The following is a 57,260-nucleotide window of genomic DNA, read 5'->3' as shown; positions in this document are numbered from 1 at the left end:
CTGCGCGAGGTCCAGGCCGTGCACGCGCGCGTGTACTCCGAGGTTCTCGGGAGCGCACGATGACGGCGATGGCGCAGGACGAGCGCCTGAAGATCGCGTTCATCGGCCCGGCGCGCTACCCAGTGCGCGAGCCCTACGCAGGCGGGCTGGAGGCGTTTTGCCACACCATGGTGAGCGCACTTCGCGGCTTAGGCCACGAAGTGCACTTCTTCGCCGCGGCCGGCTCGGACGGCAACGACAAGAGCTTTGAGCTCCCCGGCGTGGACTGGGGCGACCACCTGGATGACGCGACGGACACCACGTACCCGGAGGGCGGCAAGGAGCGTGAAGACGCGGCTTTTGTGCAGCTCCGCGAACTGCTGGCGCAGGGCAGGTACGACGTGGTGCACAACAACAGCCTGAACCCGCGCATCTTCCCGGAGAGCGCAGACGCGGCGCCGCTGCCGATGGTGACCACGCTGCACACCCCGCAGGTGGATGAACTGCAGGACGCGATCACGAACGCCGGCCCGCGCGCCGGGCGCTTTGTGGCCGTGAGCCACACCACCGCAGAGGATTGGGATCTGCCGGTGGATTCGCTTGTGATCCCGAACGGCGTGAACGTGACCACGTGGCAGCCGGGCCCGGGCGGCACACGCGCGGTGTGGTTCGGCCGCCTCGTGCCGGAGAAAGGCGCGCACATGGCCATGGACGCGTGCCGCGCCGCCGGGATCGAGCTGGTGCTTGCAGGCCGCAACGGGGACCACCACTACTTCCGCGAGGAGATCGCCCCGCGCCTCGCACCCGGTGTTGCCGAATGGCGCGGCGAGATGTCCCACGCGGAGCTGCGCACCCTGGTGGCGAATTGCCAGGTGGCGGTGGTCAGCCCGCGCTGGGAGGAGCCGTTCGGCCTGGTGGCGTTTGAGGCGATGGCGTGCGGCACCCCGGTAGCGGCGTTTGACCGCGGCGGCATGGGGGAGCTTTTGCGCCACGCACCTGTTGCGCTCGCCCCGCCGGACGACATCGAGGCGCTAGCCGCCGCCATCCACCGCGCCCGCGGCATCGACCGCGCGGCGGTGCGTGACTGGGTGGTGTCCAACCATTCGCTGACCCAAACGGCGCGCACCTACGTCGAGCTTTACCGTGAGGTGCACGCGAGCTACCTGCGGGAGGTTTAGGCCGTGACCGGCTTGCACATCGGCATCTACGCCCACCACCACGGCTCCGGCCACATCCAGCGCTGCCGCGAGATCCAGAGAGCGCTGGCCCGCCTCGGCCACACCGCCACCATCCTCTCCACGGACCCGAGCGCGGACGTCACCCTCGCCGACGACGCCGGCCACGGCCACTACGGCCGCGCCATGACGGCGGGCGGCACCCTCCACTACGCCCCGTACGGCAACGAGGGGCTCCGCTCCCGCTTTTCGACGATCGCTTCCTGGACCAACGACAACGCCCCCGACGCTTTCTACGTCGACGTGTCTGTGGAAGTAGGTGTGTTCATCCGGTTGATGGGTGTGCCCGTGATCGCCCATGCCATGCCGGGGCTTCGCGACGACGCCCCGCACCAACTGGGTTACGCCCAGGCGGACGCGCTGATCGCCGCATGGCCCGACTGGGTGCCGGTGCCGGATTTTTTGACGGCGCATGCTGATCGCCTCCACGCCGTCGGCGGCATTTCGCGCCTTACCCCGCTGCTCGGCATCGAGCGCGACCCGCGCCACGTAGTGGTAATGGCCGGCAAGGGCGGCTCCACATGGGAGCCGGAGGACTGGGAGGCCGTCCAGCGCGCCTGCCCGGACTACACGTTCACGTTCCTCACCGGCGACAACCGGGTGGAGGACCCGACGGAGCTGCTCCAGCGCGCCGGTGTGGTGGTGACGGCGGGCGGGCAGAACTCCATCGCGGACATCGCCGTCACCGGCGCACCTGCCATCTTGCTGCCGCAGCCGCGCCCCTTCATTGAACAGAAGCGCAACGCGCTCACCCTCAAGGAGGCCGGCTTGGCGCTGGTGCCGGACACGTTCCCGGACGCCAGCGAGTGGCCGGCGCTCCTCGCCGAGGCGGCCGCACTCAACCCGGACTGGTCCCGCTGGCAAACCGAGGGCGCGGCAGACCGGGCGGCGAAGGTGATCGAGGGGGTTGCTAAGGAGCCGTCGTCAAGCAAGATTGCCCTGGTTACGCTGGCAAACGCCAACCGTGCGGCGCACTTGACGCACCAGGTGAACCTGAAGCCGGAGGGCACGGACCACATCACCGTGGCGCTGGCGGACGCGGATGTGCTGCGCAAGGCGGTGCCGAAGAGCCACGTGGTGGAGCTGGGCGGGGACGGCACGAACCTGGCCGCGGCCCGCAACCTCGCCGCGCGCACCGCGATCGAGCGCGGCGCGGAGACCATCATCTTCCTCGACGCGGACTGCGTGGCCTCCGGCGACCTGGTCACGCACTACGTGCGCGCGCTCGCCGAACACCCCGACGCCGTGGTGGCGGGCCCAGTGACGTACATGAAGGAAGGCGAGCTGCGCACCGTGCGCCCCGACCCGCACCCGGCGCGCCCCAACCCCGCGCCGGGCGAGCTGGTGCTGGCCGACGATTACAACCTGTTCTGGTCGCTTTCCTTCGCCCTGACCGCGGAGACGTGGCGGCGCATCGAGCGCGAGTTCGGCGGCTTCGACACCGCGTACGCGGGCTACGGCGGGGAGGACACCGATTTCGCCTGGCAGCTGCGCGAACACGGCTTTGAGCTGTACTGGGTCGGCGGCGCGCACGCGTTCCACCAGTGGCACCCGGTGAGCTCCCCGCCGTGGGAGCACCTGGACGACATCCTGGCCAACGCCGCCACGTTCCACGCGAAATGGGGGCAGTGGCCGATGGAGGGCTGGCTGCGTGCGTTCGAGGAGGCCGGGGCAATCGCGCTTATCGACGGCACTTGGCAAGCGAAAACTCTCCAGCAGCCCTAATCTTCGGGGCATGTACTCCTACCTCACCATCGACGAGGGCGCGCAGGACTGCCCCGTGATTTTGCACGTTCCGCACGCATCCCGTTACATCCCCGAAGAGGTGGCGGCCGACTTCGTTGCCACGCCGGAGCAGGTCGAGGTGGAGTTGGACCGCGTGACCGACGTGGGCACCGACACCCTCGCCGCGGCGGCGCGCGAGCAGTCTGGGGCCCGCAGCTTCAGCGTGGTTAACGGGCTTTCCCGCCTAGTGGCGGACCCGGGCCGCTTCTACAGCCAGCGCGATTCCATGGACGCCTCCGGCCGCGGGGCGGTCTACACCCGCATGGCCGACGGCGGCCTGCTTCGCCCGCTGGGCTTCGATGATGCGTCGCTGAAGGCCACCTACTTCCACCCGTACAACGATGCGATGGCCAAATTGGTAGGCGACCGCCTGCGCGAGACCGGCGCGGCCGTGATTGTGGACATCCACTCCTATAACAACCAGCCGGAGGAGTACCGGATCCACGCGGGCAAGCTGCTGCCCGACGTCTGCATTGGCACCCACTCCGTCCACTCCCCGGCAATCCTGACCGACACCGCGGCCCGCATCTTCACCGAGGCAGGGTTCAAAGTGGAGCGCAACACCCCGTTCACCGGCGTGTACATCCCCATGGAGTACGAGATGAACGCCCGCGTGCTGGGCATCATGTTCGAGGTGCGCGACGATTTGCTGGAGCCGGGCAGCGAGGCGGCGTCGCGCGCCGCCGCGGCGCTCGCGGAGGTCATTCGCGCCGCCGAGGAGATCGCGGGCATGGAGATGGGCCGCCCGCACTAGGCTCCTGCGGGCTTAAAAGTCGAAGCCCCCGAAGTCGAACCCGCCGCCCCCAAGGTCGCCGCCGAAATCGCCCCCGAAGTCACCGCCGCCCATGTCGCCGGCACCCATATCCCCCATATCGCCAGCGCCCATGTCGCCCATGCCGTCGCCGAAATTGCCGGCCTCAAACTCTGCCGCGGACGGGGTGCCCGCCATGCCGGCGAACATGGCGGAGTAGAACATCATGGAGCTGGCGGCCCACATGCCGGTCATCATCGCCGGCGCCCACCACGCGGTGGAGTACCAGCCGGCCGGGACCGGGCGGCCTGCTACCACGCCGCCCGGGTAGTAGTGCGGCGTCTGCTCCGTCGCGCGCGGCGACGCGGTCACTACCGTGCCGTCCTCTTGGCGCACGGTGCGCTCCTCGGTCACGCGGCCGGCCTGGCGCTGGCCCTCCAGCTCCGGCAGCTGCGGGCCGGCCGGTAGACCCATGATCTCGCGGGCCGCGTTGACGTAGTGCAGACCCTCCAACGCGGACTCGCGCGCCAGCATTGCCTGCTTGACGGTGCGGGCGTCGGCCAGGCCCGCAGATGCGGCGTTGAAGCGCTCGGACGCATCTGCCATGGCCTGGCTCGACGCGGCATCGGTGCCGGAGAGGTTCAGCACCTGGGAACCCAGGCGGTCGGTCCAACGCTTGGCGTCCGCCAACGCGTCGTCAAGCTGCAGCTGCTCCCGCTGCGCGATCTGCTTCCGGGAGCCGCCGGAGCCGCCCGCGGAGAAGAGGAAGTACAGGCCGCCGCAGAGGGCGAGGAGGAGAAGAAGGTTCATGACCCCAAAGCATATACAGCGCGCGGGCCATGAGGTTTTGCCCGCCGGGTACTCGCTGCGCTACAGTTTTCTCCAGCTCTATGCATGTGGGAATGTCGTATAGTGGCTAATACCTCAGCCTTCCAAGCTGAAGACGCGGGTTCGATTCCCGTCATTCCCTCCAAGCTTTTTCGGAGAACCGGTCGCAGCACGCGGCCGGTTTTTCACGTTTCGGGGCCCGTGGCGCGAGCACTCTGCGGGCGTTTTACCCGCCCCTTTATTCCCGTCGTTTTACCGCCCGCTACAATTGGCCGACGTGAGTCACACAGGCTTCACGGGGCGTGGCGCAGTTTGGTAGCGCACCTGCTTTGGGAGCAGGGGGTCGCAGGTTCAAATCCTGTCGCCCCGACGTAGGTAGGCCTCCGGGCCTACCATTTTCAAACTTTAGGCAATCGAGATCACATACAGGAGTAATCCGTGAAGACTTCCGTCGATAAGATCAGCGACACTCGGGTCAAGCTCAACGTCTCTGTCCCGTTCGACGAGCTGGGCAAGGAAATCGACCAGGCGTACGCCGCTATTTCTCAGCAGGTCACCATCCCCGGCTTCCGTCGCGGTAAGGCTCCGCGCCAGCTTATCGACGCTCGTTTTGGCCGTGGCCCGATCCTCGAGCAGGTGGTCAACGACATGCTGCCTACCCGCTACGAGCAGGCGCTTGCAGAGCACGAGCTGAACCCGCTCGGCCAGCCGAAGATTGACATCACCAAGCTCGAGGACAACGACGTTGTCGAGTTCGTGGCTGAGTTCGACGTCCGCCCGGAGATCACCGTGCCGGACTTCTCCGCCATCTCCGTGACCGTGCCGGCCCTCAAGATCGACGAGGATGCGGTTGACGCTGAGCTGGACAACCTGCGTGCACGCTTCGGCGAGCTGAAGGACACCGGCCGCAAGTTGAAGAAGGACGACTTCGCAGTCCTGGACATCCTGGTTGAGATTGACGGCGAGAAGATCGAGGACGCTTCCACCGAGGGCCTGACCTACCAGGTCGGTTCGGATGACCTGATCCCGGGCCTGGACAAGGCCATCAAGGGCCTGAAGACGGGCGAAGAGGCCGAGTTCACCACCACCATCGAGCAGGGCGAGCACAAGGGCGAGGAGGCCACCGTCAAGGTGACGGTCCAGCAGACCAAGGAGCGCAAGCTGCCTGAGCTGGACGATGATTTCGCACAGCTGGCTTCCGAGTTCGACACCGTCGAGGAGCTGCGCGAGAACACCCGCACCATGCTCGAAGAGGACAAGAAGGCGCAGCAGGCTGCGGACATCCGCGATGAGGTGCTGAAGGCAGCCCTCGCACAGGTCGAGTTCGCGCTGCCGGAGTCCATCGTGGATGAGCAGGTGCACACCCAGCAGCACCAGCTGCTCGGCCAGTTCGCGCACGACGAGGCTGCGCTGGCCCAGCTGCTCGAGGCACAGGGCACCACCCGCGAGGAGTTTGACAAGCAGACCCGCGAGCAGGCTGAGGAGTCCGTGCGCACCCAGCTGTTCCTGGATGCTATCGCCGAGCAGGAGGAGCCGGAGGTTTCCCAGGAGGAGCTGACCGACCACATCCTGTTCACCGCGCAGTCCTACGGCATGGATCCGGCACAGTTCGTGTCCCAGCTGCAGCAGTCCGGCCAGATTGCCAACCTGTTCTCCGACGTGCGCCGCGGCAAGGCTCTTGCAGCCGCCATCTCCCGCACCACCGTAACGGACGACGAAGGCAATTCCGTCGACCCGAACGAGTACTTCGGCGAGATCGATGAGGACGTCGAGGAGACCACCGAGGTCGAGGCCGAGGCCCCGGTCGAGGCTGACGCCGTTGAGGCAGAGGCTGACGCCGTCGAGGCTGAGGCAGCTGAGGCGCCGGCAGAGGCTGACGAGCAGTAAAGCGAACGTCGTAAAGTAATCAAGCCCCGGACACCGCCCGCGTGCGGCTGCCGGGGCTTTGTTGCCCCAACCCCCTCCGCCGGCGAAGGAATCCGCAGATTTCCTCGCTGAGCCCCGGGTAATCCCTGGTCGGTGCAATTCCAGGACAATTCTTTCGCCGGGGCACGCCGGAGCGGGACATCGGGCAGGGCTGGAACGGGCTCCGGAGCACCCGTTAGCCGGCAGCGAACGAAGCCGGGTGGCGGGAACGCGCGGGTAGGGTGGGGGCGTTAATGATGCAGGACGAAAAGAAGGAGATAGACATATGACATCGCCGAACGGCATGAACCTGGGTGACTCGGTGTACGAGCGCCTGCTGCGCGAGCGCATTATTTTCCTGGGCCAGGAGGTTGACGATGAAATCGCCAACAAGCTGTGCGCCCAGATCCTGCTGTTGAGCGCGGAGGACCCGACCCGGGACATCTCGCTCTACATCAACTCGCCGGGCGGCTCCGTGACCGCCGGTATGGCGATCTATGACACGATGCGTTACTCCCCGTGCGACATTGCCACCTACGGCATGGGCTTGGCCGCCTCCATGGGCCAGTTCCTGTTGTCCGGCGGCACGAAGGGCAAGCGCTACGCGCTGCCGCACGCGCGGATTATGATGCACCAGCCGTCCGCAGGCGTGGGCGGCACCGCCGCAGACATTGCCATCCAGGCGAAGCAGTTCGCGCAAACCAAGCGCGAGATGGCGGAGCTGATCGCGGAGCACACTGGCCAGAGCTTCGAGCAGATCACCAAGGACTCTGACCGCGACCGCTGGTTCACCGCCCAGGAGGCGAAGGAATACGGCATCGTCGACCACGTCATCGAAGAGGCCGCCCAGGCCGGCGAGCACTCGATCGGCGACTAAGCAGCAGTTACGAGTTAAGGAGAACACAACTATGGCTTTCCAGATGCCCACTTCCCGCTACGTGCTGCCGCAGTTCTTGGAGGAGACCAGCTTCGGCACCAAGCAGATTGACCCGTACGGCAAGCTCTTCGAAGAGCGCATTGTCTTCCTGGGCACCCAGGTGGACGACACGTCTGCGAACGACATCATGGCGCAGCTGCTGGTGCTGGAGTCCCAGGACCCGGACCGCGACATCACGATGTACATTAACTCCCCGGGCGGCTCTTTCACCGCGCTGATGGCGATCTACGACACGATGCAGTACGTCCGCCCAGATGTCCAGACCGTGTGCCTGGGCCAGGCTGCGTCCGCCGCCGCCGTGATTCTGGCTGCCGGTGCGCCGGGTAAGCGCGCAGCGCTGCCGAACTCCCGCGTGCTGATCCACCAGCCGGCCACCGAGGGCACCCGCGGCCAGGTTTCTGACCTGGAGATTCAGGCGGCTGAGATCGAGCGCATGCGCCGCCTGATGGAGGAGACCCTGGCGCACCACACCGGCCGCACCGCTGAGCAGGTCCGCATTGACACGGACCGCGACAAGATCCTCACCGCTCAGGACGCGGTTGAGTACGGCATCATCGACCAGGTCTTCGACTACCGCAAGCTCAACGGCTAAACCCAGCCCCGCCGATAGCCGGGCTCAACGTCCCGGCTAGGCGCTACTGGCAGTACACGACGGCGTTCCGGATTGCTTCCGGGGCGCCGTTAAAGCTATCGCGGTTCCAGCACGCCTGGTTGTCGCGCTCCCCGGTCGGGTCAACGCTGACCCAGCCGGAGCCCTTGGCCACCCAGAAGTACTGCTGGCCGTCCAGCACCGTGCGCGCCCACTCGCGGTTGCAGTAGGTGGCAAACTCGCGGCCGTTCGCCTCAGCCTCATTCGGCCAGGCGCAGGCGGCACCGGGCTCGGGCTCTTGGCGACGGGTGGACTGTTCGGTGATCTCCCGCGTGCTCACGTGCGTAGACGTGCGCGTAATCGTGCGTTCGGACGAGGTCTCAGAGGAATCATCATCCTCATCCTCGGAGGTCTCCGTCTCGGTGTCCTCCGTGTCTTCCTCGTCCTCATTCAGATCCTCTTCGTCCTCGTCGAGCAGGTCTTCGAGGTCCAATTCGAACGTCGGCGTCGGCGTCGTGCTGGTGTAGGGGAAGTCCAGCTCGGGCTCACCCAGCCGAATCTCCTCCTCGGAAGCGCAACCGGCAAGCACCGTCGCGGACGCGACACAGGCGGCGAGGGCTGTCAGAACGCGGTTGCTTCTCACTCGCGTGACTTCCTTTCAGGGCAGTTCGCTTTACGACGTTTCTAGGCTAGCCCATTAGTCCCCGAGAAACTGTGTCAGGACCCGGATGAATTCCTCCGGACGCTCAACCGCCAGCTGGTGGGAGCCGGGGTCGATGACGTGCGACTCCACAGGGCCCGCGACACCCGCCGCGATCTTGGCCAACTCCTCCGGCGGCGTGCCCGGATCCTGGGCACCCGCGATGGTGCACACCGGGCAGGTGATCTGGTCCAGCTGGTCAGCGAAATCCCACTTGGCAAGTGCATCGCCGCACTGCGCGTACCCCTCCGCATCAACGCCGGCGGCCATGTCGCGGATGCGGCGCACCTCCTCCGGCTGCGCCTCGCGGTAGCCCTCGGTGAACCAGTTCTCCACAAAGCCGTCCGCCATTGCATCCATGCCCTTGCCGCGGGCGGTTGCGGTGCGCTCCGACCACTTCTCCTCGCCGCCGAGGTAGGTGGCGGTGCAGGCGAACACTGCCTTGGTGACGCGTCCGGACGTGGCGGCCAGGTACTGCGCAAGCGCGCCGCCCAGGGAGAGGCCGACGACGGCGAAGCGGTCCACGCCGACACCGTCGAGGGCTTGGAGGATATCGTCGCAAAGATCCTTGACCGTGGCCGAGCCGGGCTCGATCGGGGCGACCTCGGATGCCCCGTGCCCGCGGTGGTCCACGGTGATCACCCGGTAGTCGTGCTCGAGGGCGGGGATCACCTTGCTCCATGCCTCGTGCGTGGTACCGATGGAGCTCAAAAGGACTACTGTCTCCCCCTGCGGGGTGCCGTATTCATTGACTGCAAGCGTGGTCATAGCGCCTATTGTGCCGAATCCGGCGGTATGTCGCCGGAGCAGGTTTGACGCGGCCAGTATGCTTGGAAGACCACCACTACAACGCGGGGAGTAAGTCAGGTACATGGCAGGAACTCACGACAGCTCGGAACTGTTGAAATGCTCGTTCTGCGGCAAGACCCAGAAGCAGGTGCGCAAGCTGATTGCCGGCGGTGGCGTCTACATCTGCGACGAATGCATTGAGCTGTGCAACGAGATCATCGAGGAGGAGCTCGCTGGCTCCCAGCAGGGCAGTAGCGACGAAGACCGTCTGCCCCGCCCCTCTGAAATCACCGCGTTCTTGGATGAGTACGTGATTGGCCAGGACACTGCAAAGCGCACGCTGGCTGTGGCGGTGTACAACCACTACAAGCGCATCCGGGCGGAAACGAACGTGCTGGGCAGCCGCCGCCGGGATGAGGACGTGGAGATTGCAAAGTCCAACATTCTCCTCCTCGGCCCGACCGGCTCCGGCAAGACCTACCTTGCTCAGACGCTGGCACGCATGCTGAACGTGCCTTTCGCCATCGCGGACGCGACCAGCCTGACCGAGGCCGGTTACGTGGGCGAGGATGTGGAGAACATCCTGCTCAAGCTGCTGCAGGCCGCGGACTTCGACGTGAACCGGGCGCAGACCGGCATCATCTACGTCGATGAGGTGGACAAGATCTCGCGCAAGTCGGAGAACCCGTCCATTACGCGCGATGTTTCTGGTGAAGGCGTACAGCAGGCGCTGCTGAAGATTCTGGAGGGTACCGTCGCCTCCGTGCCGCCGCAGGGCGGACGCAAGCACCCCAACCAGGAGTTCATCCAGCTGGACACCACCAACATCCTGTTCATCGTCGCCGGCGCGTTCGCGGGCCTGGACAAGGTGATCGCGGAGCGCGTGGGCAAGAAGGGCATCGGCTTCGGCGCAGAGATTGACTCCAAGACGGAGCGCGATGAGGCGAACCTGCTTTCCCAGGTGCAGCCGGGTGACCTGGTGAAGTTCGGCTTGATCCCGGAGTTCATCGGCCGCCTGCCCATCATCGCCCACGTGAACGACCTGGACCGCGATTCCATGGTCCGCGTGCTCACGGAACCGAAGAACTCTCTGGTGAAGCAATACCAGCGGTTGTTCACCATGGACGGGGCAGACCTCACCATCACCGATGAGGCGCTGGGCGAGATCGCGGATAAGGCGGCCGAACGCAAGACCGGCGCCCGCGGCCTGCGCGCCATCATGGAGGAGATCCTGGTGCCGGTGATGTATGACCTGCCGGACCGCGAGGATGTCGCCGAAGTGGTGATCACGGATGCCGTGGTCCGCGGAGAGGCGGAGCCGGAGTACGTGGCGAAGAAGGAAAAGCGCTCCGCCTAGCCCGCTTTCACCTAGTAGATCTCCGCGTCGCCGAGGCTCTCGGCTTCGGGGGACACTAGGTATGAATCGTGCCCGGAGGGTGCGATGTTGGATGTGAGGAAGGCAAGCACGCTGTCTATCACCATGCGCCGCATGCCGTCCACGTTGCGGTCCTCGGAAAAGTCGACGCGGCTGATCGCGTAGATCGTTGCGGAGTGGGCGACGACGAACTCGCAGAGGGCGACGATGAGCACCAACACGTCCTCCGCGCCGATGCCCGGCCGGAAGGCACCCGCGTCCTGGCCCAGCAGCAGGAGCCGCTCCACGTGCAGTGCAACGTCGTTGTCGCCGCTGCCCGCGGTCATCTCCTCGATATCTACGATGCCGTCAACGTTTTCCCGCAGGATCAGGCGTACGCAGTCGGGGTTTTCCATGAATGTGTGAAACATTGCGTCCACAAACGTCCGCATGCCTTCGACGGGGACCGCGTAGGAGCGGTTGAGCACGTCATCGGAGGGGGAGATGCATGCCACGGCCCGTCGTAAAGCGTGCTCGTAAAGCCCCCGCTTGTCCCCGAAGGCGGCGGTGAGGGCGCGCTTGGGTACGCCGCTGTCCTTGACTACGTCCTCCAGCGTGGTGGCCTCGAAGCCACGGCTAGCAAACATGGCTAGTGCTGTGGTTAGGGCGGCATCGACAGCGTGGTCAGCCTCCGCGTGTGACACGAGCCGCCCCCTCTCCTTGCTTGAACCACTATCATCGTGCCCCATCCGCAACGGTCGCGGGGCGACAATGGTCTGGGGGGTGATATTTGTCGCCTAAACGGGGGTACGGACGGGCCTATACTGGCAGTACATGCTTCATACCCAAGGGTGAGAAGGAGATTGATATGGCACCCGCAAGCGCATCCGCAATCACCAAGACAAAGGCACCGGTCAAGGTCACGGTAACCGGCGCTGCCGGCAACATCGCGTACTCCCTGCTGTGGCGCGTGGCTAACGGCGACGTGTTCGGCCCGGACCAGCCGGTGGAGCTGACGCTGCTGGAGATCGAGCCGGCCGCACGGGCGGCTGAGGGCACCGCTATGGAGCTCGGGGATTCGGCGATGCCGTTGCTGAAGAGCGTGAACGTATCCACCGACCAGGTAAAGGCTTTCGAGGGCGCCAACGCCGCGTTCCTCATCGGTGCAAAGCCGCGCGGCAAGGGCGAATCCCGCGCAGACCTGCTGGAGGCGAACGGCCGCATCTTCATCGAGCAGGGCAGGGCTATTAACGACGGCGCAGCGGACGACGTCCGCGTGCTGGTAGTGGGTAACCCGGCCAACAACAACGCATACATCGCCGCGAAGGCTGCAGGTGACGTGCCGGCGGAGCACTTCAACGCACTCATGCGCCTGGACCACAACCGCACCCTGTCCAACCTCTCCCAGAAGCTGGACATCAGCTCCGAGGAGTTCTCCCGCGTAGTGGTGTGGGGCAACCACGCTGACACGCAGTTCCCGGATCTGACCTGGGCCGAGGTTCACGGCAAGAAGGTGCTGGACCGTGTGGACCGCGACTGGTACACCGAGGAGCTGATCCCGCGCGTGGCTAAGCGCGGCGCCGAGATCATTGACGTGCGTGGCAAGTCCTCCGCCGCCTCCGCTGCATCCGCCGCAGTGGACCACATGCGGGACTGGGTGCTGGGCACCAAGGGTCGTTGGACCACCGCTGCCGTGCCGTCTACCGGCGAGTACGGGGTGGACGAGGGGCTGGTCTTCGGCTTCCCGGTTGTTGGCGTGGACGGGCGCTGGCAGGTTATCGATGATCTTGAGATCAGCGACTTCCAGCGCGCCCGGATCGACGCGAACATTGAGGCGCTGCGCGAGGAAGCAAAGGTCGCGGACAGCCTGTTCTAGCCGGCTAGGCCTCAGCGCCTCCCTGGCGCGGGGGCGTGCCTACTACAATGATCAGGCGTGAGTGAAGCGAACGATCAACTGGTAGGCACCAACCGCGCAGACCTGCTCCCCAAGTCCTGGGAGCCGAAGGAGCACGAGGAAAAGCTCTACGAGGGCTGGGTAGACAAGGGCTACTTTGTCGCTGACCCGGCCTCGGAGAAACCGGCGTATTCCATCGTGCTGCCGCCGCCGAACGTGACTGGTCAGCTGCACATGGGCCACGCGCTGGACCACACCCTGATGGATTCGCTGATCCGCCGCAAGCGCATGCAGGGCTTCGAGGTCCTGTGGCTGCCGGGCATGGACCACGCGGGCATTGCCACCCAGACCAAGGTGGAGGCCAAGCTCAAGGCTGAGGAGGGCAAGGACCGCTACGACTACGGCCGCGAAGAGTTCATTGACAAGGTCTGGGAGTGGAAGCAGGAATACGGCGGCACCATTGCGAAGCAGATGCGCGCCATCGGCGACTCCGTTGACTGGTCCAGGGAGCGCTTCACGCTTGACGACGGTCTTTCGAGAGCCGTCCAGACCATTTTCAAGCAGCTCTATGACGCGGGCATGATTTACCGCGACTACCGCCTGGTCAACTGGTCCCCGGTGCTGGAGACCGCAGTGTCCGACATTGAGGTGATGTACAAGGATGTGGACGGTGAGTTCGTCTCCATCCGCTACGGCTCACTGAACGATGATGAGCCGCACCTGATTGTGGCCACCACCCGTGTGGAGACGATGCTGGGTGATGTGGCGATTGCCGTCCACCCGGAGGATGAGCGCTATGCGCACCTGGTTGGCCAGGAGTTCGACCACCCGTTCCGCGAGGACCTGAAGCTCAAGGTCATCGCGGACGATTACGTGGACATGGAGCTGGGTACCGGCGCGGTGAAGATCACCCCCGCGCACGACCCGAATGACTATGAGATGGGTCTGCGGCACGACCTGGACATGCCGATCATCATGGATGAGAAGGGCCGGATGGCCGATACCGGCACGCAGTTCGACGGCATGGACCGCTTCGAAGCCCGCGTGAAGGTGCGTGAAGCACTTGCAGAGCAGGGCCGCATTGTGAAGGAAGTGCGTCCGTACGTGCACTCCGTCGGCCACTCGGAGCGCTCCGGCGAGCCGATCGAGCCGCGCCTGAGCCTGCAGTGGTTTGTCAAGGTCGAGGAACTCGCCCGCATGTCCGGCGATGCCGTGCGCGAGGGCGACACCGTGATCCACCCGAAGTCCATGGAGAAGCGCTACTTCGATTGGGTGGACAACATGCACGACTGGACCATTTCGCGCCAGCTGTGGTGGGGCCACCGCATCCCGATCTGGTACGGCCCGGGGGGCGACGTCGTCTGCGTCGGCCCGGACGAGGAGCCGCCGGCGGGCTACGAGCAGGACCCGGACGTGCTGGACACCTGGTTCTCCTCTGCGCTGTGGCCGTTCTCCACGATGGGCTGGCCGGAGAAGACGCCGGAGCTGGCGAAGTTCTACCCGACGTCGGTGCTGGTCACCGCGTACGACATCCTGTTCTTCTGGGTCGCGCGCATGATGATGTTCGGCACTTTCGCCGGCAAGACCACGCCGGAGGTGCTGGGCGAGGGCACTGACGGCCGCCCGAGCGTGCCGTTCACGGACCTCTACCTCCACGGCCTGGTGCGCGATGAAAAGGGCCGCAAGATGTCGAAGTCCCTGGGCAACGGCATCGACCCGATGGACTGGGTGAACCGCTTCGGCGCGGACGCGCTGCGCTTTGCCCTCGCCCGCGGCGCCAACCCGGGCATTGACCTCCCGATCGGCGACGATCACGCGACGAGCGCCCGCAACTTTGCGACGAAACTGTTCAACGCCACCAAGTTCGCCCTGATGAACGGCGCCGCCGTGGGCGAGCTGCCGGCGCGCGACGCGTTGACGGACGCGGACCGCTGGATCCTGGACCGCGCGGAGGAAGTCCGCGCGAAGGTGGACGCGTACCTGGATGACTACCAGTTCGCGAAAGCGAACGAGGAGCTGTACCACTTCGCGTGGGACGAGCTGTGCGACTGGTATCTGGAGATTGCAAAGACTCAGATCCCGCGCGACGCGGATGCCGCCACGCCGGAGGAGGTGGAGCGCGGACGCACCACCCAGATCGTGCTCGGCCGCGTGCTGGACGTGGTGCTGCGCCTGCTTCACCCGACCATGCCGTTCATTACGGAAGTGCTGTGGACCGCGCTGACCGGCGAGGAGACGGTTACGCTCGCGCCGTGGCCGACCGCGGAGGACACCAACGGTGGCGCGGAGGCGGATCTGGAGGCCCGCCGCCGCATCGAAGATGCCGTGAAGCTGGTCACCGAGCTGCGCCGCTTCCGCTCTGACCAGGGTGTGAAGCCCAGCCAGAAGGTGCCGGCAGCGCTGGATTTCGCGGCGGCAGACCTCACGGAGCAGGAAGGCTTTGTCCGCTCCATCGCGCGGGTGGAGGAGCCGGGTGAGGGCTTTGCGCCGTCGGCAAGCATTGAAATGCGCCTGAGCCGTGCCACCCTGGATGTGGCGCTGGATACGTCGGGCACGGTTGATGTTGCTGCGGAGCGCAAGCGCCTGGATAAGGAGCTGGCGGCGGCGCAGAAGGAGCTGGATACGACGGCGGCGAAGCTGGGCAACGAGCAGTTCCTGGCCAACGCGCCGGAGCACGTGGTGGCGAAGATCCGCGAGCGCCAGCAGGTTGCGCAGGAGGAGTTCGACCGCGTGACCGCCCGTCTTGAGGGGCTCAATGGCTAACGACGATCAGATCGAGCCCAACGAGCTCAGCGAGGCGCATGAGTACGAGGTCGTGCAGAACGAGCACGGCCTGACGCTCAACCTGGGTCTGCCCGGTGGTGGCCTGCCCGGCGGCGGTGCCGAAGAGCAGGGCGAGGACGCAGCCGCACCCCGTGAGGTGAGCGAGGAGGATCTCGTCGCGCTGGCGCAGGTGGAGCAGGAGCTTACAGCGCGGTGGCCGGAGACGATCATCGACCCGTCGCTGGAGCGCATCGAGCTGCTCATGGATCTCCTCGGCGAGCCGCAGAAAGCGTGCAAGGTGATCCACGTGGCGGGCACGAACGGCAAGACCTCCACGGTCCGGATGATTGAGTCGCTCCTGCGCGCGTTCGGGCACCGCGTTGGGCGCACCACGAGCCCGCACCTGCAGATGGTGACGGAGCGCATCGGCATCGACGGCGAGCCGATCCATCCGGCCGACTTTGTGCGCCTGTACCGCGAGATCGAGCCGTACATCCAGATGGTGGATGAGCGCACCGGCACAAAGATGAGCTACTTCGAGGTCATGGTGGCGCTCGCCTTTGCGGCCTTCGCGGACGCGCCGGTGGACGTGGCCGTGGTGGAAGTCGGCATGGGCGGGCGCTGGGATGCCACGAACGTGGTGGACGCGGACGTGGACGTCATCATGCCGGTGGGCCTGGACCACACGGATTACCTGGGCGACACGCTTGAGGCGATCGCGGGGGAGAAGGCCGGCATTATCCGGAGCCCGGAGGCGATTGCGATTATCGCGGACCAGGAGCCGGGGGCGATGCGCGTCATCCTGGAGCGCACCGTGGAGGTCGGCACACCTGTTGCCCGCCTTGGCCAAGAGTTCGACGTGGCAGCTTCCGAGATTGCCGTGGGCGGCCAGATGGTCACGCTCACCGGGCTCTCCGGCACGTTCGAGGATGTGTTCATCCCGCTCGCCGGCCCGCACCAGGCGCGCAACGCCGCCGTGGCGCTGGCTGCCGTGGAGGCGTTTTACGGCGCCAACGCAGAGCGTCCGCTGGATGCGGACACGGTGCGCGCCGGGTTCGCCGCAGCATCCTCGCCCGGCAGGTTGGAGCGCGTGCGCGCCAACCCGACGACGTTCATCGACGCCACACACAACCCCCACGGTGCCCGCGCGCTTGCAGCGGCGCTGCAGCGGGACTTTGACTTCACCCGCCTCATCGGCGTGTTGGGCATCCTGGGAGACAAGGACGCGCGCGGCATTTTCGAGGCGCTGGAACCGGCGTTGACCGAAGTAGTGATCACGCAGAATTCCTCCCCGCGCGCCACGGATGCCTATGATCTTGCGGACATCGCGCGCGAGGTGTTCGGCGACGAACGCGTGCACGTGGAGGAGCACCTGCCCACCGCGTACGCGCTCGCGGTGGACTTGGCCGAGGAAGCACTCGCCGAGGTCGGTGTGGAATCCGGCTCCGGCGTGATCATCACCGGCTCCGTCGTCACCGCCGGCGAGGCCCGCGCCCTGTTTGGAAAGGACCCGCAATGAGTTCGAAAATCCAGGTTTCCCCGCTCGGCCCCGGCCATGATCCGGTGAAGGACCCCATCAAGGGCCTGCGCGGCGTGCTCTCCGGCACGCTGATCATGGAAGCAATCACGATCTTTTTGATCTTGCTCGTGGTGCTCAAAGTCAACGACGGCGCACTGTGGACCACGTTCAACTGGGTCTACATCACTGTCATCGGCCTCGCGCACGTGGTCATGGCGTTCCTGCAGCGCATGCCGGGAGCGCTGTGGATTGATCTGGCGCTGCAGATCCCGCTGATCTTCGGCTTCTTCATCCACTGGTCCGTCACCGCGGTGGGCATCATCTTCGGCATCGTCTGGTTCTACGTGGTCAAGATGCGCTCCGAGATCGTCCAGCGCATGCGCGGCGGCTACCTAGTTACGCAGCACATTGGTTCCTCCGCGGATCCCGCGCGTTAGGGAGGTATAACGGGGACCATGCGCTACTTCGCCTTTACTGTCGCTGCGGCTTTCTGCCTCGTTGCCATCGCCGGCACGTGGCTGGGCTGGGCTCTGCCCATCCGTCTTATCGCCATCTTCGCTGCAGGCATGTTCCTGACTTGGGGTTTCTACGACGTCTACTCCAAGCAGGAGCAGGAGCCCATCGTGCTTGACGACGAAAAGAAGGCGACCATCAAGCGCCTCAAATCCGAAGGCAAGACACACGTGGCTGTCCAGCAGGTGCAGCTGTGGTTTAGGAACTGCTCTCAGGAGGAGGCCGCGCGCATCGTCCGCGAGGTTTAAGTAAGGTAAACAACCATGACTGAACGCACTCTGATTCTGATCAAGCCGGACGGCGTTGCCAACGGCCACGTCGGCAAAATCATCACCCGCATCGAGCGCAAGGGCCTGAAGCTGGTGGAGATGGACCTGCGCACCGCAGACCGCGAGACCGCTGAGGCGCACTACGCCGAGCACAAGGACAAGCCGTTCTTCGGTGAGCTGGTTGACTTCATCACCTCCGCTCCGCTGGTGGCCGGCATCGTTGAGGGCGAGTCCGCTATCGCCGCTTGGCGCCAGCTTGCTGGTGGCACCCACCCGGTGGAGAAGGCCACCCCGGGCACCATCCGCGGCGACTTCGCACTGACCGTGGGCGAGAACGTCGTGCACGGCTCCGACTCCCCGGAGTCCGCTGAGCGCGAGATCGCCATCTGGTTCCCGAACAAGTAACGCCTCTCCAAGAGTTTCGCCCCGCCAGCCCGCGTACGGCTGGCGGGGCTTTTCTGTGCAAGAATGGTGAACCAAGTGCTGCCTCGCATCGGTGGCGCTGAAAGACTTTTGCACCCATTCGGGTCTTCATTGGCCCGCAGCACTGTGCGGCGGCGGCGAGGGTTCCTCGCCAGCGCCCGGTGCTTATGACATAGGAGAATATTGTGGCAGGTACACCTAACCCGTACGCCGACTTTGACCGCTCCCGGCTGAAGGACCGAATGCGTGTCTTCCAGCTGGCGAAGGAGCTGGGCGTGCCGTCCAGGGACCTCGTTGTCGCGCTCTCCGAGATCGGGCTGGTCAAGGTTGCGCAGTCTTCCCTCACCCTGGCGGAGAGCAAGCAGCTGCTCGACGCGTTGTCGGACGGCCACGCAACTGATCAGAACGCGGAAGATGAGAAGATCAAGCACCGCGTGCGCAAGGACGTGGCGAACGAGATCACGCAGATTGAGCGCAAGGTAGAAGCGGAACTCTCTGACCGTGCTGGGGAAGCACAGCCGCAGGAAGCATCTGCAGAGGCTGAAGAGGACGCCGAAGGCGTTGAGGACGACGAGGTTGAAGCCGACGAGATTGACGAAGACACCGACGCACTTTCGGATCCGGAGGACCTGCTGACGGATATCGAGCCGGAGGTGACCCCGGTGCCGGTGGATGACTTGTCGGAGATGCCGGCGTACGCGCCGGTGTTCAAGGCGCCGTCGAGAAGCAATCGCCGCCGCGCAAGCCGGCCGAGCGCAACGGTGCCCGCGGAGCGCGAGCCCGAAGTCCGGGAGTCCGAGGTGAAGGAACCTGCGCCGAGCGTGGAGCTGATTGAGGAGCCGAAGGCGATCAAGGGGTCTTCGCGCCTGGAGGCGCAACGCCGCCGCCGTTCGGAGCGGCGTGAGGAGGACAAGAAGCGCTCCCGCATCGTGTCCCAGGCGGAGTTTTTGGCGCGGCGCGAGTCCGTCACCCGCACCATGGTGGTGCGCGAGCGCGAGCGCCACGACGGCTCCGGCCGGATCACCCAGGTGGGCGTGCTCGAGGACGGGCTGCTGGTGGAGCACTTTGTCACCTCGGACAGCCAGGCGTCCATGGTGGGCAACATCTACCTTGGCCGTGTGCAGAACGTGCTGCCCAGCATGGAGGCCGCGTTCATTGACATCGGGCAGGGGCGCAACGGCGTGCTCTACGCCGGTGAGGTGGACTGGAAGGCCTGGCTTGGGCGGGCGCTCGCGCCGCATTGAGCACGCGCTGAAGTCGGGCGACCAAGTTGTGGTGCAGGTGACCAAGGACCCGGTGGGGCACAAGGGCGCGCGCCTGACCACGCAGATCTCGCTTGCCGGCCGCTACCTGGTCTACGTGCCGGGCGGGCGCAGCGCGGGCATTTCCCGCAAGCTCCCGGCGCCGGAGCGCAAGCGTCTGAAGGAAATCCTGAACAACGTGGTGCCGGGCAAGGGCGGTGCGATTATCCGCACCGCGGCGGAAGGCGTGTCCGAGGAAGCTATCGGCGCCGACGTGAACCGTCTGCACACCCAGTGGGAGGCGATCCAGGAGCGCGCCGCCAAGGAAAAGGCCTCCAAGGGCGCGAAGCCGGTGACGCTGTATGAGGAGCCGAACCTGCTGGTGAAGGTTGTACGCGACCTGTTCAACGAGGACTTCACCGCCCTTGTGGTGGACGGTAAGAGGCCGTGGAACACCGTCCACGCGTACGTGTCTTCGGTGGCGCCGGATCTGGAGGATCGCCTGGAGCGCTTCGACCGCTCCGCGCACGGCGGCAAGGACGCGTTCGAGGTGCACCGTGTGGATGAGCAGCTGCAGAAAGCGCTGTCTCGCGTGGTGTGGCTGCCGTCCGGCGGCAGCCTGGTCATCGACCGCACTGAGGCGATGACCGTCATCGATGTCAACACCGGCAAGTTCACCGGCGCGGGCGGCTCGCTCGAAGAAACGGTGACCTCCAACAACCTGGAGGCGGCCGAGGAGATCGTGCGCCAGATCCGTCTGCGCGACATCGGCGGCATTGTGATCATCGACTTCATCGACATGATCCTCCCGGAGAACCAGGAGCTGGTGCTGCGCCGCCTCAAGGAGGCGCTGGGCCGCGACCGCACCAAGCACCAGGTTTCCGAGGTCACCTCGCTCGGCTTGGTGCAGATGACCCGCAAGCGCCTGGGCACCGGCCTGCTTGAGACGTTCTCCGAGCCGTGCGAGACGTGCGGCGGCCGCGGCATCCTGATCACCGAGGATCCGGTGGACCACGACGAGCACATGGCGCCGCGCGAGTTCCGCCGCCCCGTGGGCGAGCACCCGGCCGCCAAGGCAATGCGCGTGAAGTCCACCGACGCGGAGCTGGACGAGATCGCGGCCTCGATCGTCGTGGATAAGAACGGCAACGACGCTGCCAACCACGCAGACAAGCAGGAGTCCGAGGCTGGGGAGGAGCGCGAGGAGAAGCGCTCTGCTTCACGACGTCGCGGTCGACGCGGCGGTTCCCGCGGCCGCGGGCGGAAGCCGGAGCAGCAGGCCCAGCCGGAGCAGCTCGAGCTTGTCGACGCACATTCTGAGCCTGAAGTAACGGCAGAAACGCCAGAAACGCCTGCAGTGTCTGAGGTATCTCAGCAGCCGCGGCAGACGTTCGAGGAAGCTGTCGCCGAGTTCGAGGCATCCCCGCGCCGCAGGCGCCGCACCCGCGGCAACTCGCGGTCGGATCACCGTCCGCGTGAGGAGGATTTCGTCGTCAAGCAGGAGCCCGAAGCGGACGCCGAGCCTGCTGCGGAGCGCGAGGCAGAAGCGGCGCCGAAGGCCGAGGCTGCTACCGCGACCCAGCGCCCGGACTCCCCGCGCAGGGGGCGCAGGCGTGCGAGCCGGAAGTCTCCGGCGAGTGCGGAGCAGCAGTCCCAGCAGGGCCAGACAGCGCCGCGCAAGGAGCGCAAGGAGCGCAAGGCGGAGACCAAGCGGGAGGCGCCGGCGGACACCGCGCGGCGCGGTCGCAGGCGTGCGACGCGGAGGAGCTCTACAAAGTAGCGCAAGAGCGGTTTGGAATTACGCTCCCACGCGGTGTAGTCTTTGACAGTCGCTGTTTCGGGGCGTTTTCCGCCTCGCTGCCTTTGCATGCGGGCACGGCGGGGGCAACATCAAGCCGCCGAAACATTGAAAAGCACTGTTCCAACGCCTTCCGTGGCATGCCGGGGGCGTGCGAGTTGAGATAAGGGGTAACCCTCTATGTACGCGATCGTCAAGACCGGCGGCAAGCAGTACAAGGTTGCCGAAGGCGACCTCGTCAAGGTCGAGAAGCTTGAGGGTGAAGCAGGCGACAAGGTCGAACTCACCCCGATCCTTCTCGTAGATGGCGCAGACGTCACCTCCGGCGCTGATGCGCTGGCCAAGGTTTCTGTTGAGGGCGAGATCGTCGAGCACGGCAAGGGCAAGAAGGTCGACATCCTCAAGTACAAGAACAAGACCGGCTACAAGAAGCGCCAGGGTCACCGCCAGCCGCTGACCACGGTCAAGATCACCGGCATCAAGTAAAACGACTTTATTCAAGGAGATTTGAACAATGGCACACAAGAAGGGTGCATCCAGCTCCTCGAACGGCCGTGACTCTGAGTCGAAGCGCCTCGGCGTGAAGCGCTTCGGCGGCCAGCAGGTCAAGGCCGGCGAGATCCTCGTTCGCCAGCGCGGCACCAAGTTCCACCCGGGCGACAACGTCGGCCGCGGCGGCGATGACACGCTGTTCGCACTGGCAGCAGGCGCTGTCCAGTTCGGCTACAAGAAGAACCGCCGCACCGTCAACATCATCCCGGCTGACGGCGAGGGTGTTGCAGTGGAGGTCCTCGAGGCAGCTGAGGCTGCAGGCGTTGTCGAAGAAGGCACCGTCGAAGAGGCAACCGCTACCGCGTAAGCAAACGTAGAAGCGCCTGGCGCACCAAGGGTTTCGGCCTGCGGTGCCCTTTTCGCGTTTTCTGCGCAGGTTAGGGCAGGGCGCTTGACGACGGTAGACTTCCCAACCATGACGCAATTCGTTGACCGCGCGGTCCTGCACCTGCAAGCCGGAGACGGCGGCCACGGCTGCGCGTCCGTGCACCGCGAGAAGTTCAAGCCGCTCGGCGGGCCGGACGGCGGCAACGGCGGACATGGCGGAGACATCGTGCTGGAGGTGTCCACGCAGGTGCACACCCTGCTGGATTTCCAGTTCCGCCCGCACGTGAAGGCGCAGCGCGGCGCGAACGGCGAGGGGGACCACCGAAACGGCGCCCGCGGCGAGGACCTCGTGCTGGAGGTGCCGGTGGGCACGGTGGTGCGCAATGAGGCGGGTGAGGTCCTGGCGGACCTCACCGTGCCGGGCACCCGCTTCATCGCTGCCGAGGGCGGCTTCGGCGGCCTAGGCAACGCGGCGCTGGCGAATGCGAAGCGCAAGGCGCCGGGTTTCGCGCTCAAGGGCGAGCCGGGCGAGGCGCACGACCTGATCCTGGAACTCAAATCCGTGGCGGACGTGGGCCTGGTTGGCTTCCCCTCCGCCGGCAAGTCCTCGTTGATCTCCGTGCTTTCCGCCGCGAAGCCGAAGATCGCGGATTACCCGTTTACCACCCTCGCTCCGAACCTGGGCGTGGTGGACGTGGGGCACGATTCCTTCACCATCGCGGATGTGCCGGGCCTGATCCCGGGTGCAAGCCAGGGCAAGGGCCTGGGTTTGGACTTCCTGCGGCACATTGAGCGCACGGCGGTGCTGGCCCACATCGTGGATGTGGCGACGATGGAGCCGGGCCGCGACCCGCTCTCCGACATCGAGGCGCTGGAGCACGAGCTGTCTACGTACGCGGACGCGCTGGACATGGATACCGGCTTGGGCGACCTGCGCGAGCGCCCCCGCCTAGTGGTGCTGAACAAGATGGACGTGCCGGAGGCCCGCGAGCTGGCGGACTTCCTCCGCGAGGACATCGAAGAGAAGTTCGGCTGGCCGGTATTCCAGATTTCCACCGTCACCCGAGAGGGGCTGGACGAGCTGAAGTGGGCGATGTGGGACATTGTGCAGGCATCCCGCAAGGCGCGCCCGAAGCCCACCCGCGAGCAGGCGGAGCCGCAGGTGATCCGCTTGCAGAGCCGTTCGCGCGATTCCGGCATCAAGGTGGAGCGCGATCCTCTCTACCCGGAGGGCTGGATTGTCACCGGCGAGAAGGCGGAGCGCTGGATCCGCCAGACCGACTTCGAGAACGACGAGGCCGTGGGCTACCTTTCCGACCGCCTGGAGAAGGCGGGCGTGGAGGATGCGCTGCGCAAGATCGGCGCCCGCGAGGGCGACGTGGTCACCATCGGCGAGATTTCCTTCGATTGGGAGCCGTCCCGCGGCGGCGACCCGACCTTGGCCGGCCGCGGCCAAGATGCCCCGCCTCGGCGGCACCAACCGCGCGTCTGCCCAGGAGCGCAAGCGCGCGTCCCAGGCCCGCCGCGGCCTGATCGACGAGTACGACTACGGCACGGGCGAGGCCGCCGACCGCGAGCGCTGGCAGGGGTAGCGCGTGTCCTCGCTAGAACTCCGCGCCCAAATCGCCTCCGCACGGCGCATCGTGGTCAAGCTGGGCACATCTTCGCTTGTCGACGCCACCGGGGCCGTCTCCCAGCAGAAGATCGACCGCATTGTGGATGCGATCGAGGCGCGCATCCGGCGCGGCACCGACGTGGTGGTGGTGTCTTCCGGCGCAATCGCCGCCGGCATGGGGCCGCTGGGCTTGAAGGTGCGCCCGCAGGATCTGGCGACTAAGCAGGCTGCGGCCGCGGTGGGCCAGATTCACCTGGCGCAATCGTGGGGGCAGTCCTTTGCGCGCTACGGCCGCACGATCGGCCAGGTGCTGCTCACGCAGTCTGACGCCGGTGTGCGCGAGCGCGCCCGCAACGCGCAGCGCACCATTCACCGCCTGCGCCAGATCGGTGCCGTGCCGATTGTCAACGAGAACGACACGGTGGCCACCTCCGAGATGCGCTTCGGTGACAATGACAGGTTGAGTGCGATCGTCGGCACGCTGATCAGCGCCGATGCCCTGGTGCTGCTCTCCGACGTGGAGGGGCTGTACGACCGCAACCCCGCGGAGCCCGGCGCGCAGCTTATTGATGAAGTGCGTTCCGGCAACGACCTGGAGGGAGTGCAGGCCGGCGACGGCGGCGTGTTTGGCACCGGCGGCATGGCGGCGAAGGTGTCCGCCGCGCGCCTGGCCACCCGCGGCGGCGTGCCGGTGCTGCTGACGGCGACGGAGTTGATTGAGCAGGCGTTGGACACCGCCGATGTGGGCACCGTGTTCCACACCCGCCCGGAGAGGCGCTTGAACGCGTGGAAGTTCTGGGCGCTCTACGCGGCGGACGCGGAGGGCGTGCTGCGCCTGGATGCGGGCGCGGTGAAGGCCGTGACGCGCGGCGGGACGAGCCTGCTGGCCGTGGGGATTACCGGCATCGAGGGCGATTTCCACGCGGGGGACATTGTGGAGATTCTCGGGCCGGAGTCGGAGGTCGTCGGGCGCGGCGAAGTGGCGTACGACGCGCACGAGCTCGCCTCCATGCTTGGCAAACACACTGCAGAACTGGCGGAGCACCAGCGCCGCCCGGTGGTGCACGCGGACTACCTCTCCAACTACGCATCGCGCCTGTAGACGTTTCCTTTCCGGTCCTGTTTGCAGATAATGGGGAGGAGTCCCCATCCAGGGAAGGAGTACGCGTGCGAGGGATTGCCTACACTTATGCAGGCTTTGCTGAGTGGCTAAGAGAGGATCTGCAGGTTAACGCTGATCCGCTTTTCGCTGTGCGTGCTCTGAAGAAAGTTGTCTCCGCCGTTCGGGACATCGATAGTGAAGTCGATTTCGAACAAGCCCACTCTTGCCCGGCATCCACCGGGGACGATGATTGGGATCGCGTGATCCGCGCTGCAGCCGAGATGACGTACGCCGAAAGGCGCCCGGGTGGCACAAGGCAATGGTTTGAGGAGTCCGTTCCTCCACCAGATGTTTGGTTTTATCCGACGAGCAGACCTTCCCGTTTTGCGTTCAACCTCGAGAGAACGCCGGCGCCGTTCTTGGATCGCCGCGTCTGCCTGGGGGAAGGCAACTTGCGTAGCGCAAAAGACCTCGACCGGCCATGGATCTGACTCGAGCGGAATTACTCGAAGCGCTCAAAGCTCTCGATTTCGAGTTACATGAGCGCGGACTCGCTGCAGAGCTCCGCGTCATCGGTGGCGCAGCAATCGCTCTGATGTATGACGGGACCCGCACTACAGCTGATGTCGACTCGGAATTCGATAACTACCCCGAAGTCCGCTCCGCTATTGAGGCCACGGCACGGAAAGTTGGATTGCCTCTTAACTGGATCAATTCCCAAATTCATGACCTAGCTCTACCGTTTGAGAAAGATCTAGAACCGAACGACCTGGTTATCGGCCCAAACCTGACGCTCCGCGTCGCCTCTCCGGAGTTTCTCCTGTACACCAAAATCATTTCCAGACGCCGTGCCGAGCAGGATTTTGAGGACGCACTACTGCTTGCTCAGAAACTCAACCTTCACGACGCGCAAGACATTCTGCGCGCTGTGGAGCACTTCGGGGCGATCGATGGGTCGTTGGAGCTCTATCTCGAGGAAATCGCAGAGGAGTTGCCTCGCCTGTAGGTACACTGCAGGGGCATGAAGTTTGCATTCCTGCCTGAACCTTGGGACGAGACGGTTGCTGATCTGGAAGAGGCCGGCCACGAGCTGGTTTCGCTCGACGACAACCCTGACATGCTGGTGTTCCGCGGCGGCCCGGATGATTTCCCGGAGGAGCTGCCGGATTCCGTCAAGGTAGTCCAGAACGCCTTCGCCGGCATGGACGCGCTGCGTGAAGCCGGCACGCTGCAGCAGCACGACGTGCGATGGGCCAACGCCGGCGGGCTTTACGACGATACGGTGGCCGAGTCCACCCTCGCCCTCCTCCTCGCCGTGCTGCACCGCCACAAGGCTGTTTCGCGCGAGTGGAACCAGCCGCAGCTGGCGGAGGATACCGACTTCCTCTTCGACAACAAGAAGCTTGCCTTGATCGGCGCCGGCGGCATTGGCAAGAAGTTCATCGAGTTCATCGCGCCGTTCGGTGTGGAGGTCACTGCCGTGAACCGCTCCGGCAACCCGGTGGACGGTGCCGCGCACACGGTGAAGATGTCTGAGGCGGATGATGTCTGGTCCAGCCACGACTACTTTGTGCTCCTCGCCCCGCTGACGGAGGAGACCAAGGGCATGGTGGACGCTGAGGTGCTGGGCAAGATGAAGCCGAACGCCGTGGTGGTCAACGTGGGCCGCGGCCCGCTGGTGGACACCGGCGCGTTGACGGACGCGCTGCAGTTGGGCACCATTGCGGGCGCGGGTTTGGATGTGACTGATCCGGAGCCGCTGCCGGCAGATCACCCGCTGTGGGACCTGGACAACTGCGTGATCACCCCGCACACCGCGAACATCCCGCGCTACATGGCAAAGCGCCTGGGCAAGTTGGCCGCCCAGAACTGGGAGGACTTTGAGGCGGGCAAGGACATGCGCACCGAGGTAGACGTCCAGGCTGGGTACTAAGCCGCGCGCGAGGCACTAGACTTTCGCGCATGACTGAGCTCACTGACCAGCGCCAGCTCGAGCGCGAAGAGGTGCTGGCGAAAGCCCGCGCCGCGAAGCAGGTGGCACCGCTGCTTGCCACCCTTCCCACCCCTCGCAAGGACGCAGCACTCACCGCTGCTGCTGAGGCGCTTGAGGCGCGTGCCGACGAAATCTTGAAGGCCAACGCCCAAGACCTCGAGGCCGGACGCGCTGCTGGGATGCCGGAAGCGCAGCTTGATCGCCTCGCCCTGAACCGCGATCGCATTGCCGGCATCGCTGGGGGCCTGCGGCAGGTCGCTGGCTTGCAGGATCCGGTGGGTGAGGTTGTGCGCGGCGGCGTTGGCCCGCTGGGCATGACTATGAAGCAGGTGCGAGTGCCGCTGGGCGTGATGGGCATGGTGTATGAGGCGCGCCCCAACGTCACCGTCGATGCTTTCGGTCTTGCGCTGAAGTCCGGCAACGTGGCGCTGCTGCGCGGCTCCAAGACCGCGCGCCACTCGAACGCGATGCTGGTGAGCATCCTCCAGGATTCCCTCGAAGCCCAGGGGCTGCCGCGCGAGCTGGTGCAGCTGCTGCCGTGCGACAGCCACGATTCGGTGCAGGACCTCATTACCGCCCGGGGCCTGGTGGATGTGGTGATTCCGCGCGGCGGGGCCAAGCTCATCGAGGCTGTGGTCACCGGCGCCACGGTTCCCGCCGTCGAGACCGGCACGGGCAACTGCCACTTCTACATCGACGCGGCCGCGGAACTGGACTCCGCGATCGAGATGCTGCTGAACGGCAAAACCCGCCGCGTCTCCGTATGCAACGCCACGGAGACGGCCCTCTTGGACGCGGCACTGCCGGACGAAGACAAACTGGCTGTTGTCCGCGCACTCCAGGACGCCGGCGTGACCGTCCACGGCAATGCCGCCGAGCTCGCTGCGTTCGGCGCGGCCGACATCGTGGAGGCCACCGACGAAGACTGGGGCGAGGAGTACCTCTCCATGGATATCGCGGTCGCCGTCGTGGACGGCGTGGAGGGCGCGATCCACCACATCGCCCGCTGGTCCAGCGGCCACACAGAGGCCATTGCCTCCAAGGACGCATACGTGCTGCAGCGCTTCGCCGCCGCCGTGGATTCGGCCGCCGTGATGCTCAACGCCTCTACCGCGTTCACCGACGGGGAGCAGTACGGCATGGGCGCTGAGATCGGCATCTCCACCCAGAAGCTGCACGCCCGCGGTCCCATGGCGCTGCCGGAACTGACCAGCACCAAGTGGATTTTGGAGGGCACTGGGCAGGTGCGCGGGTAATGGGAACGTCGAAAAGCATGCGCCTCGGCGTGATGGGCGGTACCTTCGACCCGATCCACCACGGCCACCTTGTTGCGGCGAGTGAGGCGGCCCACCGCTTCGAGCTGGATGAAGTGGTGTTTGTGCCCACGGGGCGGCCGTGGCAGAAGGCGGGGCGCAAGATTTCGCCGGCGGAGGACCGCTACTTGATGACGGTGATTGCCACCGCGTCCAACCCGCAGTTCAACGTGTCGCGCGTGGACATCGACCGCGGGGGGCCGACGTACACCATTGACACGCTGCGCGATCTGCGGGAGGAATACCCCAACGCGGAGCTGTTTTTCATCACGGGCGCGGACGCGCTGAGCTCCATCATGAGCTGGCACGACTGGGACAAGATGTTTGACCTCGCGCAGTTTGTGGGGGTGACACGCCCGGGCTACGAGCTGACGGAGGACATGCTGCCGGCCGATATTCAGGAGCGCGTGCACCTGCTGGACATCCCGGCAATGGCGATCTCCTCCACCGATTGCCGCACCCGCGCCGCGCAGGGCCGGCCTGTCTGGTACTTGGTGCCGGACGGGGTGGTGCAGTACATCGCCAAGCACGAGCTGTACGTCTCACGCGCGGGTGTGGGACAATAGCCGGAACACGCCCATAAACCCGCAAAGGACCGCATTTGTGACTGCTTCGCAGACTTCCATCGACCAGGCCAAGATCGCCGCGCGCGCCGCGGATGAGAAGCTCGGCGCCAACATTGCCGTGATCGACGTTTCCAACGTCATGGCGATCACGGACATTTTCGTGATCACCTCCGCCGAGACGGAGCGCCAAGTCGCCGCCATCGTCGAGGAGATTGAGGCTGAGCTTTCCGACGCCGGGGCGGAGCCGAAGCGCCGCGAGGGCAACCGCGAGAACCGCTGGGTGCTGCTGGATTACGGCAACTTTGTGGTGCACGTGCAGCGCGAGGCGGAGCGCGACTTCTACGGGCTGGACCGCCTGTACGCGGATTGTCCCGTGATTGCCGTCGACGGGTTGGAGGAGTACCAGCGTCCCGGCGCATTCACGGAGGGCACGCGTACCGCTGAGAGTCTGGAGGACCTGCCGCTGGCCGGCGAGGGCCCGGACGCAGACGAGTTCTAAGCCGTGGGCCGCCGCCTCATCCTGCTGCGCCACGGGCAGACGGAGTACAACGCCACCCGCCGGATGCAGGGCCAGCTGGATACCGAGCTGTCCGCAATCGGTGTGGAGCAGGCCCGCGCCGCCGGGCTGCTCATGCGTGAGCTAGGCGTGACCAAGATCGTCGCCTCCGACCTTCTGCGGGCGACGCGCACGGCGGAGATTGTCGCCGCGGTGCTCGGCCTCGAGTTCACGCAGGATGCCCGCTTGCGAGAGACACACTTGGGCGACTGGCAGGGCAAGACCCACGCCGAGGTGGATGAGACTGACACCGGCGCACGCGCGCACTGGCGCAACAACGCCGGATGGGCGCCGCCGGAGGGGGAGAGCCGCCTGGATGTGGCGCGCCGGGCCCGCCCGGTAGTGGATGAGCTGATGGCAACGTACGACGACTGGGACGGCGGCGCCGTGCTCCTGGTGGCGCACGGAGGCACCATCTCCGCGCTGACCTCGAACCTGCTGGGGTTCGGCGAGGCCCAGTACCCGCTGTTCAAGGGCTTGGGCAACACGAACATGTCCCGGCTGCAGGCGATGCCGAAGTACCGCGAAGGCGCAACCGGCACAGGGTTCGCGTCCACCGCGCCCGAAGACGTGCAGTGGTACCTGGAGGCATGGAACCAGGGGCTGAGCCTGTAATGCCGGTACGCGTTGTGGTGGATTCCGCGGCGGGGCTTCCGCGCGAGATCGCCGAGGAGCTCGACATCGCCGTGATTGACATGCACGTCATGGACGGCGAAGGCGATGAATCCACCTCCGGGCTCACCGCGCTGGAACTCACCGCATGCTACGCGCGCCAGCTGGAGCGCGGGGGCGACGACGGGGTAGTGGCACTCCACCTCGCGCGCTCGCTGTCTTCTACGTGGTCTGCTGCCGTCACGGCGTCGGCGGTGTTCCCCGGCACGGTGCGCGTGGTGGATTCGGACACCGCGGGCATGGCGATCGGCGCTGCCGCGATGGCCGCGGCGACGGTGGCGCGCGAGGGCGGGAGCCTGGACGAATGCGAGGCAATGGCGCGCTCCACCATCGAGCGCTCCGAAACCTGGCTCTACCTGCAACAGACGGAGGGCCTGCGCAAGTCCGGCCGCCTGTCAACCGGTACTGCGTTGTCCGCGACGCTCTTGGCCACCAAGCCGATCCTGCGGCTGCGCGGGGGCAAGTTCGAGGTGGCATCCAAAACCCGCACCCAGACGAAAGCCTTCGCCCGGCTGGCGGAGCTAGTGCAGGAGCGGGCGGGCGGCCAGCCCGTGTTCGCCGCGGTCCAGCACGCGGACGCGCCGGAGGCGGCGGAGCATATCGCCTCCACACTCGATGAGGTGCTGCCGCAAGGCTCCCAGGTGCTGGTGGAGCCGCTCGTGGAAGTCCTCGCTGTGCACACCGGCCCGGGGGCAGTTGGGCTTTCCGTGGTATTCAGCTCCGCAGAGCCTGCAGGCGAGCTGTGATCCCGTTATGCTCGCTGCGTGCGCAACACCGTAACCCTTCGCAACCGCGTCTTTGTTCTTGCCGCCGTTGCTGCGATGCTCGCGTCGCTGCTTGCAACCGTCGTCACGCCTCAGGCTGAAGCCCGCGAGCGCTGCCCTGCCGTGGCCGTGATCGCTGCCCGCGGCTCCGGCCAGAACGACCAGATCTACCGCACCAGCTACTCCCCGCAGGCACCGTGGGTGTCCAACGGCTGGGAGGGCCAGACCATGCGTGCGTTCTTCCGCCACGCGGAAAACCGCTACCGCGCCACCCACGGCGGTGCGTCCCTGATGAAGGACGTCGAGGTCATCGGCCTGGAGCCGAAGTACTACCCGGCGATCTACCCGGAGTACAACGCGCCGGAGGTCTCCATCCCCGCCACTATCACCCAGGGTGTGCTGCTGGCGCTGGAGTACTCGGTGCCCGCCCTTCGCACCGCCCGCCGAGCGGCCACGGAGTTCACGGATTCCGTGAAGCTCGGCCGCGTCGGCGTGATGCAGCAGATCAACGATTATGAGGCCGCGACCGGCTGCCGCCCCAGCTACATCCTCACCGGCTACTCGCAGGGCGCGATGATCCTGCTGGAGCACGAGCGTGAGCTTGCGCGCCGCGGCCAGCTCGCGGGCGTGGTGTACTTCGGCAACCCGAACACCGCGCCGGGCGATTGGTCCACCGTCGGCGTGGCTGGCGGCGGTGCCGGCGGCATCCTGGGCATCCTGCCGTTTAACACCCGCACCGCCGCGGGCACGTCCAACCGCGTGAATTACTGCTTGCCGCTGGACGGTGTGTGCGACCTGTCGGTGCAGACGCTCGCGGGCTCCGCCCAGTTCAACGGCGGCAACCACGGCCGTTACTACCTCTGGCCGTCCCAGTGGGACAACCAGGTGTCTGACTCTTTCGGCCGCTTCGTAGACCAGGTTCGCTACCGCTAACTCGCGGCGCCTGTGGATAACTCGCGTTGCGGGCCGAGTTATCCACAGCTTGCGGGAGGGGTGCTTTCGCTTCGGTTAGATGTTTCGTAGCCTGAGCGCATGAATGCTGCCGAACGACTCAAAGAACTCACCCGCCCAACTGGGGAGGAGGACATCCTCCCCGTCAACTACCCGCCCCCGCGCGTGCGCGTGGAGCCGAAACAAGCTGTCGCTGCCTCGGCTGTCGTCCTCGCACTTGTGGGCGGCTGGGCGTTTACCCGTCCGCCGTCTCAACCCGCGCAGGAGCCCGAGTGGGGCCAAGTCGCCGCCGCAACCGCCGTGCCGGAACAGGTAGTGGTTGCGGTTGTGGGGGAGGTTGCCCACCCTGGGCTGATCACCCTCGAGCAGGGAGCGCGCGTTGCGGACGCGCTGGACCACGCCCAGCCGTTCCCCCACGCGGACACCATCGCGCTCAACTTGGCGCAGGTGCTTGTCGACGGTCAACAGATCCACGTCCAAGCCATCGGTGCCGCCCCTCCGCCCCAAGCCGCTGCTTCCCCCGGTGCCGCAGCCGGCGGGCTGATCTCCGTGAACCAGGCCAGCGCCGCCGAGCTCACTGCGCTGCCCGGAGTGGGGGATGCCACCGCCCACGCGATCGTCTCCCACCGCGAGGCCAACGGCCCCTTTGCCACCCTGGAGGGCCTGATGGACGTCAAGGGCATTGGGCCGGCGAAGTTTGACGCGCTGAAAGACCTGGTCTGCCTGTGACCGAGCTGCGCTTGGTTCCGGCGGCACTGGCGGTGTGGGCGGCCAGCCTGGTGTGTGTGCTGGTCGGCCCCGCGGCCGCGGCGTTGGTGGTCCTCGCGTTAGCGGTGGGGTGCGCCTGCTGGCGCGAATGGGGCCAGGCCGTTCTGGTCGCTGGGCTGGGTGCGGCGGCAACCGTCGTCGCCACCGTGCGCATCCGCATCGCCGCCGCGTGGGACTTCGCAGAGCCTATCGTCGGCACCGTCAGCGGCCAGCCGAAGCAGCTTACCACCGGTTCCTGGCTCACGCGCATCACCCTGCCGGGGCACCCCTCCACGCTTGCGGTGTTCAGCACCTCGCTGGACGACGGCATTGTGCCCGGCGCACACGTCACCTGCACCGGCCGCCTTGGCGAATCCAGCATGCCGGGCGTGAACCCGTACGTGCTCAGCGGCGAGGTGGTCTTGAACGCGCCGCCGACCGGGTACGCCGCATTTGCCCAGCATGTGCGCGAGACGTTCGGCGCGGCGGTCGCACACCACGTTGGGCCTGCCTCGACCGGCCTCATCCCCGGCATGGTGCTGGGGGATACCACCGCGCAAAGTGCGGCGGAGCAGCAGATGTACATCGACACCGGGTTGTCGCACCTGTCCGCCGTGTCCGGTTCCAACGTGGCCATCGTGACCACCGCGGCCGTGGTCGCGGCCACGCTGCTGCGCCTGGGTTTGCGGGTCCGTCTGCTATCGGCGGCGGTAGCGCTCTTAGGATTCGCGGGTCTGGTCGGCCCGGAGCCGAGCGTGCTTCGCGCGTCCGTCATGGGCTTGGTCGGCCTGGTGGCGGTGTGCTCATCCACCCGGTCCGAACCGATTCACGCGCTGTGTCTGGCCACCATCGGCCTCTTGCTGGTGGATACGGACCTGGCCGCGCACTACGGCTTCGCGCTCTCAGTCGCGGCGACGGTGGGGATTGTGGCCATCAGTCCCCTCATCCACCGCGCCCTGGCCATGACCGGCTGGCCCGACATTGTGAACCGCGCGCTTGCCGTCGCCATCGCCGCAGACGTGGTCACCATGCCCATCGTGGCGCTCATGTCCGGCCAGGTCTCGCTCGTCTCTGTTGCGGCGAACGTGCTGGTCGCGCCGGTGACCGCCCCGGTCACGGTGCTGGGGCTCGCAGCGGCCGCCGCATCGCTTGTCCCCGGTGGCCTCGAGACACCCCTGCTCACCGTCATCGAACCGATGACGTGGTGGGTGCACGAAGTGGCCCTGCGCGGCTCTGCGCTACCGCTGGCCACCATTGCGGCGACGCCGGTGGTGGTGATGGTGGCGTACGGGTGGGTGCTTGCGGGGATCGTCGGCAAGCGGCCGCGGCTCACGGCAGCCGCAACGGCGACGGCCATTGCCTTCGCCAGCCTGCGCACCCCGCCCCCGCCGCCCGCGCCCGCGTACGCCGAGGGGCTCACGGTGCACGTCGTGGCCACGAAAGCAGACGTGGAACCCGTCCCGCCCGGCACCGAACTGGTGGTGGTGCTGGAGCAGGGCCGGCCGCCGCGCCGCCCCGTGCGCACGCAGGGCGGCATCGACGTGATCTTCCCCAACCGCGCCGGGCCGTAGAATGGTGCGCATGCTCAACCCCGTCCACCTCGTGCTTGGCGACGATGAATTTCTCGCCGAACGCGCCACCAAAGCGATCATCGCCCAGGCCGGCCCCGGCGCCGAGGTGACCACGCTGCGCGCCTCCGAGGTCACGGAGGGGGAGATCGCGATGGCCACCAGCCCGTCCCTCTTCGCTGAGGATCGCGTGGTGGTGGTGGACAAGACCGAGCTCGCCGGCAAGGAGCCGACCGAGACGCTGCTGGCTGCCTGCGTGGATCCCGCGCCGGGCATGACGCTGGTAATCAAGCACTCCGGCGGCGGGCGGCAGAAATCCTACGTGGCCAAGTTCCAGAAGATCGCGGAGGTGCACAACGCGGAGAGCCTCAAGGACCGCGACCGCCACGCGTGGGTCAGCGCGGAGTTCCGCAACCACGGCGTGCGCCCCACCCCGGATGTCGTGTCCGCGCTGCTGGAGTCAGTCGGCTCTGACCTGCGGGAGCTCGCCTCCGCCGTGAGCCAGCTGGTCGCGGACACGGACGGGGAGATCACGGTGGCGTCCGTGCGCGAGTACTACACCGGCGTGGCGGAGGTCGCCGGCTTCGACATCGCGGACCAGGCCGTCCTGGGCCGCGCCGACCGCGCGCTGGCATCCACCCGCCGCGCGCTGCAACTGGGCACGTCCCCCGTGGCCATCGCCGCGGCCCTCGCGCACAAGGTGGGCGACATTGCCAAGCTTTACGACGTCCGCGGAAACCCCGACCAACTCGCCCGCCAACTGGGTATGCACCCCTACGTGGCCAAAAAGACCATGCAGGTGGCGCGGCAATGGACGGCGGCCGCGGTGACGGAGGCGGTGATCATCGTCGCCGACCTGGATGCTGAGGTCAAGGGTCAGGGCGGCGACCCGGAGTTCGCCATCGAGGACGCGGTGCGCCGGATCGCTGAGCTGGCTTAAGTTTCTGGCTTAGATGTTCGCCAGCGCGAAGCGCACGCTCTCCTGCGTGGTATCCGGATTGGGGAACCAGTGGTGCAGGCCGCCGTCAATACGAATGAGCTTGGTGGGCTTCGCGCAGCCAGTGCCGTCGAAGGTGGTCACGGCGCCGTCGCGCCACTCGTTCACGTGCGGCCCACACGCGTTCTTAGTACGGAAGGTGTCGAACACCCGCGGCGCGGATTCGTACCCGGTGTTGTGGCGCACGCCGCCGTTGTATCCCACCACCTGGTCATTCGTGCCGTGCATGATCAGAGTTGCCACCGCGCCGGGTGCGCACCCGTTCACCGTGGGGCCGTAGAAGGCGCCCGCCACGGACACCACAGCGCCCACCATGTCCGGGGCGTGGCACGCAATCGCGGCCGCCATGCCGCCGCCGTTGGAGAACCCGACTGCGGCCACCCGGCGCGGATCCCCGCCGTGGTGGCGCGACACCTCGGCGATCACGCCGCGCACGTAATCGAAGTCCTCCACCATCGAGGTGGCGGCGTAAGGTGCCCCGCCCCACGCGTTTTCCACCCCGCGCGCGTACACCACGATGGCGTCGCGCCCGGCCGCGCTCTCGAGCCGCTGGTAGCGGCGCGCGTCCTCCGCGGTGTGCCGCCAGCCGCCGAACGCCACGATGATGGGGTAACGCTTCCCCGGCGCCCAGCCTTGCGGGCGCACGACATCGTAGGAGCGGCCGGGAGGCACAGCAGGAACCGCAGGTACAGCAGGCACTGCAGGGAGGTTGAGCTTGGGCAACATCGCCAAACCCACACCGAGCGCCGCCAACACACCCAGCACGATGCCCACCGTCTTCAGCACCTCCGAATCCAGGGACGAAGAGGAAGACTCGGTCTGCTCCACGGTCTCTACGGTGTCCGCGGCAGCGAGGACAGGCGCGACAACGGAGCAGGTCAACGCCAGCGCAGTTGCGGCGGCGCAGAGGGCATGGCGGGTGGTTTTCACATCGACACCATCGTTTCTTATGGCTAAGGCTGTTACTTGGGCAGGAAAAATCCCGCCGTCGAAAAGCAAAAGCTCCTCGGGGCGGGATGTGCGCGGACGCGAATTAGTCCATCTTGTTCAGGGCGTGAGCCATCTTGGACTTCTTGTTCGCCGCGTTGTTGCGGTGGAAGACGCCCTTGGTCACAGCCTTGTCCAGCTTGCGGGACGCGACGCGCAGCTGCGCCTCAGCCGCTGCCTTGTCGCCGGCCTCCACAGCCTCGCGGAACTTGCGGATCTCCGTGCGGGTGGCGGAGCGGATGGACTTGTTGCGCTGACGGCGCTTCTCGTTGGTGAGAACGCGCTTCTGCTGCTGCTTGATGTTAGCCATGATGCACCTCTTATGCAGTATCGACGATTGACTTCGATCGTCTTGCGGGGCAAGCAGCGCGGCGGCTTTGAAAGGACGCAGGCCCAAGGTCCTGCCTGCGTAGCGTCGCGCACCCCTGCGAGACAACTCCTCAAAGCTAGCAGCTCACGCGCGCGCGACCAAAACGCCTATCGGCTGCTATCCCCAGTCGAAGCGGTCCCGCAGCCGGCTTGCCACGCGCTCAAAACGCAGCGGCGGAATGATGGTGCCGCGGCGGTGCACGTCCGTCTCCGGCACGAAGAGGGTCTTATCCAGGCGCACCCAGCACGGCTCGCCGGAGGCCTCCCATTCGCCGGAGCCGATGCCCAGCCAGTGCTGCTCATCCGCGTGCGCCTTGACGGGGGAGATTAAAAGCCCCAAGACCTCGTGCTGCTCGCGCCCGACCACCAGCATGGACCGCTCCGCCGGCGGGTGGGAGGGCACGGTCACCCACACCACTTCGCCCGGCTCCGCGTTGCCGTCCATATCCGGGGCGTAATAAATATTGCGCGGAACTTTGCCCGTGGAGCGCACGCTGACGCGGGCGGCGCGTTTGCCTCTGCGTTCCGCCGCAGGGGCTGCGAGGCGCGCGTTGAGCAGCGCGAGGCCCTGGTCCAGCGACGTGGTGCGTTTGCGCTTGCGCATTGCAGCCATAGCAGCCCGACCTCCTCATGTGAGCCCTCTTGCGCTCACTTTAGGTCACTGGCCGGTAGGATGTGCTAATTATGGCTGCTCAAAAGAAGAACTTTGCGGAGGAGACGTTCACGGATCCCAGTCGCATCCGTAACTTCTGCATTATCGCGCACATCGACCACGGTAAATCCACCTTGGCCGACCGCATTCTGCAGCTGTCCAACGTGGTTGACGCGCGCGACATGCGCGACCAGTACCTGGACAACATGGACATTGAGCGCGAGCGCGGCATCACCATCAAGGCCCAGAACGTGCGCCTGCCGTGGACGGTGCAAACGGGCGAGCTGGCGGGGGAGGAGTTTGTCCTCCAGATGATTGACACCCCGGGCCACGTGGACTTCTCCTACGAGGTCTCCCGCTCCCTCGACGCGTGCGAGGGCGCGATCCTGCTTGTCGACGCCGCTCAGGGCATCGAAGCCCAGACCCTGGCCAACCTGTACATGGCCATGGAGAATGATCTTGAGATCATCCCGGTGCTGAACAAGATCGACCTGCCGGCCGCGGACCCGGAGAAGTACGCGCTGGAAATCGCCAACATCATCGGCTGCGAGACCGAGGACGTGTTGCGCGTGTCCGGCAAGACCGGCCAGGGCGTGCCGGAGCTTCTGGACAAGGTGGTGGAACTCATCCCCGCCCCGACAACGGAGCACCCGGAGGACGCGCCGGCCCGCGCCCTGATCTTCGACTCGGTCTACGACACCTACCGCGGCGTAGTCACCTACGTGCGCATGGTGGACGGCAAGCTCACGCCCAACCAGCAGGTGCAGATGATGAACACCGGCACCCGCCTGGAAATCCTGGAGATCGGCGTGGTCTCGCCCACCATGAAGAAGACCAAGGGCTTGGGCCCCGGCGAGGTGGGCTACCTGATCACCGGCGTGAAGGACGTGCGCGAAACCCGCGTGGGCGACACGGTGACGTGGGCCTCCAAGGGCGCCGAGGAGCCGCTCGAGGGCTTCGAGGAAGTCAAGCCCATGGTGTACTCCGGCCTCTTCCCGGTGAGCCAGGAGGACTTCCCGGACCTGCGCGAGTCGCTTGAGAAGCTCCAGCTTAACGACGCTTCCTTGACCTGGGAACCCGAGACATCGGTCGCCTTGGGCTTCGGGTTCCGCTGCGGCTTCTTGGGCCTGCTGCACATGGAGATCACCCGCGACCGACTGGAGCGCGAATTCGACCTGGACCTGATTTCCACCGCGCCGAGCGTGACCTACCGCGTGATCCGCGAAGACGGCACCGAGCAGATCGTGCACAACCCGTCCGACTGGCCGGGCGGCAAGATCCAGGAAGTCTACGAGCCGATTGTGAACATGACCATCATCGTCCCGCAGGAATTCGTGGGCACGACGATGGAGCTGTGCCAGTCCAAGCGCGGCACCATGAAGAACATGGAGTACCTCTCCGAGGACCGCGTTGAGCTGCGCTACATCATGCCGTTGGGCGAGATCATCTTCGACTTCTTCGACATGCTGAAATCCCGCACCAAGGGCTACGCCTCCCTGAACTACGAGGACGCGGGCGAGCAGCTGGGTGACCTGGTGAAGGTGGACATCCTCCTCCAGGGCGAGCCGGTGGACGCGTTCTCCGCCATCGTGCACAAGGATTCCGCGCAGTGGTACGGCAACAAGATGACCAAGAAGCTCAAGGAGCTCATCCCGCGCCAGCAGTTCGAGGTGCCGGTGCAGGCCGCGATCGGCTCCAAGATCATCGCCCGCGAGAACATCCGCGCCCTGCGCAAGGACGTGCTGTCCAAGTGCTACGGCGGCGACATTTCCCGTAAGCGCAAGCTTCTGGAGAAGCAGAAGGCCGGCAAGAAGCGCATGAAATCCATCGGCTCCGTGACGGTGCCGCAGGAAGCATTCGTGGCGGCGCTATCTACCGACGAAGCCACCTAAAGCCAGCCTGCATAATCCACACCACGGCGAACATGGCCACGAAGATGATCAGGCCCAGGCCGAGCATCCCGCCGAGTGTGGTTACGCCCGCCGCGTCTGCCCAGTCCGGGGCACCGATTGCGGCGGCGACGAAGCCTAGGACCAGGTTCATTGCCTCCGCGCGCTTCGACTCCTCCTCCGCGATCTCGCCGGAGAGCTGCTCGAAGCGGTTGCGGATCACGTCCTGGCGGGAGCGCACCTTGGAGTCGAAATCCTCCCGCAGCTGGTTGAACCCGGTGGCGCGCTGCAACCCCTGCAGCACGCGGGTGTCAATGTCGCGGCCCGGCACGGTGCGGAACCACAGCTTGTCGCGGATCTCAATGTGATCCAGCTGCAGCTTTTCCATCCGCTCCAGGTCCCCGCGCAGCTCGGCGTGGGAGGCCTCGCCGATGGAGGCCGCAGAGCGCTCGCCCGCAACCTGCAGCGTCTTGCGCAGGTGCGTCTCGCCAGCCTGCGCCCGCATCTGCAACATCACCAAGTCCACGAACCGGGTGTTGGCCATGGACCAGTAGCGCATGCCCTCGCGGCTGGCGGACTTGGTGCGCACCATGCCCACGCCCTCGTCCGAGGTCATGACGGTCCACGAGGACAACTGCGCGGCCAGCAGGTGCTCCAAGCCCTCCGGCGTCTGGTACGGCACCAGCTCCGGGTAGGAATCCGCGCCCTCCAGAATCTGCCACGCCCACTGCTCGTGCCACTTCCACTTGGAGTTGCGGGTTTGCAGCACTAGGGGCCCGCCGATGTCCTCCGGCACTGAGCCGTTATTGCCCTCGCTCAGCGTCTTCTGGTGGTCTTCCGGCGGCCGAGCCGGGTTCGGAATAGCCATGGCCACCCGCTGCGGCGCGGGCAGGGCGAAGGTGCCAGTGGGGCCGGGTGCCTCCGCCGTGGCGATCAGCTTGCCTTCAGACGACACCACCATCGACTGCTCCCGCCCCAACGCGGCATCGATCTGGGCCACCGCCAGGTTCACAAACTTGGTCAACACGTGCAGCTGCGGCGGGCTTTCCTTGTACTCCTCATCCACTTTGTAGAACTGGGAGCTGTTGCGCGGGCGCCGCAGCGCGGAGCTCAAGAACCCCAGCGTGGCGGAAGAAATGTTCTCCGCCGCCACGTTGAGGATCAAAAAATCGCTGGTCACGTGCGTCGCGGCCAGGTTCAGGTCGTGGAACTGCATCACCTCGGCGGAGAGCAGGCGCAAGGTGGCGGGCCCGTGGCTGTCTCGCTCGCCGCGGACTTGGTCCTCCCAGGGCAGCTGCTCGTCATAATTCACCAGGTAGAAAAACGTTTCGTTGCGCACGGGTTCGAAGATCAGGTGGTGGGCGAAGATGTTGGCGTCCCAGCCGGCGTCGATAAGCGAAAGCTCCTGCCTCACGCCGCCGTCCTCGAGGATGCGCTGCTTGCCGCGGTCCTCGTGCGCGAACTCCTCGATGCCGGCGGCGGCGCCTTCGAAGGAGGCGATGTCCACGTCGATGGAACGGGCACCAACGGAGGTGTCGATGGGGTCGACGAAGCGGATGCGGGCGTCGTTGTAATAGGGCTTGCCGCCCTCCACGATCGGGTGGCCGTAGTAGTTGCGCCGCACGTCCGGCTTGCGCCACACCTGCCGCTCCGCATCCCACGCCGGGTTTTCCACAATGCGCACGCCCTTGTCGCGCCCGTACGCCCAGCCGTGGGCGGCGAAGTCGAAGGGCTCATCCCCAAGGCCCGCCGCCGCGGGAATGGGCAGAACCAGCGAGAACGTGGCCAGGCGCCACTCCGGTAGAATCGGTGCCTCGAACGTGTCGGGCACCGGAAAATCGTGGCCGACCTCTTTGTAAGAGCGCAACTGCATAGTTTGGAGGCTACCGTGGCGCCCGCGAACTCCACCGTCTATCTCCCTGGCGTGACGCAGCGCGAGCACGAAATCACCGTGCCCATCGACCGTGCGGACCCCGCGCGCGGCGAGATCACGGTCTTCGCCCGTGAGCTGTACACCGACGCGAGCCTGCCCTACCTGGTCTACTTCCAGGGCGGCCCCGGTAAACCCGGCCCGCGCATGCTGATGGACTGGATCCCGGAGGCACTGAAACGCTACCGCGTCCTGCTTATCGACGAACGGGGCACCGGCCGCTCCACAAAGATCGACCGCACGACACCCGAGCGTATCGACGCTCACTTTCTAGCCCACCTGCGCCCGCCGGACGTGGCGGCGGATGCGGAGGCGATGCGCGAGTACCTGGGCGTGGAGCAGTGGGACCTGCTGGGTAATTCCTTCGGCGCGGCGTGCGCGGGGTCCTACCTGTCCTACTTCCCCTCGGGGTTGCGCCGCGTGCACCTGGTCGGTGCGGTGCCGGAGCCGGAGATGGACGTGGACGCGTTCAACCGGTTGACCTTCGCGTTGCTTCGCGCGCGGCAGGAGGAGCTTTTCGCGGCGGTGCCGTGGATCAAGGCGCGCGTGGAAGAGGTGGCGGACCACCTGGAAAACCACGACGTGCGGATGCCGACGGGGGAGCGGCTTTCCTCCACACGCTTCCGCATGGTCGGGGTGCTGTTGGGGGAGGAGGGCGACTTCGGTGCCCTGGCCACCCTGATGGAGATGCCGTTTACCACCTACCGGGGCGAGAAGCGCTTGCGCGGGGACTTCCTGGCGCAGGTGGGCAGCATCATCTCTTTGGAGACCATGCCGCTGTGGGCTGTGGTGCACGAATCCGTCATGGCGCGCCCCGGCCACCCCACGCGCTGGTCCGCGGAGCGGATCTACCGGGAGGAGTTCGCGGACCTGACCCTCTTGGGCAACCACTTCTTTGCCACCCACTTCGAGGAGGACCCGGCGCTTAAGCCCTTCTACGGGGCGGTGGATGAGGTGCAGCACATGGACACGCTGACCGCCCAGGCACGGGACCTCTCCGGCAACGAGGTGCCTACCGCGGCGTTGCTGTTCAAGCCGGACCTCTTCATCCCCTACGAGCTGACGGCGGACTCCGCTTCGCGCATTGGCAACCTCAAGTTGTGGAGCCACGACGAATGGTTCCACGACGGCATTTGGGTCCACGGCCGGGAGGTGGCGAAGGGCCTGTTCGAGATGCTGGACTGACAGGGTTCTTTTAGGCTTTTCGGTGTGAAAATGAACGTCGTCAAGCTTGGTGCCCTGTGTACCGCCGCCTCCCTTGTGTGTGCCCCCGCCGCTGGTGCGGTGACCCTGCCGCAGCTGCGCAGTGAGGTCACCGGGTCTTCCATCGGCGCGCCGATTGTGCAGCACCCGGACGGGCCAGTGCCTCGGCCGTTCTCGCCGGCGTATCTGACCGGCTACATCTCTGACATCTCGCCGTACAAGTACGGCATCTACGCCGAGGTGAACCGACTGTTCCCGCAGGTGAGGGACACCCAGCCGCAGACGATGGCGGCGAACATGGACACGGTGGTGCGCATCAACAACACCGCCACGCCGGAGCAGATTGCCACGGCGCAGGTAGACGCGGTGGCGTCCTCGGGCGGGCTGCTCACGGCGCTCTCTCCCGCCTTGGGCGCGGAGTTCGGGGACGCGTTCCGCGCGGCGCTGCGTGAGGGGCGTTTGCCCAAGACGTCCTACCTGCTGGACAACGGCTACCTGGCGCGGACCGGCGGCGTTGCGAACTCCACGCTGATTGAGAAGCGCATTTTCAACTACCCGCGCCCGCACATCGCGGCGCCGGAGCGCATCAACCGCTACAACACCCCGGAAACCGGGGACCTGTACCTCACCTCGCCCGCGTTCCCGTCCGGGCACACCAACCAGGCGACCATGACCACCACGCTGCTGGCGTACATGGTGCCGGAGCTCGCCCCGCAGCTGTTGTACCGCGGCGCGGAGGCTGGCAACTCCCGCATTGTCCTTGGCGTGCACTACCCGCTGGACGTGATCGGCGGGCGCATGTCCGGCTACGCGGCGGCTGCGGACCGTTTGAACGACCCGAAGATGCGCGATGCCCTGAACCAGGCAGGTGCGGAGCTGCGCGCGGAGATTGAGTGGCGCACCGGCAAGACCATCGGCGAGCTGGTGGCCACAGACACGCCGTACGTGACCACGCCTGAAGCCGTGCGCCGCATGGAGGGCTGGATGGGCTACGGCTTGCCGACGGTCTACGTCCCCGACGCCGCCATGGACGTCCCGCAGGCTGCCCCGGTGCTGCTGGCCGCGCGCTTCCCGGAGCTTTCCTGGGAGCAGCGCGTTGAAGTGCTGCGCCGCACGGCCGCGCCGGCCGGCAACCCGTTGGATTGGCAGGGCCCGGGCGGGTCCTGGCAGCGCATCAACTTGGTTGCGGCGACGGCAGCAAACGTTGCTGTGGGCGCAGACGGAGCGCTAGTAATCCGGTAACCGCCACCGTCACCGCGATGGACGTCGCGGCGAGCTGCGGGCTGACCTCCACCAAGACCGGCCTATTTGGGTGGAGGGCCTCCCCGCCGAACACCATGATGTTGTTCGCGGCGTGGAGCACAACCGCGGCCTCGATCCCGCCGGTGCGCCACGTGAGGTAGGCGGCGCACGCGGCGAACACCACGATGTCTAACAGCCCGAGCCAGTTGTAGATGTGCAGGAATATGAACGGGATCATGGGGATCCCGTAGGCCAGCCACGGCGAGCGGAGCCGCGCGCCGAGGATTTGCGGCAGGCTGGCGCGGAAGAGGAGTTCTTCCGTCGCGGCTTGCAGGGGTGTGACCAGGATGTAGACGACGAGCAGGCAGAGGGTGAACCGCGTGAACTGGGCCTCCCCGTCGGCCGCGTTAATTGCCAGCCAAATCGCGTACGGTGGCACGGCGATTGCGGCGGACTTGCCCACGATGTCCCACCGCACCCGCTTCGCCACCGAAATCAGCGCCGCCGGGTCGCGGCCCATGATCCGCGCCGCGAGGAACGGCACAGGGAGGACGGCGGCGAGGACGAACACGTCCGTCATCGTTTCGATGCCGCGGGGCGGGTTCGAGTACAGCGCCACGCCGAGCACCGCGAATACCATCAACAACACAGGTAAGAGGAGCAGCTCGAGGCCCAGCTTCCACAGCTGTTGCTCCTTAGCGAGGCGGTGAAACTCCACGCCGGCACTCCCTTTCCTACGCGGGCAGCATCGCGTTGCCGTCCTCGAACGTGTATCCCTCGGGGTTGACATCGTACAGCGGGTCGGGGCACGGCCCCTCGACCGGTTCTTCCGGCAGCGGCTCCTCCCACGGCAGTTCCGGCAGGAACGGAAACTCCATGTCGTACTCGCGTTCCAGCTGGTCAATGGCGCGAAGATAGTGGTCGAGGTTGTGGGTGGTTTCGTATTCGTCGAGAAGCGCGTGCCCCTTGGCCAGGAACTCGGCGGCCCGGTCCTTCGCTTTCTGGCGTTGCTCCACCGAGCTGCGCCAACGCGGGTTCACCGGTGTGATCTGGCTGCGCAGCACACCGGCGTCCTGGCGGATGGCGTACGTGCCGTCCGAGAAGAGCCAGATAATGTCGCCGGTCGACGGGTCCGGCACGTAGAATGCCCGACGATCGGTCTTCAAGTTGTGATGCGTCTGGCACAACGTGAAGAGATTGCTCGGCGTGGTGGGGCCGCCCTCATCGAACGGGATGCGGTGGTCTAGCTGGCACGTCGCCGCCGGCCGGCTGCACCCGGGGTATACGCAGCACCCGTCGCGCGCCTCGGCGTACGTACGCATCTTCGTGGTAGGCGCGTACCCGGGCACTTCCTGCTTTTCGACGTTCGAAAGATCCACCTCCTTCGCCTTCCCCCGCGCGATCAGGTCCTCCAAGATTGCGGTGCTGGTGGCGTCGGTCCAGCCGAAGCCGGGGACGTAGGCAGAAACACCTTCTCCTTCGCTGGAGGGGCGGAACACATTGATGGTGATTGTCGGCTCTGGCGCCACTTCGCCAGCTAGCAGCTTGAAAAATGCATCCGCTTCGGTGGTCTTCAGCTCTTTCGCTGTAGTCCGCACGCTTTCGCGGATGGTGGCAAGTGAGATCCGGTCGCCGCTGAATTGGAGTCCGGCCATGCCGTCCTCGCCCAACAGCACGTCGAACCACTGCAGCTCGCGGCCGTTTGCGTTGGCGGAGCGCTTCTTGCGCTTCTTCTCGTCAAAACCGACCTCCGGGCAGTGGGTGGTGATAAGCCTGTGCAGTCGCTCCGTGATAGCCCTTTGGCCCGGCAACTCTTGGGCGATGCGGGTGGGGGTGAAGAGGTTGACCAAGTAGTCGTCGATAAGCGCCAAAAGCTCCGGGTCCGGCTCCGAGCCGAGGATGGCCACAGCCGCGTCGACGGCGCGCAAGCGGGGGATGTCCAGGCGTTTTGTCTCGTCCTGCAGTGCGCGCAAGCGGGGGAGGTGGCGGAGGCGGTGGTAGCCGAAAATGCCGCGGTCGACGGCAGCCTTGGGCCACCCGGTGGCGGACTGGATGCGGGCGAGCGTGAGCTCATAATCCAGGGCAGAATCGCCTCCATGTGCGAGGCTTCCAAAGATCGCGTGCTCCGCTATACGTATCATTTGTGCTTCGTGGCACAACTGATCGCCGGGGCGCTCTGTGGCAAAGTAAGAACTGCTAGGTGGCATGTGACGCATCGTTCCTCTCACTAGAACGGTGTGACTAACTTTCGTTAGATTGATTTGAGTGCCATTATAAACCACGATCCCAACGGTGTGTCAATACGCAAATAAACGTTCGATAACGATATAATCCGCCGCTCGAATAAGGATCGAATCACGCGCCTGTAACTTGCGGGCTACAATGGCGGCATGCAGACACCGGTTCCCCGCGAGCAGGTCAAGCTCACAGACGCTGAAGTGCACGAATTTGACGCTCTCACCAGCGCTTTTGAGCGCGTGGAGGAGCACCTGTTGGATCAGTCCCTAATGTTCTACGTCACCCGCTAGCGGGTAGGACGGCTGCGCGCCGGGCCGGGTGACCGAAAACGCGCCCACGCGCGCCGCGAAGGCTGCGGCCTCATCGAGGCTGTCACCTGCAACGATGCGCCAGCAGAACGCGCCCGCAAACGCGTCGCCTGCGCCGACGGTGTCTACCGCGTCCACGCGCGGGGCAGGCACCGATCGGACACCCGAAGCATCGGCAACAAGGGCACCTTCGGCGCCGAGTGTGAGCACGACCGTCGTAAAGCCGGCAGCCACCAGACGCGCTGCAAGCTGAGGCGGCTCACCTGCGGAATCGTGCCCGAGCTGCGCCAGGATCAGCCCAGCCTCGTGCTCGTTGGCCATGAGCGGATCCGCAGCCAAAAGGGCTTCCCGCGGCACATCCACCACGGGCGCCAGATTCACCACAACTCGCCCGCGCGCCAACTCAACCGCCTGCGCGAACCCATCCGCGGGGATCTCGCCCTGGAGCAGCACGAGCTCCGCGGCCTCCACAGGGGCACGATGCTTCTCGACGAACACTTGATCCACCACCTCGTTCGCCCCCGGCACGACAATGATGGTGTTCTCCCCGGCGCGATCAACCGTAATCACCGCAAGGCCGGTCACGCCGTCCACCTCTTCGACGTGAGTCATGTCCACCCCGGCCTCGCGGAGTAGCGCGGTCGCGGGCGCGGCGTTCGCATCCCGGCCGACGGCGCCCACCAGCGCCACCCGCGCCCCGAGGCGCGCGGCTGCCACAGCCTGGTTCGCGCCTTTGCCGCCGGGCGTGACCCCGCCGCCGGTGCCCAAGAGCGTCTCGCCGGGGGAAGGGTGGCGGGCGACGTTGACGGTGAGGTCGGCATTAATGGAGCCGACCACGGTGATCTGCGGGGCCTGGGCGGTCATAGCCGCGATTGTATGAGCGTGCGCGTGTACTCGTGCTGGGGACCCCGCCAGATCTCCTCGGTATCCCCGTGTTCCACGATCCGGCCGCGGTGCATCACCGCGATGCGCGGGCAGAGCTCGCGCACCACGGCAAGGTCGTGGGAGCAGAAGATGAGGGTGCCGTCGCCCACGGTGTCGTCGATAAGCTCGAGCACCTGCTTGCGCACGGTGACGTCGAGGGCGGAGACCGGTTCGTCCGCGAGCAGGATGTCCGGGCGCGGGGCGGCGGCGCGCGCAATGGAGATGCGCTGGCGCTGTCCGCCGGAAAACTCCCGAGGCAGGCGTCCGCCCATGCCCGCAAGACCCACCCCGGCGAGCACGTCCTGGGCGCGCTGCGTATCGACGCCCGCTTCCGCCACCGAATCGATCACCCGCATGCGCGGATCCAGGGAGGAGTACGGGTCTTGGAACACCATCTGCATGGTGCCGCGCGCATCCACGGTGCCGGTATCTGGTTTCAGCAAGCCCGCGATGGTGTGCAGCAGCGTTGTTTTGCCGGAGCCGGAGCCGCCGACCAGGCCCAATCGTTCGCCGCGGCGCACGGTCAAGGAGACGTCGTCAAGCGCTTGCGTATGCCCCCGCGTGAGGGAAACGCCGGAGAGGGAGACGATGGGTTCGCCGAGCGGGGTGGGTGCCGCGGGCGGGCCGGGGTGCGAGGCCGCCGCGAGCGCGCGGGCGTACTCGGAATGGCTGTCCACGATGCGCCCGTCTTTGAAAGTGAGCACGCGCGAGGTCATGTGGTTGACCACGGCGAGGTCGTGGGATATGAAGATGAGCCCCATGCCGCGCGCCTCCACGAGGCGGTCGATGAGGTCCAGGATCTGGCGCTGGACGGTGACGTCGAGGGCGGTGGTGGGCTCGTCGCAGATCAGGTAGTCAGGGTTCTGGCTCAAGGCCAGTGCGATGAGGACGCGTTGGCGCTGGCCGCCGGAAAGTTGGTGCGGGTAGGCCTCCGGGCGGTCGACGCCCACCTCGGCGAGGAGTTCGCGGGAAACCAGGGAGCCGATTTTGCGCAGCGGGTCCAGGGCCGTCATCGGCTCCTGGAACACCATGCCGACCACCTTGCCGCGCACCTTGCGACGTACGCGGTCGGGCGTGCCCACCATCTCCACGCCGCTCACGGTGATGGAGCCTTCGGTGGGCACGTTCGTCAGCCCCATGATGGAGAGCGCGGTGAGTGACTTGCCGGAGCCGGACTCACCGATAATGCCCAGGCGGTCGCCCGGCGCGACCTCGAAGGTGATGTCGTGCAGCAGGCCGGGAATGGTGAGGGCATCAACGTGGATCACGGTGGCCTCCGATCAGGTTGAAGCCCAGCACCGTGAGCGCAATCGCCAGGCCGGGCCAGAGTGCCAGGTGCGGCGCGGTGGCCAGAAACGGCTGGGAGGCTTGGAGCATGCGGCCCCAGCTGGCGTAGGGCGCGGGCGCACCCAGGCCCAGGAAGGACAAGCCCGCCTCCGCGAGGATGGCCAGCGCCAGCGCCACGGAAGCCTGGGTGGTCAGCAGGTGCGCGATGTTGGGCAGCACGTGGCGGCGCGCAATCCGTGCTCGCGGCACCTTGGCCATGCGGGCGGCCAGGATGTAGTCCTGGCTCATTACCTGCAGCGTGCCCACGCGCGCCACGCGCACGAAGCCGGGGATGCCCGCAATCCCGATCGCCAGCACCACAATCCACATGCTCGCGCCGAACACTGCGGTGAACACGATGGCCAAGAGCAGCGCGGGGAACGCCAGCAGCAGGTCCGCGCCAGCCATGATCGCCTTGTCGCCGCGGCGCATGCCTGCGGTGATGCCCAGCGGAATGCCGATCAGCGCAGAGATCGCCACCGCGCTCAGCGCCGTGGCCAGTGTCAACCGGGCGCCCGCCATGATGCGCGAGGCCATGTCGCGGCCCAGCTCATCCGTCCCCAGCCAGTGCGCCCAGCTCGGGCCCTGCAGCCGCGCGGCGGGGTTCGCCTGCAGCGGGTCGTACGGCGTCCACACCAAAGACACCACAGCCAGCGCCGCAAGCGCGCCTACCAGAATCCAGCCGGCCCGCTTCATGCCCGCACCCTCGGATCAATCACGGCGTAGAGCACGTCCACCACCAGGTTCACCAGCAGCGTGAACGTAACCAGGAGCATCATCACCGTTTGGACGGTGGTGAGATCGCGGTTGCCCACGGCGTCGATAAGCAAAGAGCCCAGCCCAGGAATCGCGAACACCCGCTCAATCACCACCGCGCCCACAATCATGGTGGACAGCTGCAGGCCGGTCACCGTCAGCACCGGCAGCGCGGCGTTGCGCAGGACGTGCCCGTAGAGCACGTCGCTTATCGACGCTCCCTGGGCCCTACCCGTACGCACATAATCCTTGCCCATCTCGCTGGCCACCGCGGTGCGGACGTAGCGCGTCAGAATTGCGGCCTGCACCAGCGCCAGCGACGCGACGGGCAAAATCGCGTGGCGCACCGTGCCCCACCCGTTGGCCGGCAGCCAGCCGAGGCGCACCGAAAATAGCGCGACAAGGAGGATGCCCACCAGGAAGGACGGCACCGCGATGCCCAGCTGCGTGAGCACCTCCAGCACCGGGCCGGGGCGGCGGGCCAAGCGCACGCCCAGCGGCACCGCGGCGGCCAGCGCGACGACGACAGCGGCCAACGTCAGCGTCAGCGACACCCCGCCGCGCTCCAGGATGGTGGACGTCATGTTCTGGCCGCTGGCCAGTGAGACCCCGAAGTCCCCGGTGATTAGACCGGAAATCCAGCTGAAGTACTGCTCCACCAGCGGGCGGTCCGTGCCCAAGCGCTGCGAAAGCTCCGCCACGGCCTCCTCGGTCGCGTTCACGCCGAGGGCCACGCGCGCCGGGTCGCCCGGCACCGCGCGCAGCAGCACGAAGATGATCACGCTGGCGGCGGCGAGAAGGCCCACGAAGCGCAGCACGCTTGCGCCGATGGCTTTCATGAGACACCTCCGATCGTGTGCAGCGGCAGCGCGTCCGTGACCACGTTGGGGTTCACGCCGGTGATACCGGGGCGCACAAGCACGATGTTCGGCGCGTTGACCAGGGTCAAGGCCGCGGCATCCGCCATGATCTGGTCCACTGCCTCGCCGAATCGCTCCTGCGCGATGAGCTCGCGGGCGGCCGCGGAGTCGTAGCCCAAGTAGTACTCCGGGTTACCGAAGAGGTTGGCAACGTCGCGCGGCTCCACGTGCGCAATCAGCGACGCCTGGTAGTCGTGCTGCTTGAGCACCTGGTTGAGCCACACGGCGGGAAACTCCACCGTCTCCAAGCGGACCTCAAAGCCCACGTCACGCAGCTGGGAGAAGATGAGCTCGGACGCAGTCTGCGCGTAGGGCAGGTTGGGCACCGTGATGGTGATCTCCGGCGTGCGCCCGGCCAGAAGCTCGCGGGCCTTGTCCGGGTCGAAGGGGTAGTAGTCTCGGCCCGTAAACCAGGGGTCGCTCGGCGGGACGGGCGCGCCGCCGGTGTCCGTGGCCAGGCCGCCATACACCACCTGGTTCACGGCATCGCGGTCGATGGCGTAGGCCACGGCGCGGCGCACATCCGGGTCGTCGAACGGCGCGGCGTTGTTGTTCATGGAAAGCAGCACCTCGCCGTTGGTGGTGCCCACCTCCACGCCGATCTCCGCAGGCAGCGCACCGATCAGCTGCGGGGCCTGCATCGCCCACACCACGTCCACGTCGCCGGCACGCAGCGCGTTGACGGCGGAGACGGCGTCCGCGAAGTAGCGGATCTGCGCGTCGTGGCCCACGGGCCCGCCCCAGTAATCGTCGCGCGCCGTGAAATGCACGGCCGTGCCCACATCGAAGCGCTCCAGGGTGTACGGGCCGGTGCCCAGCGGGTCAGTGGCAAGCCGCTCCACGCTCGCGGGGCTCATCATCGCGCCGGTGAAGGTGCCCATAGACCAGAGCCAGCTTTCCGACGCTTTCTCCAACACCACCTCGAGCGTCAGCGGCGCGATCGCCGTAGCACTCACCACCGGATCCATCTGGTGCTTCAGGCCGTTGGTCCAGGATTCCTAGACGTAGGTGATGGAAAAGGCGGCATCGTCCGCGGTGAACGGGGTGCCGTCTGCAAACGTCACCCCCTCGCGGAGGTGGAAGGTGTACACGGTGCCGTCCTCGCTGACATCCCAGGAGGTTGCCAGGAAAGGTTGGGGCTGGCCCGCATCGTCGATACGCACCAGCGTCTCGTAGACGTTGCCCATGAGTGCCTGGGGTGCGGCGGCGCCGCCGGTGGTGGTGAAATCCAGGCTGGCCGGAGGCGCGGAGGCAGCCACGGTGAGCTGCCCCGCGGACGGCGTCTGTGCCGGGGCGCAGGCGGTGAGGGTGGCCGCGGCTACTAGCGCGCCGGCGAGCCGGTTGTGCTTCATCGCACAGAGGTTACCCCATTGCGTCAGCCACAATTTCCATGGAGCGCAGCGCCTCCTCGTGGCTGGGGGCCTGCAACGAGATCATCAGCTCATCCGCCTTGGCGTGGTCGGCGAACCAGGTGAGGTACTCCTTGACATCCCCCCCGGTGCCCTTGGCGGTGTAGCGCAGCATGTCAATGATCTGTTTGCCCTGGTAGGACTGGACGATGCTGTCCAACTGATCGTCGTTAAGCGGGGTGCCCCTGCGGCCCACGAAAGCGCGCACACGCTCGCGGTGCACGAGGTGTTCCTGGCGCTCCGCGTCCTCCGCGGTGTCGGAGGCGATGACGTTGACGGCGGCGATGCAGTACGGCTCCGGGTAACGCTCCGAAGGCTTGTAGTTCTCGCGGTAGTAGGTGGTGGCCTGCTCCAACGCCTGCGGGGCGAAGTGGGAGGCGAAGGAATACGGCAGGCCGAGCTGGGCGGCGAGGGACGCGCCGAACATGGAGGAGCCGAGAATATAAAGCGGGACGTTGGTGTCAAAACCGGGGGTGGCCACCACGCCCGGCAGCGGGGACTCGTTGGAAAGCCACGCCTGGAGCTCCTGCACGTCCTGCGGGAAGTTCTCGGCGGCGCGGGGATCGCGGCGCAGGGCCCGGCCGAGCGTCTGCTGGTCGGTGCCGGGGGCGCGGCCGAGGCCCAGGTCGATGCGGCCCGGGTACAGCTCCTCCAGCATGCCGAACTGCTCCGCGATGACGTACGGGGAGTGGTTGGGCAGCATCACGCCGCCGGCGCCCAAGCGGATGGAGTTGGTGCGGGCGCCGATGTGGGAGATAAGTACCGAGGGCACCGAGGACACGATGGACGTCATGTTGTGGTGCTCGGAGTACCAGATACGCGAATACCCCAACGCTTCCGCGGACTGGGCGAATGCGACGGAGCGTTCCATCGCCTCGCCCACGGTTTCGTTGGGGTAGCGGGTGCAGAAATCAATCAGTGAAAGCTTCATGCCTCCACGGTACGCCTGTTGGACACGTCAACGTACCTCGCCGAGCTCGCGCGCCGGCTTCGGGTTCATGAAGTCCAGCACAAGGCCGATGATAAAGGCGATGGCCACCGGCACAACCCAGCCGAGGCCGGCGCCGAAGAGCGGCGTCCAGGAGATGATCGGCTCCAGCGCGGAGGCACCCCAGCCCTGGCCGATGAAGGTCTCGATCAGGGAGTAGACCACCGCGGTCCACACTGGGATGATCAGGGCCCAGGTGAAGCGGGTCTTGGAACGGAACGCCGGCTCAATCAGCGTGACCAGGATCAGGGCAATCGCCGGCGGGTACAGGAAGCCGATCACCGGTGCGGCGATGGTCATGATGAAGCTCAGGCCCTGGGTGGCAAACACCATGGACCAGACGGTGAAGATGATGGCCCACATGCGGTAGGAGCCGAAGAACTGATCGTGGAAGTACTCGGACGTTGCGGTGATCAGGCCCACGGCGGTGGTCAGGCAGGCCAGCAGCACGACGAGGGAGAACACGATCTGGCCGATGTTGCCCATGGTCAGGTTGGACGCCTCTGCGAGCAGGCCCGCGCCGTTTTCGTACTGCGCGCCGTTGGGGATGACGCGGCCGATGCCGCCCAGGCCCAGGTAGATCAGGGCGAGCATGATGCCTGCGCCGATGCCGGCGATGATGGTGCCGTTGACCAGCTCGCGGCCGTGGTAGCCCTTGTTGCTCAGGGTGGAAATGACCACGATGGCGAACGCCAGCGCCGCGATGGAGTCCATGGTGAGGTAGCCCTCGAGCAGGCCGGCGGTGAACGCGCTCTCTGCGTACTCAGCGGCCGGGGCGGCAGCCTGGGCGTCGAAGCGGGTGAGGGAGACGGCGATCATGATCACCAGCAGCACCACCAGCGCGGGCACCAGGAACTTGCCCAGGGTGTCCATGATGCGGATCGGGTTCCAAGACAGCGCCAGCGCGATGCCGAAGAACACGATGTTGAAGATCGCGGATGCCGCGGTGCCCTGCACGCCCAGCAGCGGGGTGATCGCAGTCTCCATGGACACGGCGCCGGTACGCGGCAGGGCGTAGAACGCGCCGATGGACAGGTAGGCCAGGATGGGGAACAGGAGGCCGAAGACGGTGCCGGCGCGCTGGGCCAGATCGCGCACGTCTTCACCTGCCAGGGCGATGGCGATCACGGCCAGCACCGGCAGCAGGGCTCCGGTTCCCAGGAAGCCGAGGATGGCCGGCCAGAAGTTATCGCCAGCCTGGACGGCCAACATGGGCGGGAAGATCAAGTTGCCTGCGCCGAAGAACATGGAAAAGAGCGCGAGCGACGTGACCACGATTGTCAGGCCGGAACGCTTCGTCCCGCCCGACGTGACGGCTGTCGAACCCATCTGAGGGCCTCCTTGGGATTCACTGGAATGCAAGAGATTCATTCACAGTAGCCCCTCAGGCGGATTTTGGAAACTGGATCTCACCTATTGGGATCGGTGAGGTCCTTCACCGCTCGCAGCGGGATGTCGATCCAATCCGGACGGTTGTTCGCCTCATACGCAACCTCGTATGCCGCCTTGTCCGCGATATACGCGTTGAGCATTTGCTTTTCGACGTCCCCGTACCCCGCCAGCAACGCATCCACCTGCTCCTGCGGTGCAGACGCGTAACCGAAGGAACGCACCATCCCCGCCACATCCCGCAGCGGGCTGTCAGGGCGGCGGCGCTCCTCCAGGGGTCGGGCCGGCTCGCCCTCGAAGTCGATGAGGTACCAGGTATCCGCTGTCTTCAGTGTCTGGCCCAAGTGCAGGTCGCCGTGGACGCGCTGGACAGTGACGGTGGGGTGGGTAAAGGCGCCGTCGATAAGCGTGCGAAGCCCTGCCTCGTAGTCCTTGAGCACGGCGGCGCGCTCGATGTTGCGGTCCAGGCGGGCGTGGAGCTCGGCGCGCACGCCGTCTGCGTCAACCTCCTCGGTACCGAACGCGCTGGCCAGCGAGTCGTGGACGCTGCGGATGGCGACGCCGAGGGAGGTGGCGCTTTCCACAGTGAGGCCCTCGCTGGTGGCCAGCTGGTAGCCGTCGGTGCCGTCGATGCGCGCCTGCTGCATGGCCAGCGTCTGGTCGCCGCGGGTGACGTAGCCGTGCACGGCGGCGATGTGCGGGTTGTCGATGCGGCTGAGCAGCTCCACGTCCGGGTTCAGGCCGCCCTCGAGCTTGCGGAAGACCTTGAAGATGGTGTCGCCCACCACCAGCGACGTGTTGGATTGCTCCGCGCCGAGCGGGGTGGCGGGGCCGGTGGTGAGGGTGCCGTGGACCTCGCCCAGCTCGTGCGCGTGGGCGACGTAGGCGGTGGCGCCGGCGTCCGTGTTCAACACGTCCGTGTCGCCCTCCACCAGCACCTGGTAGACCTCGGTACCGCGCTGAAGCTCAACTTCGATGAGCTGCCAGGTGTATCCGCCTAGCGGGGCTTCATTGGCGACGCTGGTGCCGCCCACCGCCGCGGCTTTGGAGCCGAAAAAGCGTTCTCCGGTGATGTCGATCAAGGTAGGCCTCCTAGGAGATGTCGAACCAGAAGAAACCGTGCGGGGCAAGCGTGGTCAGCCACGGCAGCTCGCCGATCGTGGGGAACTCCACGCCGCCGGACAGCTCGCGCGGGGTGATGCCGGCAAAGTGCGCCAGCTGCATCATCACCGGCTGCGGGCGCGAGCTCATGTTGTGCACGCACAGGATGCGCTCGGTGCGGCCGTTGTCGTCGGTGTACTCACGGATGAAGGCCAGCACCTGCTCGTTGCCGTGCTCCACCTCGATGTAGGAGCCGCGGCCGAACGCCTTGTACTGCTTGCGGATATGCACCAGCGTGCGCACCCAGTGCAGCAGGGAGTTGTCCTGGTTCACCTGGGATTCCACGTTGACGATGTGGAAGCCGTACTGGTCGTTGCGCACCGGCGGCAGGTACAGACGCTCCGGGTCCGCCTTGGAGAAGCCGCCGTTGCGGTCGTTGGACCACTGCATGGGGGTGCGCACGCCGTCGCGGTCCGGCAGCCAGATGTTGTCGCCCATGCCAATCTCGTCGCCGTAGTACAGGAACGGGGAGCCCGGCAGAGAAAGCAGCAGCGCGTGGGCCAGCTCCAGGCGGTCGCGGTGCCCGCCCAGAAGCGGGGCGAGGCGGCGGCGGATACCAACGTTGGCGCGCATGCGCGGGTCGAAGGCGTAGGACTTGTACATGTAGTCCCGCTCCTCTTCCGTCACCATCTCCAGCGTCAGCTCATCGTGGTTGCGCAGGAAGATGCCCCACTGCGCGGTCTCCGGGATGTCCGGGGTCTCGCGCAGGATGTCGATGATGGGCTGCGCCGTCTCCTTGTGCAGGCCCATGAAGATGCGCGGCATGACGGGGAAGTGGAAGGCCATCTGGCATTCGTCGCCGGTGCCGTCCGTCCCCTCGCCGAAGTACTCCACCACCTCGTGCGGCATCTGGTTCGCCTCGGCGAGGAGGAAGCGGCCGGGGTACTCTTCGTCGAAAAGCTTGCGCACGCGCTTGATAAAGCCGTGCGTCTCCGGCAGGTTCTCGCTGTTCGTGCCCTCGCGCTCGAAGAGGTACGGGATGGCGTCCAGGCGGATGCCGTCCATGCCCAGGTCCAGCCAGAAGCGGATCACGTCCAGGACTTCTTCCTGCACCTTAGGGTTGTCGTAGTTCAAGTCCGGCTGGTGGGAGAAGAAGCGGTGCCAGAAGAACTGCTTGCGCACGGGGTCCCAGGTCCAGTTGGAGGTCTCCGTGTCAATGAAGATGATGCGGGTGCCGTCGTACTGCTTGTCATCGTCCGTCCACACGTAGTAGTCCCCGTAGGGGCCCTCCGGATCCTCGCGGGACTGGATGAACCACGGGTGCTGGTCTGAGGTGTGGTTGATGGGGAAGTCCGTGATAATGCGGATGCCGCGCTTGTGCGCCGCGTCAATCAGCGAGATGAAGTCCTCCACAGTGCCGAACTCCGGCAGCACCTTGCGGAAATCGCGGATGTCGTACCCGCCATCGCGCAGCGGCGAATCGTAGAACGGCGGCAGCCACAGGCAGTCCACGCCCAGCCACTGCAGGTAGTCCAGCTTCTCCTCCAGGCCCTTCAGCGTGCCGGAGCCCGTCCCGTCCGGGTCGTAGAACGCGCGGACCAGGACTTCGTAAAACACGGCGTCCTTGTACCACTGCGGATCGGGGCGCTCCCACGGTTGCTCAACCGGGGCGGGCGGGGTGAAATCTGAGGCCTGGGGGGTGTGCTCCATGAGGAACTAGCGTAGTTCGATCGCGCGCGCGATGCGCTCAACTGCCTCCGCCAGAATCTCGGGCGACGTGGCGAAGTTCATGCGCGCGCGGTGCTCGCCGCCGGGGCCGAAGTCCACGCCCTCATTCATGGCCACTCGAGCGTGCTCCAGCAGGTAGGCAGCAGGCTTTTCGACGTTCAATTTCGTCTCCGCAAAGTTCAGGAACATCAGGTACGTCGCCTGGGGGAGCTCGAAGCGGATGCCCGGGATCTTCTCCGGCAGCACCTCGGCGAGGTAATCGCGGTTGGCCTTGAGCAGCGCCACCTCCTCGTCCAAGAACTCGCGGCCGTCCCGGTAACAGGCCTCCGCGGCGATGATGCCGAGCGTGCCCACGCCGTCCTTGGCCACGGGGCTGACCTTGTCCCAGCGCTTCACGTCCTCATCGTTGGAGAAGATGATCTGCGCGCACTTCAGGCCCGCAACGTTCCACGCCTTCGAGGTGGCGGTCACTGTAATGCACACATCCGGGTTGCGCTGTGCGGCGCACACGTGCGCGCCCTCGTAGACCAAGGGCGCGTGGATCTCGTCCACAATCACGCGCCCGCCGTGGCGGCGCGCGATCTCGCAGATCTGGTCCAGCTCTTCCGCGTCGAACATCCAGCCGCCCGGGTTGAACGGGTTGGTCACGATGATGCTGCCCGCGCCGTTCTTGAATGCAGCTTCTACCTCGGCGAGGTCGAGGCCGCCTTCGGAGCCGACGTCGATACGCTTGCGCCCAGCCGTCTGCGCGATCTTGAGGAACGGGAAGTAGGAGGGCACGGGCACGATCACGTCGCCCTCGGTGAAGTACTGGATGGCCAGCAGCACGCCGCGCACCACGTCCGCCACGGGGAAGATGCGCGCCGGGTCCGGCCGCCAGCCGTAGCGCCAGTCGTAAAAATCGGC

General features: G+C 66.2%; 52 protein-coding genes, 2 tRNA genes and 3 pseudogenes (2 of these 57 cut by a window edge). 37 read left to right on the top strand and 20 right to left on the bottom strand.

The features are described from left to right. The 4 genes in view from JZY91_RS08540 to JZY91_RS08520 are tightly spaced (at most 10 nt apart) and all read left to right on the top strand, a layout consistent with a single transcriptional unit that may run on beyond the window. Positions 1-63: the 3' end of a glycosyltransferase gene (locus tag JZY91_RS08540; protein ID WP_234947496.1), read on the top strand. Its footprint begins 924 nt before the window's first position; 63 of the gene's 987 nt are visible here — the last part of the coding sequence; its start codon lies off the left edge, out of view; its stop codon occupies positions 61-63. Positions 64-68: 5 nt separating this feature from the next. After that, positions 69-1,157, top strand: a complete 1,089-nt coding sequence (locus JZY91_RS08535; protein WP_234947495.1) for a glycosyltransferase — start codon at positions 69-71, stop codon at positions 1,155-1,157. Positions 1,158-1,160: 3 nt separating this feature from the next. After that, the gene (locus JZY91_RS11890) at positions 1,161-2,939 is read left to right on the top strand and encodes a glycosyltransferase (RefSeq protein ID WP_370639209.1); all 1,779 of its coding nucleotides are present in this window, start codon (positions 1,161-1,163) and stop codon (positions 2,937-2,939) included. A gap of 10 nt (positions 2,940-2,949) precedes the next feature. Beyond that, positions 2,950-3,753, top strand: coding sequence for an N-formylglutamate amidohydrolase (locus tag JZY91_RS08520; RefSeq protein ID WP_234947494.1), 804 nt, complete (start codon positions 2,950-2,952; stop codon positions 3,751-3,753). Positions 3,754-3,765: 12 nt separating this feature from the next. Here the strand turns inward: JZY91_RS08520 and JZY91_RS08515 are convergent, their stop codons facing one another. Then, entirely contained in the window at positions 3,766-4,560 is a 795-nt protein-coding gene (locus tag JZY91_RS08515; protein WP_234947493.1) for a DUF1542 domain-containing protein, read from the bottom strand. Between the two features lie 88 nt (positions 4,561-4,648). Here JZY91_RS08515 and JZY91_RS08510 point away from each other — a divergent pair. The 5 genes from JZY91_RS08510 (at position 4,649) to JZY91_RS08490 (ending at position 8,012) form a co-directional block, all read left to right on the top strand. Further along, positions 4,649-4,723, top strand: a tRNA-Gly gene (locus JZY91_RS08510). A gap of 151 nt (positions 4,724-4,874) precedes the next feature. Continuing rightward, positions 4,875-4,948 (top strand) — tRNA-Pro (locus tag JZY91_RS08505). A 68-nt stretch (positions 4,949-5,016) separates the two neighbouring features. Next, positions 5,017-6,465 carry a trigger factor gene (gene tig, locus JZY91_RS08500; RefSeq protein ID WP_234947492.1) on the top strand — a complete coding sequence of 483 codons (1,449 nt, stop codon included), beginning with the start codon at positions 5,017-5,019 and terminating at the stop codon, positions 6,463-6,465. Between the two features lie 304 nt (positions 6,466-6,769). After that, positions 6,770-7,360 carry an ATP-dependent Clp protease proteolytic subunit gene (locus JZY91_RS08495; RefSeq protein ID WP_234947491.1) on the top strand — a complete coding sequence of 197 codons (591 nt, stop codon included), beginning with the start codon at positions 6,770-6,772 and terminating at the stop codon, positions 7,358-7,360. Positions 7,361-7,391: 31 nt separating this feature from the next. Then, complete coding sequence (locus JZY91_RS08490; RefSeq protein ID WP_234947490.1) at positions 7,392-8,012, top strand: ATP-dependent Clp protease proteolytic subunit; 621 nt, start codon at positions 7,392-7,394, stop codon at positions 8,010-8,012. Positions 8,013-8,055: 43 nt separating this feature from the next. On the opposite strand, the gene JZY91_RS08485 is transcribed toward JZY91_RS08490, so the two are convergent. Both JZY91_RS08485 and JZY91_RS08480 read right to left on the bottom strand, forming a co-directional pair. Next, entirely contained in the window at positions 8,056-8,652 is a 597-nt protein-coding gene (locus JZY91_RS08485) for a hypothetical protein (protein ID WP_234947489.1), read from the bottom strand. A gap of 54 nt (positions 8,653-8,706) precedes the next feature. After that, positions 8,707-9,477: an alpha/beta fold hydrolase gene (locus JZY91_RS08480; RefSeq protein ID WP_234947488.1), complete on the bottom strand. Its 771-nt coding sequence runs from the start codon at positions 9,475-9,477 to the stop codon at positions 8,707-8,709. A 103-nt stretch (positions 9,478-9,580) separates the two neighbouring features. On the opposite strand from JZY91_RS08480, the gene clpX reads away from it, so the two are divergent. Further along, the gene (gene clpX / locus JZY91_RS08475; RefSeq protein WP_234947487.1) at positions 9,581-10,855 is read left to right on the top strand and encodes an ATP-dependent Clp protease ATP-binding subunit ClpX; all 1,275 of its coding nucleotides are present in this window, start codon (positions 9,581-9,583) and stop codon (positions 10,853-10,855) included. A gap of 11 nt (positions 10,856-10,866) precedes the next feature. Here clpX and JZY91_RS08470 read toward each other — a convergent pair whose 3' ends face one another. Beyond that, on the bottom strand, positions 10,867-11,601 hold the full coding sequence (locus JZY91_RS08470; protein ID WP_370639208.1) for a TetR/AcrR family transcriptional regulator: 735 nt from the start codon (positions 11,599-11,601) through the stop codon (positions 10,867-10,869). Between the two features lie 119 nt (positions 11,602-11,720). On the opposite strand from JZY91_RS08470, the gene JZY91_RS08465 reads away from it, so the two are divergent. From JZY91_RS08465 to holA, 23 genes and pseudogenes are all read left to right on the top strand, one after another. Next, the gene (locus JZY91_RS08465; RefSeq protein WP_234947485.1) at positions 11,721-12,728 is read left to right on the top strand and encodes a malate dehydrogenase; all 1,008 of its coding nucleotides are present in this window, start codon (positions 11,721-11,723) and stop codon (positions 12,726-12,728) included. A 57-nt stretch (positions 12,729-12,785) separates the two neighbouring features. After that, the gene (locus JZY91_RS08460; protein WP_234947484.1) at positions 12,786-15,509 is read left to right on the top strand and encodes a valine--tRNA ligase; all 2,724 of its coding nucleotides are present in this window, start codon (positions 12,786-12,788) and stop codon (positions 15,507-15,509) included. Continuing rightward, positions 15,502-17,028, top strand: coding sequence for a folylpolyglutamate synthase/dihydrofolate synthase family protein (locus JZY91_RS08455; protein WP_234947483.1), 1,527 nt, complete (start codon positions 15,502-15,504; stop codon positions 17,026-17,028). The genes JZY91_RS08460 and JZY91_RS08455 overlap by 8 nt, the downstream gene beginning before the upstream one ends. Then, complete coding sequence (locus JZY91_RS08450) at positions 17,025-17,465, top strand: DUF4233 domain-containing protein (RefSeq protein WP_234947482.1); 441 nt, start codon at positions 17,025-17,027, stop codon at positions 17,463-17,465. Before JZY91_RS08455 ends, JZY91_RS08450 begins: the two co-directional genes overlap by 4 nt. Before the next feature lie 18 nt (positions 17,466-17,483). Continuing rightward, positions 17,484-17,789 (top strand): hypothetical protein, encoded by a 306-nt coding sequence (locus tag JZY91_RS08445; protein ID WP_234947481.1) that lies wholly within the window; start codon positions 17,484-17,486, stop codon positions 17,787-17,789. A gap of 15 nt (positions 17,790-17,804) precedes the next feature. Continuing rightward, a complete protein-coding gene (gene ndk, locus JZY91_RS08440) occupies positions 17,805-18,215 on the top strand; it encodes a nucleoside-diphosphate kinase (RefSeq protein ID WP_234947480.1) in 411 nt (136 codons plus the stop codon). A 203-nt stretch (positions 18,216-18,418) separates the two neighbouring features. Beyond that, positions 18,419-21,254, top strand: a pseudogene (locus tag JZY91_RS08435) (translation initiation factor IF-2 N-terminal domain-containing protein). 198 nt (positions 21,255-21,452) lie between these two features. After that, positions 21,453-21,758, top strand: coding sequence for a 50S ribosomal protein L21 (gene rplU, locus JZY91_RS08430; protein ID WP_234947479.1), 306 nt, complete (start codon positions 21,453-21,455; stop codon positions 21,756-21,758). A gap of 28 nt (positions 21,759-21,786) precedes the next feature. Further along, a complete protein-coding gene (rpmA, locus tag JZY91_RS08425) occupies positions 21,787-22,131 on the top strand; it encodes a 50S ribosomal protein L27 (protein ID WP_234947478.1) in 345 nt (114 codons plus the stop codon). A 108-nt stretch (positions 22,132-22,239) separates the two neighbouring features. Next, positions 22,240-23,743, top strand: a pseudogene (obgE, locus tag JZY91_RS08420) (GTPase ObgE). A 3-nt stretch (positions 23,744-23,746) separates the two neighbouring features. Further along, positions 23,747-24,868, top strand: a complete 1,122-nt coding sequence (gene proB, locus JZY91_RS08415) for a glutamate 5-kinase (protein WP_234947477.1) — start codon at positions 23,747-23,749, stop codon at positions 24,866-24,868. Between the two features lie 65 nt (positions 24,869-24,933). After that, a complete protein-coding gene (locus tag JZY91_RS08410) occupies positions 24,934-25,359 on the top strand; it encodes a hypothetical protein (RefSeq protein ID WP_234947476.1) in 426 nt (141 codons plus the stop codon). Further along, positions 25,350-25,874 carry a DUF6036 family nucleotidyltransferase gene (locus JZY91_RS08405; protein WP_234947475.1) on the top strand — a complete coding sequence of 175 codons (525 nt, stop codon included), beginning with the start codon at positions 25,350-25,352 and terminating at the stop codon, positions 25,872-25,874. Before JZY91_RS08410 ends, JZY91_RS08405 begins: the two co-directional genes overlap by 10 nt. A 15-nt stretch (positions 25,875-25,889) precedes the next feature. Next, the gene (locus JZY91_RS08400) at positions 25,890-26,801 is read left to right on the top strand and encodes a D-isomer specific 2-hydroxyacid dehydrogenase family protein (protein ID WP_234947474.1); all 912 of its coding nucleotides are present in this window, start codon (positions 25,890-25,892) and stop codon (positions 26,799-26,801) included. Between the two features lie 29 nt (positions 26,802-26,830). Then, on the top strand, positions 26,831-28,117 hold the full coding sequence (locus JZY91_RS08395) for a glutamate-5-semialdehyde dehydrogenase (protein WP_234947473.1): 1,287 nt from the start codon (positions 26,831-26,833) through the stop codon (positions 28,115-28,117). After that, on the top strand, positions 28,117-28,740 hold the full coding sequence (nadD, locus tag JZY91_RS08390) for a nicotinate-nucleotide adenylyltransferase (RefSeq protein ID WP_234947472.1): 624 nt from the start codon (positions 28,117-28,119) through the stop codon (positions 28,738-28,740). The genes JZY91_RS08395 and nadD overlap by 1 nt, the downstream gene beginning before the upstream one ends. A gap of 37 nt (positions 28,741-28,777) precedes the next feature. Next, on the top strand, positions 28,778-29,239 hold the full coding sequence (gene rsfS / locus JZY91_RS08385; RefSeq protein ID WP_234947471.1) for a ribosome silencing factor: 462 nt from the start codon (positions 28,778-28,780) through the stop codon (positions 29,237-29,239). Between the two features lie 3 nt (positions 29,240-29,242). After that, the gene (locus JZY91_RS08380) at positions 29,243-29,911 is read left to right on the top strand and encodes a histidine phosphatase family protein (RefSeq protein WP_234947470.1); all 669 of its coding nucleotides are present in this window, start codon (positions 29,243-29,245) and stop codon (positions 29,909-29,911) included. Beyond that, on the top strand, positions 29,911-30,714 hold the full coding sequence (locus tag JZY91_RS08375) for a DegV family protein (protein WP_234947469.1): 804 nt from the start codon (positions 29,911-29,913) through the stop codon (positions 30,712-30,714). The genes JZY91_RS08380 and JZY91_RS08375 overlap by 1 nt, the downstream gene beginning before the upstream one ends. An 18-nt stretch (positions 30,715-30,732) precedes the next feature. Then, the gene (locus tag JZY91_RS08370) at positions 30,733-31,665 is read left to right on the top strand and encodes a hypothetical protein (RefSeq protein ID WP_234947468.1); all 933 of its coding nucleotides are present in this window, start codon (positions 30,733-30,735) and stop codon (positions 31,663-31,665) included. A 99-nt stretch (positions 31,666-31,764) separates the two neighbouring features. Next, positions 31,765-32,412: a ComEA family DNA-binding protein gene (locus JZY91_RS08365; protein WP_234947467.1), complete on the top strand. Its 648-nt coding sequence runs from the start codon at positions 31,765-31,767 to the stop codon at positions 32,410-32,412. Beyond that, the gene (locus JZY91_RS08360; RefSeq protein WP_234947466.1) at positions 32,409-34,001 is read left to right on the top strand and encodes a ComEC/Rec2 family competence protein; all 1,593 of its coding nucleotides are present in this window, start codon (positions 32,409-32,411) and stop codon (positions 33,999-34,001) included. Before JZY91_RS08365 ends, JZY91_RS08360 begins: the two co-directional genes overlap by 4 nt. Before the next feature lies 1 nt (position 34,002). Further along, complete coding sequence (holA, locus tag JZY91_RS08355) at positions 34,003-34,938, top strand: DNA polymerase III subunit delta (protein ID WP_234947465.1); 936 nt, start codon at positions 34,003-34,005, stop codon at positions 34,936-34,938. 9 nt (positions 34,939-34,947) lie between these two features. Here holA and JZY91_RS08350 read toward each other — a convergent pair whose 3' ends face one another. The 3 genes from JZY91_RS08350 to JZY91_RS08340 all read right to left on the bottom strand — a co-directional run bounded on the left by JZY91_RS08350 (position 34,948) and on the right by JZY91_RS08340 (position 36,964). Beyond that, positions 34,948-35,925 (bottom strand): PHB depolymerase family esterase, encoded by a 978-nt coding sequence (locus tag JZY91_RS08350; protein ID WP_234947464.1) that lies wholly within the window; start codon positions 35,923-35,925, stop codon positions 34,948-34,950. A 103-nt stretch (positions 35,926-36,028) separates the two neighbouring features. Then, complete coding sequence (rpsT, locus tag JZY91_RS08345; protein ID WP_234947463.1) at positions 36,029-36,292, bottom strand: 30S ribosomal protein S20; 264 nt, start codon at positions 36,290-36,292, stop codon at positions 36,029-36,031. A gap of 177 nt (positions 36,293-36,469) precedes the next feature. Beyond that, positions 36,470-36,964: a type II toxin-antitoxin system PemK/MazF family toxin gene (locus JZY91_RS08340; RefSeq protein WP_234947462.1), complete on the bottom strand. Its 495-nt coding sequence runs from the start codon at positions 36,962-36,964 to the stop codon at positions 36,470-36,472. Between the two features lie 71 nt (positions 36,965-37,035). Here JZY91_RS08340 and lepA point away from each other — a divergent pair, with 71 nt between their 5' ends. Continuing rightward, entirely contained in the window at positions 37,036-38,895 is a 1,860-nt protein-coding gene (lepA, locus tag JZY91_RS08335) for a translation elongation factor 4 (protein ID WP_234947461.1), read from the top strand. Here lepA and JZY91_RS08330 read toward each other — a convergent pair. Further along, complete coding sequence (locus tag JZY91_RS08330) at positions 38,876-40,765, bottom strand: hypothetical protein (protein WP_234947460.1); 1,890 nt, start codon at positions 40,763-40,765, stop codon at positions 38,876-38,878. The genes lepA and JZY91_RS08330 overlap by 20 nt on opposite strands. 15 nt (positions 40,766-40,780) lie before the next feature. Between JZY91_RS08330 and JZY91_RS08325 the strand changes: the two genes are divergently transcribed. Then, positions 40,781-42,007, top strand: a complete 1,227-nt coding sequence (locus tag JZY91_RS08325) for an alpha/beta fold hydrolase (RefSeq protein WP_234947459.1) — start codon at positions 40,781-40,783, stop codon at positions 42,005-42,007. Between the two features lie 30 nt (positions 42,008-42,037). Then, entirely contained in the window at positions 42,038-43,267 is a 1,230-nt protein-coding gene (locus JZY91_RS08320) for a phosphatase PAP2 family protein (protein ID WP_234949101.1), read from the top strand. Here JZY91_RS08320 and JZY91_RS08315 read toward each other — a convergent pair. Next, on the bottom strand, positions 43,200-43,985 hold the full coding sequence (locus JZY91_RS08315; protein ID WP_234947458.1) for a CPBP family intramembrane glutamic endopeptidase: 786 nt from the start codon (positions 43,983-43,985) through the stop codon (positions 43,200-43,202). The two genes, JZY91_RS08320 and JZY91_RS08315, sit on opposite strands and share 68 nt — an antisense overlap. 16 nt (positions 43,986-44,001) lie before the next feature. Further along, positions 44,002-45,408 carry an HNH endonuclease signature motif containing protein gene (locus tag JZY91_RS08310; RefSeq protein WP_234947457.1) on the bottom strand — a complete coding sequence of 469 codons (1,407 nt, stop codon included), beginning with the start codon at positions 45,406-45,408 and terminating at the stop codon, positions 44,002-44,004. A gap of 249 nt (positions 45,409-45,657) precedes the next feature. On the opposite strand from JZY91_RS08310, the gene JZY91_RS08305 reads away from it, so the two are divergent. Further along, a complete protein-coding gene (locus JZY91_RS08305; RefSeq protein WP_234947456.1) occupies positions 45,658-45,795 on the top strand; it encodes a hypothetical protein in 138 nt (45 codons plus the stop codon). On the opposite strand, the gene JZY91_RS08300 is transcribed toward JZY91_RS08305, so the two are convergent. From JZY91_RS08300 to JZY91_RS08255, 10 genes and pseudogenes are all read right to left on the bottom strand, one after another. Beyond that, the gene (locus JZY91_RS08300) at positions 45,772-46,677 is read right to left on the bottom strand and encodes a ribokinase (RefSeq protein ID WP_234947455.1); all 906 of its coding nucleotides are present in this window, start codon (positions 46,675-46,677) and stop codon (positions 45,772-45,774) included. The genes JZY91_RS08305 and JZY91_RS08300 overlap by 24 nt on opposite strands. Further along, entirely contained in the window at positions 46,674-48,005 is a 1,332-nt protein-coding gene (locus tag JZY91_RS08295; protein WP_234947454.1) for an ABC transporter ATP-binding protein, read from the bottom strand. Before JZY91_RS08295 ends, JZY91_RS08300 begins: the two co-directional genes overlap by 4 nt. After that, positions 47,992-48,759 carry an ABC transporter permease gene (locus tag JZY91_RS08290; protein ID WP_234947453.1) on the bottom strand — a complete coding sequence of 256 codons (768 nt, stop codon included), beginning with the start codon at positions 48,757-48,759 and terminating at the stop codon, positions 47,992-47,994. Before JZY91_RS08290 ends, JZY91_RS08295 begins: the two co-directional genes overlap by 14 nt. After that, positions 48,756-49,658, bottom strand: coding sequence for an ABC transporter permease (locus JZY91_RS08285; RefSeq protein ID WP_234947452.1), 903 nt, complete (start codon positions 49,656-49,658; stop codon positions 48,756-48,758). Before JZY91_RS08285 ends, JZY91_RS08290 begins: the two co-directional genes overlap by 4 nt. Further along, positions 49,655-51,091, bottom strand: a pseudogene (locus tag JZY91_RS08280) (ABC transporter substrate-binding protein). The gene JZY91_RS08285 and the pseudogene JZY91_RS08280 overlap by 4 nt, the downstream one beginning before the upstream one ends. A 10-nt stretch (positions 51,092-51,101) precedes the next feature. Further along, positions 51,102-52,079 (bottom strand): LLM class flavin-dependent oxidoreductase, encoded by a 978-nt coding sequence (locus tag JZY91_RS08275; protein ID WP_234947451.1) that lies wholly within the window; start codon positions 52,077-52,079, stop codon positions 51,102-51,104. A gap of 27 nt (positions 52,080-52,106) precedes the next feature. Next, a complete protein-coding gene (gene brnQ / locus JZY91_RS08270; protein WP_234947450.1) occupies positions 52,107-53,465 on the bottom strand; it encodes a branched-chain amino acid transport system II carrier protein in 1,359 nt (452 codons plus the stop codon). Between the two features lie 80 nt (positions 53,466-53,545). Further along, positions 53,546-54,607, bottom strand: coding sequence for a trehalose synthase (locus tag JZY91_RS08265; RefSeq protein WP_234947449.1), 1,062 nt, complete (start codon positions 54,605-54,607; stop codon positions 53,546-53,548). A 10-nt stretch (positions 54,608-54,617) separates the two neighbouring features. After that, positions 54,618-56,336, bottom strand: a complete 1,719-nt coding sequence (gene treS, locus JZY91_RS08260; RefSeq protein WP_234947448.1) for a maltose alpha-D-glucosyltransferase — start codon at positions 56,334-56,336, stop codon at positions 54,618-54,620. Between the two features lie 6 nt (positions 56,337-56,342). Next, positions 56,343-57,260 carry the 3' portion of a MalY/PatB family protein gene (locus tag JZY91_RS08255; protein WP_234947447.1) on the bottom strand. Its footprint extends 204 nt past the window's final position, so 918 of the gene's 1,122 nt are visible here — the last part of the coding sequence; its start codon lies off the right edge, out of view; it ends in the stop codon at positions 56,343-56,345.

The sequence above is a fragment of the Corynebacterium sp. CNCTC7651 genome (genome assembly GCF_021496665.1).
GTDB lineage: Bacteria > Actinomycetota > Actinomycetes > Mycobacteriales > Mycobacteriaceae > Corynebacterium.
Note: the sequence above shows the minus strand (reverse complement) of the source record. Positions and strands in the feature narration are given on the sequence as shown.

What these genes read in the sequence shown, in the direction of transcription:
- JZY91_RS08535 (WP_234947495.1), top strand. Translation starts at nt 69, where the DNA reads ATGGCGCAGGACGAGCGCCTGAAGATCGCGTTCATCGGCCCGGCGCGC.
- JZY91_RS08520 (WP_234947494.1), top strand. Translation starts at nt 2,950, where the DNA reads ATGTACTCCTACCTCACCATCGACGAGGGCGCGCAGGACTGCCCCGTG.
- JZY91_RS08515 (WP_234947493.1), bottom strand. Translation starts at nt 4,560, where the DNA reads ATGAACCTTCTTCTCCTCCTCGCCCTCTGCGGCGGCCTGTACTTCCTC.
- JZY91_RS08495 (WP_234947491.1), top strand. Translation starts at nt 6,770, where the DNA reads ATGACATCGCCGAACGGCATGAACCTGGGTGACTCGGTGTACGAGCGC.
- JZY91_RS08490 (WP_234947490.1), top strand. Translation starts at nt 7,392, where the DNA reads ATGGCTTTCCAGATGCCCACTTCCCGCTACGTGCTGCCGCAGTTCTTG.
- JZY91_RS08480 (WP_234947488.1), bottom strand. Translation starts at nt 9,477, where the DNA reads ATGACCACGCTTGCAGTCAATGAATACGGCACCCCGCAGGGGGAGACA.
- clpX (WP_234947487.1), top strand. Translation starts at nt 9,581, where the DNA reads ATGGCAGGAACTCACGACAGCTCGGAACTGTTGAAATGCTCGTTCTGC.
- JZY91_RS08470 (WP_370639208.1), bottom strand. Translation starts at nt 11,601, where the DNA reads ATGGGGCACGATGATAGTGGTTCAAGCAAGGAGAGGGGGCGGCTCGTG.
- JZY91_RS08465 (WP_234947485.1), top strand. Translation starts at nt 11,721, where the DNA reads ATGGCACCCGCAAGCGCATCCGCAATCACCAAGACAAAGGCACCGGTC.
- JZY91_RS08455 (WP_234947483.1), top strand. Translation starts at nt 15,502, where the DNA reads ATGGCTAACGACGATCAGATCGAGCCCAACGAGCTCAGCGAGGCGCAT.
- JZY91_RS08450 (WP_234947482.1), top strand. Translation starts at nt 17,025, where the DNA reads ATGAGTTCGAAAATCCAGGTTTCCCCGCTCGGCCCCGGCCATGATCCG.
- JZY91_RS08445 (WP_234947481.1), top strand. Translation starts at nt 17,484, where the DNA reads ATGCGCTACTTCGCCTTTACTGTCGCTGCGGCTTTCTGCCTCGTTGCC.
- ndk (WP_234947480.1), top strand. Translation starts at nt 17,805, where the DNA reads ATGACTGAACGCACTCTGATTCTGATCAAGCCGGACGGCGTTGCCAAC.
- rplU (WP_234947479.1), top strand. Translation starts at nt 21,453, where the DNA reads ATGTACGCGATCGTCAAGACCGGCGGCAAGCAGTACAAGGTTGCCGAA.
- rpmA (WP_234947478.1), top strand. Translation starts at nt 21,787, where the DNA reads ATGGCACACAAGAAGGGTGCATCCAGCTCCTCGAACGGCCGTGACTCT.
- JZY91_RS08405 (WP_234947475.1), top strand. Translation starts at nt 25,350, where the DNA reads ATGGATCTGACTCGAGCGGAATTACTCGAAGCGCTCAAAGCTCTCGAT.
- JZY91_RS08400 (WP_234947474.1), top strand. Translation starts at nt 25,890, where the DNA reads ATGAAGTTTGCATTCCTGCCTGAACCTTGGGACGAGACGGTTGCTGAT.
- JZY91_RS08395 (WP_234947473.1), top strand. Translation starts at nt 26,831, where the DNA reads ATGACTGAGCTCACTGACCAGCGCCAGCTCGAGCGCGAAGAGGTGCTG.
- nadD (WP_234947472.1), top strand. Translation starts at nt 28,117, where the DNA reads ATGGGAACGTCGAAAAGCATGCGCCTCGGCGTGATGGGCGGTACCTTC.
- JZY91_RS08375 (WP_234947469.1), top strand. Translation starts at nt 29,911, where the DNA reads ATGCCGGTACGCGTTGTGGTGGATTCCGCGGCGGGGCTTCCGCGCGAG.
- JZY91_RS08365 (WP_234947467.1), top strand. Translation starts at nt 31,765, where the DNA reads ATGAATGCTGCCGAACGACTCAAAGAACTCACCCGCCCAACTGGGGAG.
- holA (WP_234947465.1), top strand. Translation starts at nt 34,003, where the DNA reads ATGGTGCGCATGCTCAACCCCGTCCACCTCGTGCTTGGCGACGATGAA.
- rpsT (WP_234947463.1), bottom strand. Translation starts at nt 36,292, where the DNA reads ATGGCTAACATCAAGCAGCAGCAGAAGCGCGTTCTCACCAACGAGAAG.
- JZY91_RS08340 (WP_234947462.1), bottom strand. Translation starts at nt 36,964, where the DNA reads ATGGCTGCAATGCGCAAGCGCAAACGCACCACGTCGCTGGACCAGGGC.
- lepA (WP_234947461.1), top strand. Translation starts at nt 37,036, where the DNA reads ATGGCTGCTCAAAAGAAGAACTTTGCGGAGGAGACGTTCACGGATCCC.
- JZY91_RS08330 (WP_234947460.1), bottom strand. Translation starts at nt 40,765, where the DNA reads ATGCAGTTGCGCTCTTACAAAGAGGTCGGCCACGATTTTCCGGTGCCC.
- JZY91_RS08320 (WP_234949101.1), top strand. Translation starts at nt 42,038, where the DNA reads ATGAACGTCGTCAAGCTTGGTGCCCTGTGTACCGCCGCCTCCCTTGTG.
- JZY91_RS08310 (WP_234947457.1), bottom strand. Translation starts at nt 45,408, where the DNA reads ATGATACGTATAGCGGAGCACGCGATCTTTGGAAGCCTCGCACATGGA.
- JZY91_RS08305 (WP_234947456.1), top strand. Translation starts at nt 45,658, where the DNA reads ATGCAGACACCGGTTCCCCGCGAGCAGGTCAAGCTCACAGACGCTGAA.
- JZY91_RS08300 (WP_234947455.1), bottom strand. Translation starts at nt 46,677, where the DNA reads ATGACCGCCCAGGCCCCGCAGATCACCGTGGTCGGCTCCATTAATGCC.
- JZY91_RS08290 (WP_234947453.1), bottom strand. Translation starts at nt 48,759, where the DNA reads ATGAAGCGGGCCGGCTGGATTCTGGTAGGCGCGCTTGCGGCGCTGGCT.
- JZY91_RS08285 (WP_234947452.1), bottom strand. Translation starts at nt 49,658, where the DNA reads ATGAAAGCCATCGGCGCAAGCGTGCTGCGCTTCGTGGGCCTTCTCGCC.
- JZY91_RS08275 (WP_234947451.1), bottom strand. Translation starts at nt 52,079, where the DNA reads ATGAAGCTTTCACTGATTGATTTCTGCACCCGCTACCCCAACGAAACC.
- brnQ (WP_234947450.1), bottom strand. Translation starts at nt 53,465, where the DNA reads ATGGGTTCGACAGCCGTCACGTCGGGCGGGACGAAGCGTTCCGGCCTG.
- treS (WP_234947448.1), bottom strand. Translation starts at nt 56,336, where the DNA reads ATGGAGCACACCCCCCAGGCCTCAGATTTCACCCCGCCCGCCCCGGTT.